The sequence below is a fragment of the Pseudomonas sp. X10 genome (assembly GCF_054889225.1).
In genome coordinates this window covers 1087538-1145208 of the sequence record NZ_CM142677.1, presented here as the reverse complement: position 1 = coordinate 1145208, position 57671 = coordinate 1087538, and the positions used below count along the sequence as shown (strand labels likewise).

Here is a 57671-nt window from a genome sequence, read left to right as displayed (position 1 = left end):
CTCACCCAGATCAATCCCGACCGTCCCAGCCAACACCAGATACCGCAGCTCAAGGGCCACGAAAAAAACGAACTGGGCGTCTGGGTCAATACCGCCAACCAGTTGCTGGCCTCGATCGAACGCAATACCCACCTGCGTCATGAGGCAGAGAACAGCCTGCAACGCATGGCCCAGTATGACTTCCTCACAGGCCTGCCCAACCGCCAGCAGTTGCAGCAGCAACTGGACAAGATCCTTATCGACGGCGGACGCCTGCAGCACCGGGTTGCCGTGCTCTGTGTCGGGCTGGACGACTTCAAGAGCATCAACGAGCAATTCAGCTACCAGGCCGGCGACCAACTGCTGCTCGCCCTGGCCGACCGCCTGCGTGCCCACAGCGGCCGTCTTGGTGCCCTGGCCCGGCTGGGCGGAGACCAGTTCGCCCTGGTCCAGGCCAACATAGAGCAACCCTACGAAGCGGCGGAACTGGCCCAGAGCATCCTCGACGACCTGGAAGCCCCTTTCGCCCTCGACCACCAGGAAATTCGCCTGCGCGCCACCATCGGCATCACCCTGTTCCCCGAAGACGGCGACAGCACCGAGAAGCTGCTGCAGAAGGCAGAGCAGACCATGACCCTGGCCAAGGCCCGCTCGCGCAACCGCTACCAGTTCTACATCGCCAGCGTCGACAGCGAGATGCGCCGCCGCCGCGAGCTGGAAAAGGACCTGCGCGAAGCCCTGCCGCGCAACCAGCTGTACCTGGTGTACCAGCCCCAGATCAGCTACCGCGACCATCGCGTGGTCGGCGTCGAGGCCCTGCTGCGCTGGCATCACCCCGAGCTGGGCATGGTTCCGCCGGACCAGTTCATTCCCTTGGCCGAACAGAACGGCAACATCATCAGCATCGGCGAGTGGGTCCTGGACCAGGCCTGCCGCCAGTTGCGCGAATGGCATGACCTGGGCTTCGGCGAGCTGCGCATGGCCGTCAACCTGTCCACGGTGCAACTGCACCACAACGAACTGCCACGGGTGGTCAACAACCTGCTGCAGATCTACCGCCTGCCCCCGCGCAGCCTGGAGCTGGAAGTTACCGAGACCGGCCTGATGGAAGACATCAGCACCGCCGCCCAGCACCTGCTCAGCCTGCGCCGCTCCGGCGCGCTGATCGCCATTGACGATTTCGGTACCGGCTACTCGTCGCTCAGCTACCTCAAGTCGCTGCCGCTGGACAAGATCAAGATCGACAAGAGTTTCGTCCAGGACCTGCTCGACGACGACGACGATGCCACCATCGTTCGGGCGATCATCCAGTTGGGCAAGAGCCTGGGCATGCAAGTCATCGCCGAGGGGGTAGAGACGGCCGAACAGGAGAGCTACATCATCGCCCAGGGCTGCCACGAGGGTCAGGGCTACCACTACAGCAAGCCCTTGTCGGCCCGTGAACTGACCGCCTTTCTCAAGCAAGCGCAACGCAATCAGGTTTCAGTGCTGTAAGCCTCGCCCTCCTTGGCGATGCACCGTGAACGGGCATTTGAAGAATTCCGTGCCCGGCCCTTTACACCAAATGCAAATCTTTCGCATTATGTTGCGGTTTCGCGTGCCTTCGGCACACCAGTCCAACCACACGACGCAGGAACTAACAATGATTCGAATGCCTCTGGCCTCCGCCAGTCTGCTGGCCATCGCCATCTCCCTCGCCGGTTGCGGCGAAGGCAAGGACGAGAAGGCTGCCGCACCGCAAGCACAGGCGCCTGCAGCCAGCACCACGGCTGCGACGCCGGGGGCTGTCGATGAAGCGGCCGCCAAGGCCGTGGTCAAGCACTACGCCGAAATGGTCCATGCCGTGTACAGCGACTCGCTGAGCACCGCCAAGACCTTGCAGACCGCTATCGACGCCTTCCTGGCCAAGCCTGACGACGAAACCCTGAAGGCCGCCAAGGGTGCCTGGGTCGCCTCGCGCGTGCCGTACCTGCAGAGCGAAGTGTTCCGCTTCGGCAACACCATCATCGACGACTGGGAAGGCCAAGTGAACGCCTGGCCGCTGGACGAAGGCCTGATCGACTACGTCGACAAGAGCTATGAGCACGCCCTGGGCAACCCGGCGGCCAGCGCGAACATCATCGCCAACACCGAGATCCAGGTGGGCGAAGACAAGATCGACGTCAAGGAGCTGACCCCCGAGAAACTGGCCAGCCTCAACGAACTGGGTGGTTCCGAGGCCAACGTCGCCACTGGCTACCACGCCATCGAATTCCTGCTCTGGGGCCAGGACCTCAACGGCACCGGCCCAGGCGCCGGCAACCGCCCGGCATCCGACTACCTGGAAGGCGAAGGTGCCACTGGCGGCCACAACGACCGCCGCCGCGCCTACCTGAAGGCGGTGACCGACCTGCTGGTCTCGGACCTGGAAGAAATGGTCGCCAACTGGGCGCCGGACACCAGCGACAACTACCGCGCCACACTGGAAGCCGAGTCTGCGACCGACGGCCTGCGCAAAATGCTGTTCGGCATGGGCAGCCTGTCGCTGGGCGAACTGGCGGGCGAACGCATGAAGGTCTCGTTGGAAGCCAACTCGCCGGAAGACGAGCACGATTGCTTCAGCGACAACACCCACTACTCGCACTTCTACGACGCCAAGGGCATCCGCAACGTCTACCTGGGCGAGTACACCCGTGTCGACGGCAGCAAGCTGACCGGCCCGAGCCTGTCGTCGCTGGTGGCCAAGGTCGATCCGGCCACCGACGCCACCCTCAAGGCTGACCTGGAAGCCACCGAAGCCAAGATCCAGGTGATCGTGGACCACGCCCTCAAGGGTGAACACTACGACCAACTGATCGCCGCCGACAACGAGGCTGGCAACCAGATCGTGCGTGATGCCATTGCTTCGCTGGTCAAGCAGACCGGTGCCATCGAGCAGGCCGCCGGCAAACTGGGTATCGACAACCTGAACCCGGATACCGCCGATCACGAGTTCTGATCAGCGCTCCTGCTCCATCGAACGCCCGGTGCTAGCACCGGGCGTTTTGCATCATGCCTACGGAAACCATACCCGCTCCCCCCGACGCTCGACCTTGGTCATCCTGACGCCTCCTCACTCAGGCTCACCCAGGAGGCCGCATGTTCCAGATTCTGGATGTCTGGGGTGAAGGTCGAATAACAGACAGCTCGACCAGCCCCCCAGTCGTCACTGGCTTCACCAATGCCTACAACCTCAACAAGGTTGGTCAACGCATCTCCAACGGCCCGAATACGGATCAGGCCATTCCTCACGTCCTGCTCGTACAGGAGTACGACAACCCCGTCTTTCCAGTGGATGATCGCTCCGTTCCTGCCATCACTCTGATGGGAGCCCCGATCACCTCAGGCGTGGCCCGTGAGATGTGCCGGGTGCTTGCTCTCGAAGGCACGATCTATCTCTACGACCCCAACGACAACGACCGCAAAACCTTCGAAGCCGAAGCGGTTGCCTACGACGTGCAGTTGATCGGGCGATTCCAGCCCTCCCAGCTCGATCCGCCTTTCAACGAGATATCCATGCTGGCGGCCTATGTCTATCGCAGTCCGCCAGCCCCACTGCCAAGACCCAAGCACTAACCCATCAAGGAAGAACGATATGGCCAGCGTTACCTACATCAAGTCCATCGCCAACAACACCCCCTACACCCTGACCCTCATCAATGGAGAAAATGCCGACTACATGTTTGCCATCGGCGCGCAAAATGTCTGGAACGGCTCGATGGCCGTACCCTGGGTCGGTCGCGCCGCGGAAAACCACAAAGCATTGCAACTGATTCTCGGACCACAATCGGCAACCACCATCTGGGTTTTCCAGGACTACTGGAATCCACCCCACGAGAACGCGATCAAATACCTCACAGCAGATGAAATGGACTATGACGGTGCCACGTTGGAGCTTCCCGGAAACAACCGTGGAGGCGGCAACAAGAATCTGATCATCAACCTGGTCAACCGCGACTTCCAGTTGAGAATTGCCTGAGCAACCGTAGCGATAATTTCATCAAGTAAACGCAAACTCCTCTTATTCAATGATCCTGAGCCTGCTAAGCTTGCACGCCGGTTTTTCGCTCAAGCCCAGGATCCTTGATGTCCTCGTCGCTACTCCGTCTCAGCCCTCTGCTACTGGCCATGACCCTGGCCGCCTGTGATGATGCCCCGCGCTTCACCCAGGCCGAGCCAGGCGAGGCGTTGTCAGGTGGCAAGGCGACGGTCCAGCGGCACGACCGCAACGCCTTTTCCATGCCCTCGGCCAACCTCGCACCAGAACGGCGCCTGGACTTCAGCGTCGGCAACAGCTTCTTTCGCAGTCCCTGGGTGATCGCCCCCGCGACCACCACCGCCCGCGATGGCCTTGGCCCACTGTTCAACACCAACGCCTGCCAGAACTGCCATATCCGCGATGGCCGTGGCCATCCGCCGGAACCGGACGCGAGCAACGCCGTGTCGATGCTGGTACGCCTGTCGATTCCCGACCAGCCTGAATACGCCAAGGTCATCGAACGACTGGGCATCGTGCCCGAGCCGGTGTACGGCAGCCAGTTGCAGGACATGGCGATCCCCGGTGTAGCACCTGAAGGCAAGGTGCGGGTCGACTACAGCAGCGAGACGGTCACCTTCAAGGACGGCACCCAGGTCGAGCTACGCCGCCCACAGTTGCAGATCACCCAGCTCGGTTATGGGCCGATGCATCCCGATACCCGCTTCTCCGCCAGGGTGGCACCGCCGATGATCGGCCTGGGCCTGCTCGAGGCCATTCCGGAAGCTGCCATCCTGGCCAATGCCGACCCGGACGACCGCAACGGCGACGGCATCCGCGGCCGTCCCAACCGGGTCTGGGACGATGCCCTGGGCAAGACCGTGCTCGGCCGCTTCGGCTGGAAAGCCGGACAGCCGAACGTCAACCAGCAGAACGTCCATGCCTTCTCCGGCGACATGGGCCTGACAACCACCTTACGCCCGGTGGACGACTGCACGCCGGCCCAGGTCGACTGCCTGACCGCGCCCAACGGCGACGGTGCCGATGGCGAAAAGGAAGTCAGCGACAACATCCTTCGCCTGGTGTCGTTCTACACCCGCAACCTCGCCGTGCCCTCGCGCCGCGATGTCGACTCGCCGCAGGTGCTGGCGGGCAAGAACCTGTTCTTCCAGGCCGGCTGCCAGGGCTGCCATACCCCGCAGTTCACCACGGCCGCCGACGCCGCCGAGCCGGAACTGGCCAACCAGGTCATTCGTCCCTACAGTGACCTGCTGTTGCACGACATGGGCCCGGGCCTGGCCGACAACCGCAGCGAATTCGCCGCAGGCGGCCAAGACTGGCGCACCCCACCGCTGTGGGGCATCGGCCTGACCGAGGCCGTCAGTGGCCACACCCAGTTCCTCCATGACGGGCGCGCCCGCAACCTGCTCGAAGCTGTGCTCTGGCACGGCGGCGAAGCCGAGGCGGCGCGCCAGCATGTACTGACCTTCAATGCCGAGCAGCGCGCCGCGTTGCTGGCCTTTCTGAATTCACTTTAACGCGCAAGGAGCCGGGCATGTTCCGACCCAAACTGTTGTTCACCAGCCTCGCCGCACTCGCCCTCGGCGCCTGCTCGCCGCAAGACCCGCAGGCCGTGACCTCCGCCGCCATCGCCAAGCAGGTCATCCTGCCGACCTACAGCCGTTGGGTGGAAGCCGACCGCCAGTTGGCCGCCAGTGCCCTGGCCTACTGCGAAGGCAAGACCAGCCTGGAAAGCGCCCGCGCCGACTTCCTCAACGCTCAGAAAGCCTGGGCCGAGCTGCAACCACTGCTGGTCGGCCCGCTGGCCGAAGGCAACCGCGCCTGGCAGGTACAGTTCTGGCCAGATAAGAAGAACCTGGTCGGCCGTCAGGTCGAGCAGTTGGTCAATGGTGACAAGCCACTCAACGCCGAGACCCTGGGCAAATCCAGCGTCGTGGTACGTGGCCTGTCTGCCTATGAATACATCCTGTTCGACAGCAAGCCGGACGTCGCCAGCGCCGAGCAGAAGGCCCGTTATTGCCCGTTGCTAGTGGCGATCGGCGAGCACCAGAAGGCCCTTGCCGAAGAAATCCTCAAGGGCTGGAACAGCACCGACGGCATGCTCTCGCAGATGACCAAGTTCCCTAACCAGCGTTACGCAGACTCCCACGAGGCGATCGCCGACCTCCTGCGTGCTCAGGTCACCGCCCTGGACACCCTGAAGAAAAAACTCGGCGCCCCTATGGGCCGCCAGAGCAAAGGCATTCCCCAGCCGCTGCAAGCTGAAGCCTGGCGCAGCCATTCTTCGCTCAAGAGCCTGGAAGCCAGCCTCAAGGCCGCCCAGGCTGTCTGGGCCGGGGTCGACAACCAAGGGTTGCGTGGCCTGCTCGGCAAGGACCAGGTCGCCCTGGCGGAAAAGATCGACGATGCCTACGCCACTTCGGTCAAACTGCTGGCCGACAACCAGAAGCAACTGGGCGAATTGCTCGCCGACGATGCCGGCAAACAGGCCCTGAACCAGATCTACGACAGCCTCAACGTCGTCCACCGCCTGCACGAAGGCGAGTTGGCCAAGGCGCTGGGCATCCAGCTGGGCTTCAATGCCAACGACGGTGACTGATCATGTTGCGACGCCAGGCCCTCAAACTCGGTAGCGTATTGCTCAGCGCCCTGACCCTGGGCGGCTGGAGCCTGTTCCGCAACAAAGGCGGCGATCCCCTGCTGCTTTCGGCGCGCGATGACGGCGATGGCAAGCACTACGCGGTCGGTTACCGCCTGGACGGCAGCCAGGTGTTCGCCACCCAGGTGGCCCAGCGCTGCCATGACATCATCAACCACCCCGAGCTGCCCATCGCGCTGTTCGTCGCTCGCCGTCCGGGCACCGAGAGCTACCTGCTCGACCTGCGTGACGGTCGCCTGCTGCAGACCATCAGCTCACAGCCGAACCGGCATTTCTACGGCCATGCGGTGATCCACAAGAGCGGTGAATGGCTGTATGCCACCGAAAACGACACCACCGACCCAGGACGCGGCGTGCTCGGTGTCTACCGTTTCGAAGGCGAGCGCCTGCAGCACAGCGGCGAGGTCCCGACCCACGGCATCGGCCCGCACCAGGTGTCATGGCTGCCGGATGGCGAAACCCTGGTCGTGGCCAACGGCGGCATCCGCACCGAGGCCGAGAGCCGGGTGGAGATGAACCTCGATGCCATGGAGCCGAGCCTGGTGCTAATGCAACGCGACGGCACCCTGCTGAGCAAAGAAACCCTCGGCCAGCAAATGAACAGCGTGCGCCACCTGGCCATCGGCAGCGACGGCACCATCGTCGCTGGCCAACAGTTCATGGGGGATACGGACGAAATCGCCGAACTGCTGGCGGTCAAGCGGCCCGGGCAACCGTTCCAGGCCTTCCCGGTGCCAGAGCACCAGTTGCAGTCGATGGCCCACTACACCGCCAGTGTCGCCATCCACAGCGACCTGCGCCTGGTGGCGCTGACGGCTCCCCGGGCCAACCGCCTGTTCATCTGGGATCTGGACAGCGCCGAAGTCCGCCTCGACGCCCCCATGCCCGACTGCGCGGGTGTCGGCGCGGTCAAGGATGGCTTTGTCGTCACCTCCGGGCAGGGCCGTTGCCGCTTCTACGATTGTCGCAAGCAGGAGCTGGTCGGCCAGCCGCTGCAGTTGCCTTCGGGCCTGTGGGACAACCATCTGCACCTGGTGTAAAAGGCGCGGGCTACGCCGCTCTCAAGGTATGCTCAGGCCACTGTAGGAGCGGGCTTGCCCGCGATGCGTCGGCACAGGTAACACCTCCGTCCACGATCAGTTGGTAAATGGTCGCTTGCCGGGACGTCGGACCGCAGCGAACGACCAGGCCGGTGAGCACATTGGCTCGAGCAAGACAACCGCCCCACCCTTCCCTGACTCTCCTAAACGCGTAATACTCGCCTCACCCGCATGTGGGCAGGATCGCCCGAAGTCGTGCCAGTCGAACAATAAATACGCATCCAAGGAACCGGACTATGCTGCGCCGCCGCATGCTGATCATGTTGGCTGTTGTCCTGCTGATCGTGCTGATCCTGGGGGGCTACAAGGCCTTTTCCATCTATCAGCAAATCCAGGTGTTCTCGGCCCCCAAGCCGCCGGTCAGCGTGGCCGCGGCCCAGGCAACGGAGCGCGAATGGCAGGAGCGCCTGCCCGCGATCGGCAGCCTCAAGGCGTTGCAAGGGGTGGAACTGAGCCTGGAGATCGCTGGCACCGTCAAGAGCTTGCACTTCGAGTCCGGGCAGCAGGTCAAGGCCGGCCAGTTACTGCTGGAGCTCGACAGCGCCGAGGAAACCGCGCTGCTGGGTACCGCCCAGGCCGACCTGGGCCTGGCCAAGGTCGACTTTGCCCGCGGCAGCCAACTGGTCGGTAGCCAAGCCATTTCCCGTGGCGAATTCGACCGCCTGCGTGCCCAGTACCAGCGCAACCAGGCCGTGGTCGACCAGCTCAAGGCCTCACTGGCCAAGAAAAGCATCGACGCCCCCTTCAGCGGCACCATCGGCATACGCCAAGTGGATATCGGCGACTACCTGGCCAGCGGTACGGTGATCGCTACCCTGCAAGACCTCAGCAGCCTCTATGTGGACTTCAATGTCCCCGAGCAGGCCCTTCCCCACCTGAGCCTCGGCCAACAGGTTCAGCTACAGGTGGCCGCCTATCCGGGCCAGGTCTTCCCCGCCACGCTCAGCGCCATCAACCCCAAGATCGAAGAAAGCACCCGCAACCTGCTGGTACGCGCGACCCTGGCTAATCCGGACGGCAAGCTGCTGCCTGGCATGTTCGCCAACCTGCAGGTACTGCTGCCCGATCCCCAGCCGCAGGTGGTGGTGCCGGAAAGCGCAGTGACCTACACCCTCTATGGCAACTCGATCTACGTCGTCACACCGAAGAAAGACGAAGACGGCCAAGTGGAAAAAGATGGCGACGGCCAGCCGCAACTGATCGCTGATCGTCGCACGGTGCAGACCGGCGAACGCCGCGATGGCCTGGTGGTGATTAGCGAGGGCCTCGAGCCCGGCGAGCAGGTAGTGATTGCCGGCCAGCTGAAGCTCACCCAAGGCGCGTCGATCCGCATCGCTGAAGACAAGACGCTGGAGCGAGCCGCTCCCCACAACGCGCCACGCGCTGACTGAGCCAGGAGGCACCCCATGGCCTTCACCGATCCGTTCATCCGCCGCCCGGTCCTGGCCAGCGTGGTCAGCCTGCTGATCGTCCTGCTCGGTTTCCAGGCCTGGAGCAAGCTGCAGATCCGCCAATACCCGCAGATGGAAAACGCCCTGATCACGGTGACCACCGCCTATCCCGGCGCCAACGCCGAGACCATCCAGGGCTATATCAGCCAACCGTTGCAGCAGAGCCTGGCCAGCGCCGAAGGCATCGACTACATGACCTCGGTCAGCCGCCAGAATTTCTCGGTGATCTCCATCTACGCACGCATCGGTGCTGACAGCGACCGCCTGTTCACCGAGCTGCTGGCCAAGGCCAATGAAGTGCGCAACGAACTGCCACAGGACGCCGAGGACCCGGTACTGAGCAAAGAGGCCGCCGATGCCTCGGCGCTGATGTACATCAGCTTCTACAGCAACGAAATGAGCAACCCGCAGATCACCGACTACTTGTCACGGGTGATCCAGCCCAAGCTGGCCACACTGCCAGGCATGGCCGAGGCCGAGATCCTCGGCAACCAGGTGTTCGCCATGCGCATCTGGATCGACCCGGTCAAACTCGCTGGCTATGGGCTGAGCGCCGTCGATGTGACCAACGCCGTGCGTCGCTACAACTTCCTCTCTGCCGCCGGCGAGGTGAAGGGCGAGTACGTGGTCACCAGCATCAACGCTACCACCGAGCTGAAATCCGCCGAGGCCTTCGCCGCCCTGCCCGTCAAGACCGAAGGCGACAGCCGGGTGCTACTGGGTGACGTGGCACGGGTGCAGATGGGCGCGGAAAACTACGACACGCTCAGTTCCTTCGACGGCATCCCGTCGGTGTACATCGGCATCAAGGCGACGCCGGCGGCCAACCCGCTGGAAGTCATCAAGGAAGTACGGCGGATCATGCCGGAACTGGAGAGCCAGTTGCCTTCCAACCTCAAGGCCTCGATCGCCTACGACGCCACCTTGTTCATCCAGGCGTCCATCGATGAAGTGGTCAAGACCCTGGTCGAAGCCATCCTCATCGTCATCGTGGTCGTCTTCCTCTTCCTTGGCGCCCTGCGTTCGGTGCTGATCCCGGTGATCACCATCCCCCTGTCGATGATTGGCGTGTTGTTCTTCATGCAAATGATGGGTTACTCGCTGAACCTGCTGACCCTTCTGGCCATGGTGCTGGCCATCGGCCTAGTGGTGGACGACGCCATTGTCGTGGTGGAGAACATCCATCGCCATATCGAGGAAGGCAAGACGCCCTTCGAGGCAGCGCTGGAGGGCGCACGGGAGATCGCCATGCCCGTGGTGTCGATGACCATCACCCTGGCAGCGGTGTACGCGCCCATCGGCTTCCTCGAAGGGCTGACTGGGGCATTGTTCAAGGAGTTCGCCCTGACCCTGGCCGGGGCAGTGATCATTTCCGGGATCGTCGCCCTGACGTTGTCACCCATGATGTGCGCCCTACTCCTGCGCCATGAACAGAACCCCACGGGCCTGGCCCATCGCTTGGACGTGCTGTTCGAGCGCCTCAAGACCCGCTACCAACACCTGTTGCACGGCACTCTGGACAGCCGTCCGGTGGTGATGGTGTTCGCCGTGATCGTGTTGTGCCTGATCCCTGTGCTGCTGATGTTCACCCATGACGAACTGGCACCGGACGAGGACCAGGGGGTGATCTTCATGATGAGCAACTCACCCCAGCCGACCAACCTCGATTACCTCAACGCTTACACAGACGAGTTCACCACGATCTTCAAGAGCTTTCCCGAGTACTACTCCTCATTCCAGATCAATGGCTTCAACGGCGTGCAGACGGGGATCGGCGGGTTTCTGCTTAAACCCTGGAACGAGCGCGAGCGCACGCAGATGGAGTTGCTACCACTGGTCCAGGCCAAGCTCGAGGAAATCGGCGGCCTGCAGATCTTCGGCTTCAACCTGCCCTCGCTGCCCGGCACCGGTGAGGGGCTGCCCTTCCAGTTCGTGATCAACACAGCGGGGACTACCCAGCGTTGCTGGAAGTGGCCGAGCGTATCAAGGACCGCGCGCAGGAGTCGGGCAAATTCGCCTTTCTCGACATCGACCTGGCCTTCGACAAACCCGAGGTGCTGGTAGAGATCGACCGGGCCAAGGCGGCACAGATGGGCGTATCCATGGATGTGCTCGGCAGCACCCTGGCGACGCTTCTGGGCGAGGCGGAAATCAACCGCTTCACCCTGGAAGGCCGCAGCTACAAGGTGATCGCCCAGGTCGAGCGCCCGTTCCGGGACAACCCCGGATGGCTGAACAACTACTACGTGAAAAACGACCAGGGCCAACTGCTGCCCCTCTCGACCCTGATCACCCTCAGTGACCGCGCCCGGCCACGCCAGCTCAACCAGTTTCAGCAGTTGAATGCAGCGATCATCCAAGGCTTCCCCATGGTCAGCATGGGCGAAGCACTGGAAACCGTGCGCGCCATCGCCCAGGAGGAAGCGCCTGAGGGCTTTTCCTTCGACTATGCTGGCGCGGCACGACAATTCGTCCAGGAAGGCAGTGCGCTGTGGGTCACCTTCGGCCTGGCCCTGGCGATCATCTTCCTGGTCCTGGCAGCGCAGTTCGAAAGCTTCCGCGATCCACTGGTAATCCTGGTGACCGTGCCCCTGTCGATCTGCGGCGCGTTGCTGCCGCTGTTCCTGGGCATATCGAGCATGAACATCTATACCCAAGTCGGCCTGGTAACCCTGATCGGCCTGATCAGCAAGCATGGCATCCTGATCGTCGAGTTCGCCAACCAGTTGCGTGAACAGAAGGGACTCAGTGCGCGCGAGGCAGTGGAAGAAGCCGCCGCCATCCGCCTACGCCCGGTGCTGATGACTACCGCGGCCATGGTGTTCGGCATGGTGCCGCTGATCCTGGCCAGCGGGGCCGGAGCGGTCAGTCGCTTCGACATCGGCACGGTGATCGCCACCGGCATGTCGGTGGGCACCCTGTTCACCTTGTTCGTGTTGCCTTGCGTCTACACCCTGCTGGCTCACAAGGAGGCCGGGCAACCCGCCACCCAGGCTGCCTGACACGCACAAAAAAACGCCAGGGGCCGGTAATCCACCGGCCCCTGGCGTTTTCCGGAAGGGGCTCAACCGCGCGGGCGCAGCCCCTGGCTCATGCCGAACAGGAACAACAGCAGGTCCTGGTCAGGCTGGGCACTGACCTGCTGCTTCATCACCCTCGGCAGGGGGCATTGCCCCCCGGCTTCGGCCTTGCTGAACACGACCGGACGAGGCTCCTCCCAGGCGGCAACCGCCACCGTGGCCACCGCTAGGGCAACCAAGAGGAACAAACCTCGAGCTATTTCTCGTTTCATTGCTCTAACCCTTTGACAGCGCTGCCAAACGCCATCTGGTAAAAGTAGAGCAGCTTTGTCCATTCCGCCTCATTGAGTGACGAGTGGCGGCGCAATTGGCTGAGGTCATTAGCGGCAGCACGATGGCAACTGATGCGGCGCCGGCACTTCTCCAAGTCCAGCAGGGCCACTTCGGCACTCACCTGTGCCCCGTCACCGATCACCTTGACGAACACATGCTTGCCATACAGGCAGCCATGCTGCCAGTGGCCCCGGTGCATGCGCGCCAGGTTGTTGGCCAGGTCCTCGAGCACGCGATCATGTAAATCCTGGCCGAAGCGCTCCCGCGCCCCTTCGGCATACCAGCTATCGATATCGACGAAGCCATCAAGGGCCTTGCTAACCAGCAGCGCTCGCCACTGGTTGTCACTGTCACGCTCGACACCGCAATAGACGATGTGCGGTACACGCACACCGAGTTGCTCGAAGCTGTTCAGGGCATCCAGTTCGCGCAAGACTGTCGGTCTGCCGAAAGGATGGAACAGGCTGCGGTAGATATGCCCGACCTGGCGCTTGGCATAAAGCACCTGGCCAGTCTCGTCGCACAGGCGCTGCACACCGCTTTCACCTCCACGCCGCAGGTTGGGTTCTTCGACCCACTCTCCCTGCTGCTGCCAGTAGTAATCGAATTCCGAGGCTGGCCTTTGGGCTACCACCATTTACTGCTACCCCTTGCGCAATAAGTACACACGCCACATGGCGTAGAACGGCAGGAAGTCCAGACGTTCCTGAATCCTGAACCCGGCGCTCATGCATTCTTCTTCGAATGTGGCCGCTGGTAACACGAAACGGTTCTGGTAGCTGTCCTGGTTGGACCTGGCACGGCGTCGCTGTTCGAGTTTCTTGCGCCGCCAAGCCTTGAAGTTACCCTCCACCCACAGCGACAGGATCACGCTGTCACGACTAACACGTTGAAATTCCGAGAGAATAGCCTTTCGATGGGCTGCCTCGCCGATATGATGGAACAGCCGCATGCAGAAAATACTGTCGACAGCGTTGTCCGGTAGATCAATAGCGAAGGCTGATGTCTGCAAGGGCCGTACCCTTTCCACCACCTCGGCCGGCTGAGAAGCACAGGCGGTCTCCAACATGTCGGCCGAGTTATCGGCACCGATGATCACGCGGTTGGGTTTCTCCGCCAGCAGCGGCCAGAAACGACCGGCACCACAAGGTAGGTCAAGCACCAGGCCTGGCTCACCGGCCAGGGCCAGGGCCCGGCGGGCCAGCTGTTCGTCACGCAGGTGCGACAGGCGTCGGGCCAGGCCATCCTGATGCTTGAGGAAGTACTCCTGGGCATGTTGCCGGTCGTATTTCTCGGAGAATTCGAGGTTGATAGGGCTACGCATAGGGCATCTCCTGACTCCATTGCACCTACCTTAAGCAAGCAGGCGTTGGAATCAGGTCATGCCAGTGTGAAAATTCTGTCACAAACCCTTAGTGAAGTCTTACAGAAGATTACCCCGTGAGCCTAGCCTCATGACCGTCCCGCTCCTCCTCGGAGCCACTCTCCGGACCTTGGCTCAGGTCCACCTGGAAGCGGCAACCATGGGGCTGCGTCGCCGTCAGGGTCACACGCCAACCCTGGTCATCACAGATCCGCTGCACCAGCGACAGGCCCAACCCCAGCCCCTCGCCGCGCCGTTCGTCACCGCGAACGAAGGGCCGGAACATCGCCTCGCGCTGCTCTTCGGGAATGCCCACGCCACTGTCCTCGACACTGAAGCCATTGGGTTCCAGGCTTAGACGGATGTAGCCGTGATCGGTGTAGTGGGCGGCATTGCGCAGTAGGTTGCCCATCACCGACTGCAAGAAAGTGGCGTTGTACAGCACCGGGCTGGCGCTGACCCTGCCGTCGTAGTAAAGGGTCAGCCCCTTCTGCTCGATGGTGTCGCGCCATACACCAGTCAGGTCGTCGGCCACCTCCCTGAGGGACGCCCGCGAAGCCACCGCGCCTTCGTCACGCTGCGCCCGGGCGAGCATCAGGAACGTCTTGACCAATTCGCGCATTTCTTCCGTGGCACGAGCGATCCGCTCTACCTGGTTGCGCGCGCGGCCGTCCAACGCTGGGTTTTCCAGCAGCAACTCACAGGACGTGGCCAGCACCATCAACGGCGTACGCAATTCGTGACTGACATCGCTGGTGAACAGCCGCTCACGGGTCAGGGCGTCACGCAGGCGGCCCAGGGTATCGTCGAAGGCTACAGCCAACTGGCCGACCTCATCCGCGGCGTAGTCCGGCGCCAGCGGAGGCGCCAGTCCCAGCAACTGGTCACGGTGCCGAACCTGGTGGGCCAGGCGGATCACCGGAGCCATCACCCGCCGCGCCAGGACCCATCCGAGGAACACCGCCAACGCCAGGCTGAGTACGAAGCCCACCACCACCACGGCGAAGAGCACCCGTTCGCGCTCCTCGAAATCGCTCTGATCCTGCAGCAACACATACCGACGGCCGTCGACCACCTCGACCATGGCGTGATAGGACAACTGCTCGCGGAACACCTCATGGAACCCCGGGTCCAGGTGGCGCAGGTCGTTGGGCAGGGCAAAATCATCCTGGCCACCGCTGAAATAGAACAGTTGGTCCGGTCGAGGCCTGTGGCTCCAATCGCTGACGCTGTCCATACGTAGCAGGCGTTGCAAGTCACCGCCGAGCACGGCGGAAATCAGTCGTTCCTCGACCAGGTGCACGGTGGCGACGATACCGAAAGCGAAGGCTCCGGCGACCAGGGCGCTCATCAGCGCAAAGGCGATGATGATGCGCTGGGCAAGGCTTTGCTTAAACTCCATCACGACCCTCGGCGAGGCGATAGCCGACGCCATGGACGGTATGCAGCAGCGGTTTCTCGAAAGGCTTGTCTATGACCTGCCGCAACTGGTGGACGTGGCTGCGCAGGCTGTCGCTGTCCGGGCAGTCGTCGCCCCACAGAGCCTCCTCCAGCACCTCCCGGCGTAGCACGTGGGGGCTCTTCTGCATCAGAACGGCCAGCAGCTTGAGGCCGACCGGATTGAGTTTGAGCGGGCGGCCCTGGCGGCTGACTTCCAGGGTGTCGAGATCATAGCTCAGGTCGGAAACCTGCAAGGTCCGCCGCCCCCCTCCTTGGGCTCGGCGCAGCACCGCTTCGATACGGGCAGCTAGCTCGGACAGGGCGAAAGGCTTGAGCAGGTAATCGTCTGCCCCGGAGCGGAAGCCCTGCAGGCGGTCGTCCAACTGGTCGCGGGCCGTCAGCATGATCACCGGCGTGTCGCGGCGAGCATCCTCGCGCAGACGCTTGCACAGGGTGTAGCCATCGATACCCGGCAGCATGATGTCGAGCACGATCAGGTCGTAATGCTCGGTCGCGGCCAGGTGCAGGCCGGACAGCCCATCCTGCGCGCAATCGACGGTATAGCCTTTCATGCCCAAGTAGTCGGCCAGGTTGGCCAGAATATCGCGGTTGTCTTCAACCAGTAGAATTCGCATCGAGGTCTCCTGTGCGGCGCTTTTCATCTGCGCGGCAGGCGCAGCTTAAGGCCATATGCAGGGCTCTGCCAGCATTGCGGCTTGCCACTAGGTGACGTGGTGCATGCCTTGAGCCTTTTGGCGCCCTTAAGACCGCGCGGGATCTCAAGAGCAGTAAAGAACCCAAGGCATCCCCTCCGCGAGCCATAAAAAAGCCCCGCACAAGGCGGGGCTCTTCTTTGCAGCAGGTGGGGCTGGCTTACATCATGCCGCCCATGCCACCCATACCGCCCATGCCACCCATGTCAGGCATGCCGCCAGCTGGCTTGTCTTCCGGCAGGTCGGCAACCATGGCTTCGGTGGTGATCATCAGACCACCGATCGAAGCTGCGGCTTGCAGGGCCGAACGGGTAACCTTGGCTGGGTCCAGGATACCCATTTCGATCATGTCGCCGTACTCGCCGGTAGCAGCGTTGTAACCGTAGTTGCCGGAACCTTGCTTGACCTTGTCGGCCACGACGCTCGGCTCGTCACCGGCGTTGGCAGTGATCTGACGCAGCGGGGCTTCGACAGCACGGCGCAGCAGGGAGATACCGACGTTCTGGTCTTCATTGTCACCCTTGAGCTCGGAAACGGCCTGCAGGGCACGTACCAAGGCAACACCGCCGCCAGGCACCACGCCTTCTTCGACGGCTGCACGGGTAGCGTGCAGGGCGTCTTCGACGCGGGCTTTCTTCTCTTTCATTTCGACTTCGGTGCCAGCACCGACCTTGATTACGGCAACACCGCCGGCCAGCTTGGCCAGACGCTCTTGCAGCTTCTCACGGTCATAGTCCGAGGAAGTCTCTTCGATCTGAGCGCGGATGCTCTTGACGCGAGCTTCGATGTCAGCGTCGGAACCTGCGCCGTCGATGATGGTGGTGTTTTCCTTGGACAGGATCACACGCTTGGCGTTACCCAGGTGCTCCAGGGTAGCGGACTCCAGGCTCAGGCCGATTTCTTCGGAGATCACGGTACCGCCGGTCAGGATGGCGATGTCTTGCAGCATGGCCTTGCGGCGGTCGCCGAAGCCAGGTGCCTTGACCGCGGCAACCTTGACGATGCCACGCATGTTGTTGACCACCAGGGTGGCCAGGGCTTCGCCCTCGACATCCTCGGCCACGATCAGCAGCGGACGGCCGGCCTTGGCAACGGACTCCAGAACTGGCAGCAGCTCACGGATGTTGGAGATCTTCTTGTCTACCAGCAGCAGCAGCGGGCTTTCAAGCTCGGCAACCATGGTGTCCGGCTTGTTGATGAAGTACGGGGACAGGTAGCCACGGTCAAACTGCATGCCTTCGACGACGGACAGTTCGTTTTCCAGGCCCGAGCCTTCCTCGACGGTGATCACGCCTTCTTTACCGACTTTTTCCATGGCTTCGGCAATGATGTCACCGATGGAGTTGTCGGAGTTGGCGGAGATGGTGCCTACCTGGGCGATGGCCTTGGAGTCGGCGCATGGCTTGGCCAGGTTCTTCAGCTCGGCGACGATGGCGATGGTGGCCTTGTCAATACCGCGCTTGAGGTCCATTGGGTTCATGCCGGCAGCAACGGCCTTCAGGCCTTCGTTGACGATGGCCTGGGCCAGGACGGTAGCGGTGGTGGTGCCGTCACCGGCAGCATCGTTGGCCTTGGAAGCCACTTCCTTGACCAGTTGGGCGCCCATGTTCTCGAAGGCGTCCTTCAGTTCGATTTCCTTGGCAACGGAAACGCCGTCCTTGGTGATGGTCGGAGCGCCGAAGCTCTTGGCCAGGACCACGTTGCGGCCTTTCGGGCCCAGGGTCGCTTTTACCGCGTCAGCCAGGACGTTGACACCAACGAGCATTTTCTTGCGGGCGGAATCGCCGAATTTTACGTCTTTAGCAGCCATGATCGTTTAATCCTTGAATACTTTGGAGTAACGGGAAACCAGGGAAATCAAGCTTCGATGACAGCGAGGATCTCGTTCTCGCTCATCACCAGCAGGTCTTCGCCGTCAACTTTCACAGTGTTGCTGCCCGAGTAAGGGCCGAAAACCACCTTGTCACCCACCTTCACGGCCAGCGCGCGTACTTCGCCGTTGTCCAGGACGCGGCCGGTACCGACGGCGACAATTTCGCCACGGTTGGGTTTTTCTGCGGCCGAACCCGGCAGGACGATACCGCCAGCGGTTTTCGATTCTTCTTCGCTGCGACGGATGACGACGCGGTCATGCAGAGGACGAAGCTTCATTGTCGATCTCTCCCAATTGTGGTTTTCATCGGCCGGTATAGAAACCGGCGGTTTGAGTATTCCGGCGTTGCCGGTTTGTGGCCCGCGCTGCGGACCACAGGTGTCATGTCCGGTATCAGCACCGGAAACCTTGCGGTGACCCATACATGAGGTCGCCAAGGGCAATTACAAGGCTTGCCCGATAAAATTTTTCACCGTTCTTCGCCACAACGAAGAACGGCCCCGTTTCGGGGGCCGTTCGTTAGGGGCGAAAAACTCAGCGGTCGCGGCGCTCGTACTCGCCTTCGATCACGTTCGGCCGCTGGCCAGGATTACCCGGCTGCGGGTTCAACGGATCATCGCGAAAGGCCCGCTGGCGCATGGCCTGCTCTTCGGCCCGCTGGCGCAGCTTGCGCGCCACCAGGTGGCGGGTGAACGGCAGCAGGCAGATCAGGCCCAGCACATCGCTGATAAAACCCGGCAACAGCAGCAGACCGCCACCCAAGGCCAGCATCAGACCCTGGAACATGTCCTCGGCTGGCAGCTCGCCGCGTTGCAGGCTTTCGCGAGCGCGCAGGGCGGTGGCCAGGCCGGCCACGCGCATCACCAGCACGCCCAATGCGGAACCGGCGATGATCAGCAGCAACGCCGGAAAGAAGCCAATCGCAGTGCTGACCTTGAAGAAGACATAAAGCTCCAGCACCGGAAAAATCAGAAACAGCAGTAGAAAAGCACGCATCAAAGGTTCCTCGACGGAAGACAACCTTCCTATAAGACCTCAAATGGTAACGATCAGTCGCTATTTCAAGACTCGACTTCAGTCGAAGACGGCCATTGATCGGCGCGGGCCAAGAAAACCAAGGCTTCGCGGACTTGTGTCGGAGTATTGCAAGTACCGGCAAAGGGCAACCAGTAGATGCCTTGGCCAATGCGCAGGTGCATGCCTTCGCTGTCGATACCGACCATCTGCGCCGGCGCCGTACGCGGCAGGTCGGTAAGCTCGACGTAATGGGCGATGGCGTTGGCATGATCGCTGTTCATGTGCTCGATCATGCTGGCCTCGGCCTTGCCGGCGAAAGGATTGGCCAGGGTCACCTGGTCGAGCCAGTGAATCGCGCCGAAACCACCGATGTAGCGATGGCGTACAGGCTTGAGCACCCAGAAGTCGAAATCGTGGGCGCGGTGGTAATTGCCCGCTTCCGGAAAATAGCGGTAGTAGCGCTCGGCGGCCGCTTCGATAGAAGCCTCGTCGACCAGCCTGTGCGCCTCAGCCATGACTGTCAGGCGGCCTACTGCCTGGACATCCTCGGCATCACGCTCGCCCACCAACAGGGAGCACTTGGGGTCCTTTTGCAGATTGTGAGTATGCTGGGCGATGCGGCTGATGAGGATCAGCGGATTGCCCTCGGCGTCCAGGCAATAAGGCACCACCGAGCCAAAGGGATAGCCCGGCATCGACTTGGAGTGAGTCGAAAGCACCCCGCGGTATTCCTTGAGCAGCAGTTCTCGGGCAGGCCGGATGGCATTCAGACTCACAGGGCACTCCTAGGCAAATGAAGGTCGGCTATAGGCTATAAGCTACAAGCGGCAAGAAAAAGCAAGAGCATCGCCTTGGCTAAAGGCGTGCACGCTTCACTCGCCGCTTGAAGCTCGCCATTGGGTGCTGTGGTTTTACCAGGTCACGCCGAACCCTGCGGTATAGCGGGTCTTGTCCAGGTCGCTGTCGCTGGTGCCGCTGATGATGTCCTTCTCGGCCTTGAGGTTGAGCGAGGCCCATTCGGTGACCTTGTAGCGCAGGCCGATCTCGGCATCCAGAGAGTAGTCGGCGACATTGCCCAGCGGCTTACCGAACTCGCCATTGGTGAACAGCTCCACGGTCTTGCCGATCAGGTAGCGGTTGTAGTCCCACTTCACGGCCGCAGAGTAGAAGTTGTCCTTGCCGCCATCGGCGTATTCGAAATCGGTACGGTTGATCAAGGAGCCGAGTGAGAAGGCTCCCAGCTCATCGTCCCAGAACTGGTAGCCCGGGCCGGTACCGACGGTGCGCTGGCGGGCCAGGTCTTCGATATGGTCACGCTTGTAGCTCAGGCGGCCCTGCCAGAACCATTTTTCAGTGATGAAGCGGTCGAGTGCGTACTCGGCGCTCCAGTTGTTGGCAGTGGTGATGTCATCCTTGCTCTCGCGGTTGTATTCACCCTCGGCGTTGTGCCGCCAGCGACCATGGCGGGCGGTGGTCTTGAAGTCGATGTCGTAGTCGTCGGTGTCGTTCTCGGCGCGCTTGTAGTCCAGCGCCACGCCAACGTTGCCCTTCCAGATCAGGTCTTCGACCACCGGCTTGGGCTTCATGATCTGCTCGATACTCGCCAGTTCCACCGTCTTGGGCGAGTCACCGTTGGCCAGGGTGACCTTGCCCGGCTCGGCGGCGTGCAACGACTTGGCCCTCTCACCGGTGTAGGCATCCTGCTTGACCAGCAGTTCCTGGTCGCTCTCCAGGGTCTGGACTTGTTTCCAGTCCAACGCGATGGAACCACCATAGGTGGTTTCAAGCAGCAGCTTGCCACCATCGAAGACAGTGATCTTGCCACTCAGTTTGTCGCCGTTCTTCATCCACACGGTGTCGGCGAGCGTCGGGGAACAGAAGGTGGCAGCGGCAATACACAACAAGGCTCTAGAATACATAGGCGCAATACGGGCTCGGTTTGACGAAAAAAGCCGGGCATTATCCAGATACCCACGACCAGAGCAAGGACAGACCCAGGCAATGTCATCGAGTTCATTTCTCATTTGTTGCAGCCATCCGTCCGGTTTCATCCAATGCCTCGCAATCCGGCGACGCCAGTGACCTCGATCGATCCGGGTGGGGATGCGCAGGCCCGACGAATGGCACTCTATTCCGTGCTCGGGCAGGTCCCACCCGGCAAAGTGGTAAGCTATGGCCAACTGGCCGAACTGGCCGGGCTGGGGCGCGCGGCACGTTGGGTCGGGCGCACCCTGGGCCAACTGCCGAGCGACACGCGCCTGCCCTGGCACCGGGTACTGGGCGCAGGTGGGCGTCTGAGCCTGGCGCTGGGGACGCCCTCGGGCGACGAGCAACGGGCAAGGTTGCGCGCAGAAGGGGTCAACGTGCGTAATAATCGGGTGGATATGACGCGTCATGGCTGGCGTCCGATGGAGCACAGCGGTTAGAGTGCGCGCTTTGTTTTCGCAAACTTGAGGCAGATGTTGGCCCATGCCCCGTAAAACCTGGCGCGCTGCGCTCGCTGCCTATGCCAGCCCGTCGACCCTGGTGCTCCTGTTGCTCGGCTTCGCCGCCGGCCTGCCGTACATGCTGGTGTTCTCGACCCTCTCGGTCTGGCTGCGCGAAGCGGGTGTCGCCCGTGAAACCATCGGTTATGCCAGCCTTATCGGCCTGGCCTACGCCTTCAAGTGGGTCTGGTCGCCACTGCTCGACCAATGGCGCCTGCCTATCCTCGGGACGCTTGGCCGGCGCCGCTCCTGGTTGCTGCTGTCCCAGGCCTTGGTGGTGCTCGGCTTGGTCGGCATGGGCTTCTGCGACCCGCAGAAGCACCTGTCCTGGCTGATCGCCCTGGCAGTGCTGGTAGCCTTCGCCTCGGCGACCCAGGACATCGCGGTCGATGCCTATCGCCTGGAAATCGCCGACGACCAACGCCAGGCAGCCCTCGCCGCCAGCTACATGGCCGGCTACCGGATCGCCGCCCTCCTCGCCACCGCAGGCGCGCTGTTCTTCGCCGAATGGTTCGGCTCGACGGGTTTCAGCTACCTGCACAAAGCCTGGACCGGCACCTATGTATTGTTCGGCCTGCTCATGCTGCCTGCGGTGATCACGACCCTGCTGATGCGCGAGCCGCCAGTGCCATTGCGCACCCAGCTGTCAGCGGCGCGTTATGGCCTGATCCACCAGTTGGCCTCGGTGTTCGTGCTGATCGTCCTGCTGGTGTCGGTGCCAGCCACCTTCACCCAGTTGTTCAATACCAACTGGGCCAGCGTGATCTACGGCGACGCTAGCGTGCTCGACCTATTGCTCGAAGACCGCGCCTTTCTACGCCTCATCCTGTATGCGCTGCTGACCTGGATGTGCCTCTCATCCATGGGCCGGCGCGGCCTGGCCCCAGTGCTGACGCCGGTCAACGACTTCATCGTGCGCTACCGCTGGCAAGCCTTGCTGCTGCTTGGCCTGATCGCCACCTACCGGATGTCGGACACGGTCATGGGCGTGATGGCCAACGTGTTCTACATCGACCAGGGCTTCACCAAGGACGAGATCGCCAGCGTCAGCAAGATCTTCGGCCTGATCATGACTTTGGTCGGCGCAGGCTTCGGTGGCCTGCTGATCGTGCGCTTCGGCATCTTGCCGATCCTGTTCATCGGCGGCGTGGCATCGGCAGCGACCAACCTGCTGTTCCTCATGCTGGCCGGCATGGGCCCGAACCTGCAGATGCTGGTGGTGACCATCTCCCTCGACAACTTCAGCTCGGGCCTGGCCACCTCGGCCTTCGTCGCCTACCTGTCGAGCCTGACCAACCTGAAGTTCTCGGCCACCCAGTACGCCCTGCTCAGCTCGATCATGCTTCTGTTGCCGCGCCTGATCGGTGGCTACTCCGGCGTTCTGGTAGAGAAGTTCGGCTACCACGACTTCTTCCTGATCACCGCCCTGCTCGGCGTGCCGACCCTGATCCTGATCGCCCTGCACTGGCGCCAGGAAGCAGGCCGGGGCAAGCAGGAGCCGGTAGAGGATGAGGATGGGGAAAAGCCAGTCGCTGAACGCCCCTGAGCCACTCTAGGGGCTACTGAACGGTAGCCCCCAGCGGCGTCGCCTCATCCCTTCCCAGCACCACCCAGAGCGGCCACAGGGCCAGCACACCGGCGATCCCCGCCGTCACGGCGAAGTCCAGCAGGCTCGCGCCAGCACCGACCATCGCCAGCAGCGCGCCGCCCAGTCCGAGCAAGGCGATGGTGATCATGCCCAACATCGCCGAAACGAGCCCCTTGCTCTGCTCGCTGGAGAACAGCGTCATGCGGTACAGCACGGCATTGGCAATACCCAGGCCCAGCGCATAGAGCGACATACCGGCCACCAGGCTGGTGACCGTCGGCCAGGCCCAGGTCAGCATGACCATGGCACCCAAGCCGGCAAGGTAGGGCCACAGCGCGCCACGCACCAGACTGGCCAGCGGATAGCGGTCGGCAATGCGGTTGATGATCAGGTTGCCCAGGATCAGCCCACCGAATACCGGCAATTGCCACAGTGCATAGTCCAGGGTGCTGAGGCCTTCGTCATGGATCAGCAGCACCGGAGACAGGCCGATCCAGCCGATCAGAGGCAGACCGACCAGCCCCAGGGCGGCGCTGCCAGCGACGAAACGCCGGTTGGCCAACAAGCGCGCGTAGCCGGACAGCAACGGCAGCAGTTCGATCGGCGTATAGGCCAGGCGCGAACCATCGCGCCGCTCGACCCCCAGGGTCTCCGGCATGAAGCGGTAGAGCGCCAGCCAGGTCAGCACAGCACCAGCGGCGAACACCACGAACAACCAGCGCCAGGACATCCACTCCAGCAACAACGTGCCGACCAGTGGACCAAGCAAGGGCGACAACAGGGCAATATTGGCAAGCAGGGCCATCATCCGCACCGCGTCCGCTTCGCTGAACGCCTCGTTCAATGCCGGGTAGCTGACCGTCACCACAAAGCCCAGGCCGATGCCCTGCAGCAGGCGCAGCAGGTTGAACAGGCCGATGTCCTGAACCCAGTAGGTAGCCAGGCAGGCCAGGCCAAAGAAGATGCAACCGGCGAGCAGCAGCGGACGCCGGCCATAGCGATCGGCCAGAGGACCAATCAGCCATTGCAGCAGCACACCGCCGAGCAGGTACAGATTCAGGGCGTGCGGGATGAATTCGGGGCTGGCCTGCAGGTCCCCGACCACAACGGGCATGGCAGGCATGACTACATCGCTGGCCAGGTAGGTCAGCAATTCGAACAGGGCCAGGGTCAAGGCGAAGCACAAGGCTCGCAAGGGCGTGATATGGATCAGGGGAATCATGGCAGATGTCAGGTCGGAACGATCAGGACCCGGCTATATGCCAGAAAAGAGCGGGCCGGGTTGTGAACAAGTGTAAAACTTCACCCCCGGCCCTGCAGGAGCAGGATTGCCCTCTCCTACACTGTCGCCTCCTGCACGACCCGGATCACGCGCTGAGGGAGCGGAATGTCGATACCCTCGGCCTTGAGACGGTCGCGGGCCTGCTCGTTGAGCCTGAACAGCATGCCCCAGTAGTCGGGGGTATTCACCCAGACACGTAGGGACACGGTGATCGAGCTGTCACCCAGGGATGAAACAACCGCCTGGGGCGCCGGCTCCGACAGGACGCGAGGGTCCTTGGCCAGCTCCAGCAACACGTCGCGCGCCTTCTGCAGGTCGGCGTCGTAGTCGACGCCGACATCGAACACCACCTGGCGGGTCGGCTGGCGGTTGTAGTTGGTGATGATGCCGTTGGACAGGCTGCCGTTGGGCATGATCACCGTCTTGTTGTCACCGGTGCGCAGCACGGTGTGGAAGATCTGGATGCTGTCGACGGTACCGCTGACACCCTGTGCCTCGATCCAGTCGCCTAGGCGGAACGGACGGAACAACAGGATCAGCACACCACCGGCGAAGTTGGCCAGGCTACCCTGCAGGGCCAGGCCAATGGCCAGGCCAGCAGCACCAATGGCGGCGACGAAGGAGGTGGTCTCGATGCCGATCATCGACGCCACGCTCACCACCAGCAGGATCTTGAGCACGATGTTGGCCAAGGAGCTGATGAAGCTCTGCAGGGCCATGTCGGCGTTGCGCAGGCCGACCAGCCTGCCGAGACGCTCGCTCAGCTTGTTGGTGACCCACCAACCGATGGCCAAGGTCAGCAACGCCAGCAGCACACGGCTGCCGTATTCCATAATCAAGGGAACCCAGGTCTGCGAGGTCCTGACCAGCTGATCGACTTCAGCATTCAAATCCATACCCATCTCCTGATGCCGAACGGCAAGAATCAAACGAACACGCCGCAAAGCTTCCTGCGGCCACAGGAACCTGGGACATCACAGTGCCATACAGGTTCCAGGGGCAAGGCCTGATCAGTCGCGGAAGTTGTTGAACTGCAGCGGCATGTCGAACTCCTTGGCGCGCAGGGCGGCGATGGCCTCCTGCAGATCGTCGCGCTTCTTGCCGGTGACCCGGACCTGCTCGCCCTGGATGGCGGCCTGCACCTTGAGCTTGGCGTCCTTGATGTGGGCGACGATCTTCTTCGCCAGTTCCTTGTCGATGCCTTCGCGGAACTTGGCTTCCTGTTTCATCTCCTTGCCCGAGGCATAGGCGTCCTTGACCTCCAGGCACTTGACGTCGATCTTGCGCTTGACCAGGGCCAGCTTGAGGATGTCGACCATCGCTTCGAGCTGGAACTCGGCCTCGGCGGTCAGGAGCACGGTCTGCTCCTTGTCCTTGAACTCGAAGCTGCCCTTGCCCTTGAGGTCGTAACGACGGTCCAGTTCCTTGATGGCGTTGTCGACCGCGTTGGTGACTTCGTGCTTGTCCAGTTCCGATACCACGTCGAACGAAGGCATGGTTTCTCTCCAAAAATAAAAACCGCGCTCGGCCTAGGGTTGGGTGCCTAGCGATGGAGCGCGGCGGGTTTGACGGTTAAAATGCGAGCTCATTATAAACGGTTGCGAAACGTAGATGAGCAGCACCTGGCATATTCTCGGCGCCGGCAGCCTGGGCAGCCTCTGGGCCTGCCGGCTGGCCCGTGCCGGCAAAGCGGTCCGGCTGATCCTGCGCGACCACCAGCGCTTACAGGCCTATGAGGCCGTGGGTGGCCTGACCCTTGTCGAACAGGGCCAGGCCCGTCACTACGCGATTCCCGGCGAAACCGCCGATGCCATTAGCCCAATCCACCGCCTGCTGCTGGCCTGCAAGGCCTATGACGCGGCGCCGGCCGTGGCACGCCTGGCCCCGCGCCTGGCCCAGGGCGCGGAACTGATCCTGCTGCAGAACGGGCTGGGCAGCCAGGACGAAGTCGCCGAACAGGTCCCCCATGCCCGCTGCATCTTTGCCTCCAGCACCGAAGGCGCGTTCCGCGAGGATGACTGGCGGGTGCAGTTCGCCGGGCATGGCTTCAACTGGCTGGGCGACCCGGCCAACCCGGCGCTGCCGGAATGGTTCGACGACCTGCACGACGCCGGCATCCCGGCACAATGGACGGTCGACATCCTCACCCGCCTGTGGCGCAAGCTGGCGCTCAATTGCGCGATCAATCCCCTCACCGTGCTACACGACTGCCGCAACGGCGGCTTGCTGGAGCACCCCTGCGAAGTCGCCACCCTGTGCGCCGAACTCGCTGAACTGCTCAAGTGCTGTGGCCAACCACAGGCTGCCGAGGGCCTGGCCGAAGAAGTGCAACGGGTGATCCAGGCCACCGCGGCCAACTACTCGTCCATGTACCAGGATGTGCGCAGCGGCCGCCGCACCGAGATCCACTACCTGCTCGGCCATGCCTGCCGGGTCGCTGCTCGCCATGGCCGTCCGCTGCCGCACCTGGAACGCTTGCACCGGCGTCTGGTCGATAGCCTGCAGACACGTGGATTGCCCAACGACTGAAGCGGGCGGTACCCTAATGCTGTTCACCTAAGGCATCTGTCGTATGGTTTGGGGCCGCTGCGCGCCCCATCGCGACCCAAGCCGCTCCCACTTGCAAGCCCTCTGTGGGAGCGGCCTTGTGTCGCGATAGGGCTGCGTAGCAGCCCCACCTGAAGGCGCTCCAGCTTAAGTAAACAGCATTAGGCGGTACCCTGCCCTTTCACCTTCACATGGACCCAGCCTTGCCCATGACCCTGCGCCAACGCCTGGAAAACCTGCCGGTCGGGCAAAAACTCCTGGCGGCCCTGCTGGTGCTGCTGGTCACCATCCTGCTGGTGGCCAACCTCACGTTCATCAGCGCCGCTTACTGGATCACTCAGGAGAGTATGGCGCCCCAGGCCCTGCAGACCATCGGCAGGCTGGTGTCCAACCCGCAACTGGCCGTGCGCGCGGGCCAATCCCCAGAAGCAGCCGCAGCCCTGCTCAAGGAGCTCGACAGCTACTCACCCCTGCGTGCCGCAGCGGTCTACGGCAGCGACGGGCGGATGCTGGCCCAATTGCAGCACGGCGCCCCCCTGACACTGCCCAAGCGCTACCGCAACATAGAGGGCTGGCGCTTCACGGAGTTTCGCAGCACCCAACTGATCCCCCTGCCCCGCCCCGGCAGCCCGCCGGCGCACTTGCTGCTGGTGGCCAGTAGTGAGCTACCGACAGCCTTCTACACTGGCACCCTGACCGCCAGCCTGGGCATCCTGGTGTTCAGCATCCTGCTGTGGATGATCATCGCCCGACAGATCAAGCGCCTGATCACCCAACCGATCTACCAGCTCGAGGAAGTGTCGCGCCAGGTGACCCGCGAGGAGAACTACGCCCTGCGTGCCAAGCGCGGCAATGACGACGAGATTGGCAGCCTGGCCGATGCCTTCAACACCATGCTGTCACGCATCGAAGCCCGCGAGCAGCAGCTCAAGCGCGCTCGCGACGAGTTCCAGGACGCCTACGACCAGGCCCAGGGCCTGGCCGAGGAAACCCGCCACACCAACCGCAAGCTGGAACTGGAAGTCCAGGTGCGCAGCAAGATCGAGAAGAAACTCACGGGCTTCCAGAACTACCTCAATAGCATCATCGACTCCATGCCTTCGGCCCTGATCGCCCTGGATGAACAGCTCTATGTCACCCAGTGGAACCACGAGGCCACGGTGCTCTCTGGAACGCCGCTGGACGAGGCGCTGAACCAGCCGATCTTCCTCGCCTTCGAACCGCTCAAGCCGTTCCTGCCGCAGCTCAAGGAAAGCGTCGAGAAGCACCGGGTGGCGAAGATCGAACGGGTCACCTGGAGCAAGGGCGATGACGTCCGCCACTACGCCCTGACCTTCTACCCGCTGATGGGCGGTGGTGGACGCGGCGTGGTGATCCGGATCGACGACATCACCCAGCGCCTGTCCCTGGAAGAGATGATGGTGCAGTCGGAAAAGATGCTCTCGGTCGGCGGGCTGGCGGCGGGCATGGCCCATGAGATCAACAATCCGCTGGGCGCTATCCTGCACAACGTGCAGAACATCCGCCGGCGCCTGTCGCCGGACCTGCCGCGCAACCAGGAACAGGCCAGCGAATTGGGCCTGGACCTGACAGCCATCAACCGCTACCTGGAGAACCGCGAAGTGCCGCAACTGCTAGACGGCATCCAACAGGCCGGGGCGCGGGCGGCGAAGATCGTCACCCATATGCTCAGCTTCAGCCGGCGCAGCAACCGTCAACTAGCGCCCTGCGACCTGCCGGCATTGATCGACCAGGCGGTTGAGATCGCCAGCAACGACTTCGACCTGACCATCGGCTTCGACTTCAAGGGCCAGGCTATCGTCCGCCAGTTCGACCCCAACCTCGGCCCGGTGCCCTGCACCGCCAACGAACTGGAGCAGGTCCTGCTCAACCTGCTGAAGAACGCCGCCCAGGCCATCCATCAACGCCCGGGGAACGCCGAACCGGGACGCATCATCCTGCGCACCCGGCTCAGCCCGCCCTGGGCGGAAATCCAGGTCGAGGACAACGGCATCGGCATGCCGGAGACCGTGCGCAAGCGCACCTTCGAGCCGTTCTTCACCACCAAGGAAATCGGCCAAGGCACTGGCCTGGGCCTGTCGGTGTCCTACTTCATCATCACCAACAACCACAAGGGCCAGATGGAGGTGCAATCCACCCCCGGCCAGGGCACCTGCTTCACCCTGCGCCTGCCCCTTAGCCAGCCGGCGAGCGTGCCGCCGGCCAAGACGGAGTCATGACCATGGGCTTTCGCCTGTCGAAGATCTACACCCGCACCGGAGACAAAGGCGAGACAGGCCTGGGCGATGGGCGCCGGGTGCCCAAGGACCATCCGCGCATCGAGGCCATCGGCGAGGTGGACAGCCTTAACAGCCAGCTTGGCCTGTTGCTGGCGGGGCTCGCCGAGCAAGGGCTGGACGAGCTGAGCGAAGTCCTGGCTCCCTGCCAGCACCGCCTGTTCGACCTCGGAGGGGAACTGGCGATGCCCAGCTACCAAGCCTTGAACCTAGCGGAAGTACAACGCCTGGAGGCAGCCATCGACCGCTGGAACGAAGAACTGGGGCCACTGGAAAACTTCATCCTACCCAGCGGCTCGGCCCTGGTCGCCCAGGCCCATGTCTGCCGCAGCCTGGCACGCAGCGCGGAGCGGCGCTGCCAACAGTTGAACAGCGTGGAGCCACTGGAAGGTGTCGGGCTGGCCTACATCAACCGGCTGTCGGACCTACTGTTCGTCGCTGCCCGGTTGATCGGACGGCGACAGGGGGTGGCCGAGGTCCTGTGGCAGGCGGCGGTGAAGCCGTAGCACAGGCTCAGCCATCGCCCCTGTAAGCGGCATTACCGACAACGGCTATAGGCCGCCTTCGGCTCAGACCTCCGGCCAGAACGCCCGGATCCCCGCAACCCCTTGGGCACCAACCTGCCAGGCACGCTCACGCTCATTCGCACCAACGCCGCCCAGCAGGAACACCGGGAGGGTGAAGCCTTCGATCAACTGCGCGGCCTGCTCCCACCCCAGCGGCGTGGCCTCAGGGTGAGTCTGGGTCGGCTGTACCGGCGACAAGGTGACGAAGTCCACGCCCATCTGCTCAGCCAGCGCCAGTTCCTCGGCGTTGTGGCAGGAGGCCGCCAGCCAGCGCTCCTTAGGGAATGGCCGTCCCTTGGCCGCATACTTGCGCAATTGTGCGGCGGTGAGGTGCCAGCCAGCCGAAGGGAAGTCCCCCAACCACTCCAACGGCCCCTTGAGCATCAGTTGAGCCTTGCCTGCACAGAGCCCGGCCGCATCCACCGCAACGTCGCGGTACTTGGGGTCGTACATGTCCGGCGCACGCAACTGGACCAACTTGATGCCACCGGCGACAGCCTTCTGGATACCCCGCAGCAGTTGCGGCACTTCCAGGCCGTCCGGCGTGATCAGGTACTGATCCGGCAGGCGCGCAGCCGCGACGATCGGCTTGTTGGCCTCGGGGAACTCGTACTGCGGCAAGTCACGCGGCGCCACCCAAGCCAGCGGCTGGCCCTCGGCCCCGTGGGGTTCGCCGCTGAAGCCATCGACCTCCCAGACATCCAGCAGGACCTGCTTGTCCGGGTAGTCATGCCCGACCTTGATCAATGGCCGCGACCGGGTCACTTCGATACCCAGTTCCTCGCGCAACTCCCGGGCCAGGGCAACGCCGACGGCCTCGCCCTCCTCGACCTTGCCGCCAGGAAACTCCCACAGGCCACCCTGGTGCTGGGTATCGGCACGCCGGGCGATCAGAATGCGCCCATCGTCACCCCGGATGACTGCCGCCACTACATGAATACGCTTCACCCTTTACGCTCCTCCAGGCCTGCCTTTTGCCATGCCTGGAAGGCCGGCCACTGATAGATGGTCTCGATGTAGGTCGCCGCCTCGGCAGGCACCTCGACCCGGTAAGTGCGCAAACGCACGGCCACCGGCGCGAAGAAGGCATCGGCCAGGCTCGGCCTGCCGAACAGGAAGGGACCGCTTTCCTTGGATGCCAGGCGGCACTCGGACCACAGCGCAACGATGCGGTCGATATCCACTTGGACGTCCAACGGAATGTTTTCCAGCGCTTCGGAGCGGGACAGATCGAACGGCATGGTGCCGCGCAGGGCGAAGAAGCCGCTGTGCATCTGCGCACAGGCGGACCGTGCCTGGGCACGGGCAACGACGTCGTCAGGCCATAGCCGGGCCTCTGGATGACGCTCGGCCAGGTACTCGGCAATCGCCAGGGAGTCGGCGATCACACCGTGCTCGGTCTTGAGCAGCGGCACCTTACCCGTGGCGGAGTATTCGAGGATCCGTGCGCGGGTATCCGGCTGGTTGAGTTTGATCAGCGTCTCTTCATAAGGCACGCCAGCCAGCTCAAGGGCCAAGGCGCCACGCAGCGACCAGGAAGAGTACAGCTTGTCGCCGATGATCAGGTGGTAGCTCATGGTTCGGCTCCATCGGTTTCGGGAATGGCAGGAGGGCCCTGGCGGCCCCATCGCCGGCAAACCCACCTGACAGGACGCAGGAGGGTTTGCCGGCGGAAAGATCAGAAAATCAGGTCCGGTATTCGGCGTTGATCTTCACATACTCGTGGGACAGATCGGTGGTCCAGATGGTTTCGCTGCACTGGCCACGGCCAAGCTCGATGCGGATGGTGATTTCCTCTTGGGCCATCACCGTCGCACCTTGCTCCTCGGTATAGCTCGGGCTGCGACCACCCTTGCTGGCGATGCAGACATCGCCCAGGTAGACGTCGATCAGACCGACATCCAGCTCTGGCACGCCCGCACGGCCGACAGCGGCGAGGATACGGCCCCAGTTCGGGTCGGAGGCGAACAACGCCGTCTTGATCAGTGGCGAATGAGCCACGGCATAACCGACATCCAGGCACTCCTGGTGATTGCCGCCACCATTGACCTGCACGGTGACGAACTTGGTCGCGCCCTCGCCGTCACGGACGATGGCCTGGGCCACTTCCATGCACACTTCGAACACTGCCTTCTTCAGGGCTTCGAACAGCGGACCGCTGGCTTCGGTGACAGGCGCCACATCGGCCTTGCCGGTGGCGATCAGCATGCAGCAGTCGTTGGTCGAAGTGTCGCCATCGATGGTGATACGGTTGAACGACTTGTTGGCGCCGTCCAGCAACAGGTCCTTGAGCACCGCTGGCGCGACCTTGGCGTCGGTCGCGATGTAGCCGAGCATGGTGGCCATGTTCGGCCGGATCATGCCGGCGCCCTTGCTGATACCAGTGACGGTGATGGTCACGCCGTCATGCTGGAACTGACGGCTGGCGCCCTTGGGCAGGGTGTCGGTGGTCATGATGCCGGTGGCGGCGTCGGCCCAGTTGTCTTCCGACAGATCATCCAGAGCGGCCTGCAGCGCGCCTTCGATCTTCTCGACCGGCAGCGGCTCACCGATCACGCCGGTGGAGAATGGCAGCACCGCGCTGGCATCGACACCCGCCAGCTCGGCCAGCCTGGCGCAGGTACGCTCGGCAGCCACCAGGCCTGGCGCGCCAGTACCGGCATTGGCGTTGCCGGTGTTGGTCAGCAGGTAGCGCACTGTTCCCTGCACACGCTGCTTGGCCAGGATCACGGGCGCAGCGCAGAAGGCGTTGAGGGTGAACACACCAGCGACGCTAGAGCCTTCGGCACAGCGCATTACCACCACGTCCTTGCGCCCAGGGCGCTTGATGCCCGCAGAGGCGATACCGAGTTCGAAACCGGGAACCGGGTGCAAGGTTGGCAAAGGACCGAGACCAACAGCCATGAAAGCGCTCCTAGAAAAAATACACCGCACAGGCTATGACGGTGCTTGAGATGGAACAACGCCGCGAAGGTCGAAACCCGTCGCGGCGCGGTGTTCAGTTGTCAGCGTGACGTACGGCAGACCTGATCAGTCGATCTGTCCGTGGCAATGCTTGAACTTCTTGCCCGAGCCACACCAGCACGGCTCGTTGCGGCCCAACTTCTGCTCATTGCGCACTGGCGCAGTGGCCACGGCCACATCGGCACCTGCTTCCTGCGGCTGCGCAGCACCCTCCAGGCCTGGGGCCTCGGCGTGCTGGAACTGCATGCGGCGCGCCAGTTCCTCGGCTTCGCGACGCAGACGGGCTTCTTCCTCGGCTGGATCCTCGCGACGCACCTGAACGTGCGAGAGCACGCGAATGGTGTCGCGCTTGATCGAGTCGAGCAGCTCCTGGAACAGGGTGAAGGATTCGCGCTTGTACTCCTGCTTCGGGTTCTTCTGCGCGTAGCCACGCAGGTGGATACCGTGACGCAGGTGGTCCATGGTCGACAAGTGGTCTTTCCACAGGTCGTCCAGAACACGCAGCAGTATCTGCTTCTCGAAGGTGCGCAGGGCCTCTTCGCCGGCCTGGTCTTCCTTCTCGTTGTAGGCGGTGACCAGCTCGTTGAGCAGCTTCTCGCGCAGGGTTTCTTCGTAGAGCTTGTCGTCTTCGTCCAGCCACTGCTGGATCGGCAGCTTCACGGCAAAATCGCTGGCCAGGGCCGCTTCCAGGCCCGGCACGTCCCACTGCTCAGGCAGCGACTGTGGCGGGATGTGTTGACTGATGGTGGCGTCGAGGACCTCCTGGCGGAAGTCCTTGATGGTGTCGCCGATGTTCTGCGCGGCCAGCAGGCTGTTGCGCATGTGGTAGATCACCTTGCGCTGCTCGTTGGCGACGTCGTCGAACTCCAGCAACTGCTTGCGGATATCGAAGTTGCGACCTTCGACCTTGCGCTGGGCCTTTTCGATGGCGTTGGTGACCATGCGATGCTCGATGGCCTCTCCGGACTGCATCCCCAGGGCCTTCATGAAGTTCTTCACCCGGTCGGAGGCGAAGATGCGCATCAGGCTGTCTTCCAGCGACAGGTAGAAGCGGCTCGAACCCGGGTCGCCCTGACGGCCGGAACGGCCACGCAGTTGGTTGTCGATGCGGCGGGATTCATGGCGCTCGGAAGCGATGACGTGCAGGCCGCCCGACTCGATGACCTGCTGGTGACGCTTCTGCCAGTCGGCCTTGATCTGCGCGACTTGCTCGTCGGTCGGATTGTCCATGGCGGCGACTTCGACTTCCCAGTTGCCGCCGAGCAAGATGTCGGTACCACGGCCCGCCATGTTGGTGGCGATGGTCAGGGCGCCTGGGCGACCCGCCTGGGCGATGATCTCGGCTTCCTTCTCGTGGTACTTGGCGTTCAGGACCTTGTGGTCGATACCTTCCTTCTTGAGCAGGTTTGACATGTGCTCGGAAGTCTCGATGGTCGCCGTACCAACCAGGACCGGACGGCCTTGGGCCATGCTTTCCTTGATATCGGCGATGATCGCCGCGTACTTCTCGTCAGCGGTCAGGTAGACCAGGTCGTTGAAGTCTTTACGCGCCAACGGTTTGTTCGGCGGAATGACCATCACGTTGAGCTGGTAGATCTGGGCGAACTCGAACGCCTCGGTGTCGGCGGTACCGGTCATGCCGGACAGCTTGGCGTAGAGGCGGAAGTAGTTCTGGAAGGTGGTCGAGGCCAGGGTCTGGCTCTCGGCCTGGATATTCAGGTTTTCCTTGGCCTCGATGGCCTGGTGCAGGCCCTCGGACAGGCGACGGCCCGGCATGGTGCGGCCGGTGTGCTCATCGATCAGCAGGACTTGCCCGTCCTGGACGATGTATTCGACGTTGCGGTGGAATAGCTTGTGCGCACGCAGGGCGGCATAGACGTGGGTCAGCAGGCCCAGGTTGTGCGCCGAGTAGAGGCTCTCGCCCTCGGCCAGCAGGCCAGACTGGGTGAGCATCTCTTCGATGAACTGATGGCCGGCCTCGTTGAGTTCGACCTGGCGGCTCTTCTCGTCGATAACGTAGTGACCTTCCTTGATCACCCGGGTCGTCTGGCCTTCGACTTCCTCGATGTGCTGATTCAGGCGGGGGATCAGACGATTGATCTCGATGTACAGCTTGGAGCTGTCCTCGGCCTGGCCGGAGATGATCAGTGGGGTACGGGCTTCATCGATGAGGATGGAGTCGACTTCGTCGATCACGGCGAAGTTCAGTTCACGCTGGAACTTCTCGTCCAGGCTGAACGCCATGTTGTCGCGCAGGTAGTCGAAACCGAATTCGTTGTTGGTGCCGTAGGTGATGTCGGCGGCGTAGGCGGCGCGCTTCTCTTCCGGTGGCTGGAAGGGCGTGACCACACCCACGGTCAGGCCGAGGAACTCATACAGCGGACGCATCCAGTTGGCGTCCCGGCGGGCCAGGTAGTCGTTCACCGTGACCACGTGCACGCCCTTGCCGGAAAGAGCATTGAGGTATACGGCCAAGGTTGCGACCAAGGTCTTGCCTTCACCCGTGCGCATTTCTGCGATCATGCCCTCATGCAGGGTCATGCCGCCGATCAGCTGCACATCGAAGTGACGCATGCCCATGACGCGCTTGCCGGCCTCGCGGGCGACCGCGAAGGCTTCGGGCAGGAGCTGGTCGAGGGTCTCGCCTTTGGCCAGGCGCTCTTTGAACTCTGCGGTCTTGCCCCGCAGTTGCTCGTCGGAGAGGGCCACCATCTGCTCTTCGAAGGCATTGACGATGTTTACCGTCTTGAGCATGCGTTTGACTTCACGCTCGTTCTTGCTTCCAAAAAGTTTTTTTAACAAAGGCGCAAACATATCGGCAGGATCTTCCACACGTAGGGATGGAGGGCGGCCCCGTGAGTCGCCCGTGCAGCCCTGAGGCCGCATGCGAACGAGCATTCTACCCGGAAACGATGGTGAGGAAAGTGGTGGATTTCCACGATGCTGGCACAGCGCTTTGGTGGGGCTTTTCTAACATAAGGGCTTTTTCGCCAACTTCAAGGCGTCAAAACGGCGAGTTTCACCTGATCCATTCGTCCGGGCCGACAGGGATGGATCTGTTAAGATAGTGGCCCTGTAACCTCCGGTGTCCCTCCATGGCGTATACCCCCTCGCCCGCCCGTCTGCCCGCGTCCCTGTTGCGTGAAGCCAGGCCTCTGAAGGTCCTGCTCAACCAGGCCCAGCGTCTGTCGCACCTGCAACGCCTGCTGGAAAGCCAGTTGCAGCCGGCCGCCCGCGAGCACTGCCATGTGGCGTCCTGGCGCGAAGGTACCTTGCTGCTGGTGGTCACGGATGGGCACTGGGCCACCCGCCTGCGTTACCAGCAAAAACGCCTGCTGCGCCAGTTGCAAGGCATGGAGGCGTTCATGGGCCTGCAGCGTATCCTGTTCAAGGTGCAGCCATCGACCACCCACACCCGCCCACAAGGGCCCGCCACGGAACTGTCCAGCCAGGCGGCCGAAAGCATCCAGTCGACCGCCGAGGGTATCAGCGATCCAAAGCTGCGCGCGGCGCTGGAGCGGCTGGCCAGGCATGCGCAGGGTAATGGCGAACGCTAAAACCTGTAGCCGCAGTGCAACCGATACCGCAAATAAAAAAGGCCACCCGAAGGTGGCCTCAATGAACTAGAGAGTGTTCGAACTTACACGGCCGCGACCGGACGCATGTAAGAGATCGGTGCCGTGCTGGCATCTTCGAAAGTAACCACTTCCCAGGCGTCTTTTTCCTCGATCAGCTTGCGCAGCAGCTGGTTGTTCAGCGCATGCCCCGACTTGAAGCCGCGGAATTCGCCGATCAGGCTGTTGCCCAGCAGGTAGAGGTCGCCAATGGCGTCGAGGATCTTGTGCTTGACGAATTCGTCTTCGTAACGAAGACCGTCTTCGTTGAGCACGCCGTCCGTGTCGACCACGATGGCGTTTTCCACGCTGCCGCCGAGTGCGAGGTTATGCTTGCGCAGGTACTCGATATCGCTCATGAAGCCGAAAGTCCGGGCGCGGCTGACTTCCTTCACGAACGAGGTGCTGGAAAAGTCCACGCTGGCGCTCTGGGTCCGGTTACGGAACACCGGATGATCGAAGTCGATCTCGAAGCTCACCTTGAACCCGTCGAAAGGCAGGAAAGTGGCGCGCTTGTCGCCGTCTTCCACTGTCACTTCGCGCAGGATGCGGATGAACTTCTTGGCTGCGTCCTGCTCTTCCAGGCCGGCAGACTGAATCAGGAATACAAAGGGCCCTGCGCTACCGTCCATGATCGGGACTTCCGACGCGGAGAGCTCGACGTAGGCGTTATCGATGCCCAGGCCAGCCATGGCCGAGAGCAGGTGCTCCACCGTATCGACCTTGACGTCGCCGTTGACCAGCGTCGTCGACATGGTTGTCTCGCCAACGTTTTCCGCACGGGCAGGAATCTGCACCACTGGGTCGAGGTCGGCGCGGCAAAAGACGATGCCGGTATCCACAGGCGCGGGTTTGAGGGTCAGGTAAACCTTTTCCCCGGAGTGCAGGCCGACACCTGTGGCACGGATAGTATTCTTCAGGGTGCGTTGTCTAATCATGGCATTGGCCGCTTCAGCGCAAGTTGCGAACTGGTATCAACAAAGGCTGGGGATGATAACAGACCCGGCCTTTGCTGAACACCAATCACCCTTATACCCCTGATAAATTTCATTAATCAGCCTGACGACGCAGGAAAGCCGGGATGTCCAAGTAGTCCAGGTCATCCTGTGGGTTGAGTTTAGCGGCTGCCGCGGCACCTGCATGAGCCTGGTTACGCATTACCGTTGGACGCTCCAGGTCACGGTAATTGACGGCAGGCTGCTCCGGACGAGCCGGGGCTGGGGCGGACGCCTCATAGGCAGCAGCGGTCTGCAGGGTATTGTCGACCACCTTGACCGGCTTCTCGATGCGCGCGCCCAGGCCGGTGGCCACGACGGTCACGTGCAACTCGTCACGCATGTCCGGATCGATCACGGTGCCGACCTTGACCATGGCGTGGTCGGAGGCGAAGGCTTCGATGATGCTGCCCACGTCGGAGTACTCGCCCAGGGACAGGTCGGGACCGGCGGTGATGTTCACCAGGATGCCGCGCGCGCCCTGCAGGTTGACGTCTTCGAGCAGCGGATTGCGGATCGCCGCTTCGGTGGCTTCGCGAGCGCGGTTCGGGCCGCTGGCGCAGCCAGTACCCATCATCGCCATGCCCATCTCGCTCATCACGGTGCGTACGTCGGCGAAGTCGACGTTGATCATGCCTGGACGCTTGATGATGTCGGAAATACCGCGAACGGCACCCGCCAACACGTCGTCAGCCTTGGCGAAAGCGGACAGCAGGCTGGCATCCTTGCCCAGGATGGTCAGCAGCTTCTCGTTCGGGATGGTGATCAGCGAGTCGACGCTGTCAGCCAGCGCGCGGATGCCTTCATCGGCGATCTGCATGCGCTTGCGGCCCTCGAACGGGAACGGACGGGTCACCACCGCAACGGTGAGGATACCCATTTCCTTGGCCACTTCGGCGATGATCGGTGCCGCACCGGTACCGGTACCGCCACCCATCCCAGTGGTGATGAACACCATGTTGGTGCCCTGCAGCACCTCAGCGATGCGCTCACGGTCTTCCAGCGCGGCCTGACGACCGACCTCCGGATTGGCACCGGCACCCAGGCCCTTGGTCACACCGGTACCCAACTGCAGGATGGTGCGCGCGCCGATATTCTTCAGCGCCTGGGCATCGGTGTTGGCGCAGATGAATTCGACGCCTTCGATGTTGCTCTTGACCATGTGGTTGACGGCGTTACCACCACCACCACCGACACCGATCACTTTGATGACCGGACTTTGCGGGACGTTGTCTACGAGCTCGAACATTTTCCCTCTCCTTACAGTTCTCTAGTTTTTTTGCGCCTACCACTACTGCTTTGAAACTTAGAAGTTGCCCTGGACCCAGCGCTTGAATCGCTCAAGCACTGGAGCCTTCGGTTCATCGCCATAGCTGTTGCTGCTGTTTCCGGGCAGGACCAGGCCATCGGACTGCTTCTGCAGGCCATAGGTAAGCAGGCCCACGCCGGTGGAATAGATCGGGTTGCGCACTACGTCGCTCAGCCCCCGAACGTTGTGTGGTACGCCTAGGCGTACCGGCATGTGGAAGATCTCTTCGGCCAGTTCCACCGCACCTTCCATCTTCGAAGTGCCACCGGTCAGGACGATGCCCGCTGGCACCAGATCCTCGTAGCCGCTGCGACGCAGCTCGGCCTGGATCAGGGTGAAGAGTTCGTCGTAACGCGGCTCCACCACCTCGGCCAGGGCCTGGCGCGACAGCTCGCGCGGTGGCCGGTCGCCGACGCTCGGCACCTTGATGGTCTCGCCGGCACCCGCCAGCTTGGCCAGGGCGCAGGCGTAGCGGATCTTGATTTCTTCGGCATACTGGGTCGGAGTGCGCAGGGCCATGGCGATGTCATTGGTCACCTGGTCACCGGCGATCGGAATCACCGCCGTATGGCGGATGGCCCCCTCGGTGAAGATGGCGATGTCGGTGGTGCCGCCACCGATGTCCACCAGGCACACGCCCAGTTCCTTTTCATCATCGGTCAGCACCGAGTAGGCCGAGGCCAGCTGTTCGAGGATGATGTCGTCGATCTCCAGGCCACAGCGGCGCACGCACTTCTCGATGTTCTGCGCCGCATTCACCGCGCAGGTGACCACGTGAACCTTGGCCTCCAGGCGCACGCCGGACATTCCCAGGGGCTCGCGCACCCCTTCCTGATTGTCGATCACGTAGTCCTGCGGCAGGGTGTGCAGGACTCGCTGGTCAGCTGGGATGGCCACGGCCTGGGCGGCGTCGAGCACGCGCTCGAGGTCGGCGGTGCTGACCTCACGGTCGCGGATGGCGACGATGCCGTGGGAGTTCAGGCTGCGGATATGGTTGCCGGCCACGCCGACAAAGGCCGAGTGGATACGGCAGCCAGCCATCAGTTGCGCCTCTTCCACAGCGCGCTGGATCGACTGCACGGTCGACTCGATGTTCACCACCACGCCTTTCTTCAGGCCGCGGGACGGATGGGTGCCGATACCCACGATCTCAAGGGTGCCGTCCTCACCGACCTCTCCCACCAGCGCCACCACCTTGGAGGTGCCGATGTCCAGCCCGACGATCATTTTGCCGCTATGCGCATTTGCCATGGTCCTGCCTCTCTCTAATTCTTCGCAACGGCGGGTTGGGCCGTCGTCGGTGCAATCGGTTCCCGCCAGCCAACGGCCAGGCCGTTGGCGTAACGCAGATCGATGCGGGCGATATTGGTGATCTGCTCTTTGAGTGTCTTGTCGTAAATGGCAATGAAGCGGCGCATCTTCTCCACCAGATGGTCACGCCCCAGCAGCAGTTCGATACCCGGCCCGGCACTGCCGGCGCCGGTGGTCAGGAACCAACTGCCTCGCTCGCGCAGCTCCAGGCGGGCGATGGAAAACCCCAGGGGGCGCAGCATCTGGCTCAATACCTGATATTGCTGCATGACTTTCTGCTGCGCCCGCTGCGGCCCGAACAGCTGCGGCAGGTGCTCGTAGTTGGCCAGCTCGCGCGGAGTGAAGGCCTCGCCCTGGTTGTTGAGCAAGGCTTCGTCTCCCCAGCGCGCCACCGGCAACTGTTCTTCCAGGCGGATCACCACCTCGTCCGGCCAGACCCGGCGTACCTCGGCGTGGGCGATCCACGGCATCTGCTCCAGCTCCGCACGCATGGCGCTCAGGTCGACGGTGAAGAAGCTTGCCGCCACATAGGGCGCGATACGCTGTTGCACGGCCTTCTGGCTGATGTAGCTGAGGTCGCCTTGCACGGCGATCTTGGTGATCGGCCGGTCGGCATAGGGCATTAGGCGCTGGGCGCCCTCGTATGCCCCGAAACCGGCAGCCACCAGCAAGACCGGCCAGAGCAGACGCTTGAGCGCGCTGAAGTTGGCCTTGGGCAGGCGCGCCGAAAGTGGCTCCTTGGCCACCAGACGGCTGGCACCACGCGGCACCGGCTTGCTACGGCCGGTGGCGGGTTGCTGATGACGTAACATCGCGCCTTGCATGGCTCTTAACCTCGCGTCTCGACACTGGCCGCCAGGATCGCCAGCACCAATTGCTGGAAGTCCAGGCCGGCCGCGCGCGCCGCCATGGGCACCAGGCTATGGTCAGTCATGCCGGGTGCGGTGTTGACTTCGAGCGGCCAGAAACGGCCCTGCTCGTCCTGCATCACGTCCAAACGGCCCCAGCCTTCGATGCCGATGGCATCGCAGGCGCGGGCGGTCAGTTCGATCAGTTCCTGTTCCTTGGCGCTGTCCAGGCCGCACGGGATGCGGTACTGGGTATCGGTGGCCAAGTACTTGGCGTCGTAGTCGTAGAACGCGTGGGGCGTCCCCAGGGCGATCGGCGGCAGGACCTGACCACGCAACGTGGCGATGGTGAACTCCGGGCCGCGAATCCATTGCTCGACCAGGACCTGGGAATCGTAAGTGGCAGCTTCCTTCCATGCAGTGACCAGCTCTTGCACGCTGTTCACCTTGGCCATACCGATACTGGAACCTTCATGGGCCGGTTTGACGATCAAAGGGAAGCCCAGTTCCGCGCCAGCGGAAATACAATCGGCTTCACTGGTCAACACAGCATGATGCGGAGTCGGAATACCCAGGCTCTGCCACACCTGCTTGGTGCGCAGCTTGTCCATGGCCAGTGCCGAGGCAAGGATGCCGCTGCCGGTGTAAGGAATGCCCAGGCACTCCAGAAGACCCTGCATGCTGCCGTCTTCACCGCCACGGCCATGGAGGATGATGAAGGCACGATCGATCTTCTCGCTCTGCAGGCGGCTGAGCAGGTCATCGCCCACATCGATGGCGACCACGTCGACGCCCGCACCAGCCAGTGCTTCGATCACCGCGGCGCCAGACTTGAGCGACACTTCCCGCTCGGCGCTCTTGCCGCCATAGAGCACGGCGACCCGGCCGAAGGCTTTCGGGTCCAGGGTCGAGCGCAGGGTCGAATAGGCTTCAGTCATCATTTCGACTTCCCCTGGCTGACGGTGGCGCTGGTGAACAGCGGGCTCTTGAGCAGTTGCGGAGCCAGGCCACCGATATCGCCGGCGCCCTGGCACAGCAGGATGTCGCCAGCGCGCAACAGCGGCTTGACCAACGGCGCCAGCTCGATGCCACGCTCGATGTAGATCGGGTCCAACTGGCCGCGCTGACGGATGCTGTGGCACAGCTGGCGGCTGTCAGCGCCGGGGATCGGCTCTTCGCCGGCCGGGTAGACCTCCATCAGCAGCAGCACGTTGGCATCGGCCAGTACCTGGACGAAATCGTCGTACAGGTCGCGGGTGCGGCTGTAGCGGTGCGGCTGGTAGACCATCACCAAGCGCCGCTCCGGCCAGCCTCCGCGTACGGCCTTGATCACCGCGGCCACTTCGGTCGGGTGATGGCCATAGTCGTCGACCAGCATCACGCTGCCACCGTCCACCGGCAGTTCGCCATAGACCTGGAAGCGTCGGCCGACCCCCTGGAAGCCCGACAGACCCTGGACGATAGCTTCATCACTGATGCCTTCGTCGGTGGCGATGGCAATGGTGGCCAAGGCGTTGAGCACGTTATGGTTGCCCGGCATGTTGACCGACACCTCCAGCGGCTCGCGATCGCGGCGCAGTACGGTGAAGTGGGTCTGCATACCCGACTGGCGCACATTGATGGCGCGCACGTCGGCCTCTTCGCTGAAGCCATAGGTGACCGCTGGACGCTTGACCTGCGGCAGGATCTCGCGCACCACCGGGTCGTCCAGGCACATCACCGCCAAGCCGTAGAACGGCAGGTTGTGCAAGAACTCGACAAAGGTCTTCTTCAGTTTGTTGAAGTCGCCTTCGTAGGTCGCCATGTGGTCGGCGTCGATGTTGGTGACCACGGCCACCATCGGCTGCAGGTGCAGGAAGCTGGCATCGCTCTCATCGGCTTCGGCGATCAGGTAGCGACTGGTGCCGAGCTGGGCGTTGGTGCCGGCGGCATTCAGACGCCCGCCAATGACGAAGGTCGGGTCCAGGCCACCAGCGGCGAAGACCGACGCCAGCAGGCTGGTGGTGGTGGTCTTGCCATGGGTGCCGGCCACGGCGATGCCGTGACGGTAGCGCATCAGCTCGGCGAGCATCTCCGCACGTGGCACCACGGGAATACGGCGCTCCAGCGCGGTAGCGACTTCCGGGTTGGCCGTGTTGACAGCGCTGGACACCACCAGCACATCGGCGCTGGCAGCGTTCTCGGCACGGTGGCCGATGAAGATCTCGGCACCGAAGGACTCCAGGCGCTCGGTGACCGGAGAGGCCTTGAGGTCGGAACCGGACACCTGGTACCCCAGGTTCAGCAGTACCTCGGCGATGCCGCACATGCCGACTCCGCCGATACCGACGAAGTGAATGCGGCGAATACGGCGCATTTCCGGATGAGGCATGGCTTTCTGGCTTTCAACCATGGGCCACCTCCAGGCAGATATCGACCACGGTGCTTGTTGCGGCAGGCTTAGCCAAGCGCCGGGCGGTGCTGGCCATGGTGTTGAGTTTTTGCGGTTGCATCAGCACCTCGTTCAGGCGTTCAGCGAGCTGCGCTGCGCCAGTTGTCGCTTGTGGCAGCAGGAAGGCGGCGCCTTCGCGTGCCAGATAATGGGCGTTGTGGGTCTGGTGATCGTCGATGGCATGGGGCAAGGGCACCAGCATCGAGGGCAGGCCCGCCGCCGCCAGTTCGCTGACGGTCAGCGCGCCGGCCCGGCACACCACCAGGTCGGCCCAGCCATAGGCATGGGCCATGTCTTTGATAAAGGGCTCTACCTGAGCCTCCACCCCGGCCTCGCGATAACGCTCGGCGGTGATCGGCGCATGCTGCTTGCCAGCCTGGTGGAACACCTCGGGCCGCAGGGACTCGGGAACTTCGGCCAGGGCCTGGGGCAACAGCTTGTTCAGAGGTTCGGCACCCAGGCTGCCGCCGAGCACCAGCAAGCGCGCGCGGCGACCGTCCAGCGGCGCGCGCTGCGGTTCCAGGAACAGCTCCGGGCGCACCGGGTTGCCGGTAGTGCGGCGTTTGCCGCTGGCGTCGAAGGTGTCGGGGAAAGCTTCGCAGACTCGGCCCGCCAGCGGCACCAGCAACCGATTGGCGGTACCTGCGCGGGCGTTCTGCTCGTGGATCACCAGTGGCACCCCGCACAGGCGCGCGGCGACCCCACCCGGCCCAGTCACGTAGCCGCCGAAGCCCAGCACGCAGACCGGCTTGAGCTGACGAATGATCAGCCGCGCCTGCAGCACGGCCTTGACCAGGGTGAACGGCGCCTTGAGTAGCGACAGCTTGCCCTTGCCACGCAGGCCGCTGACCTGGATCAAGTGCAGCGGCAGGCCAGCCTGGGGCACCAACTCGTTCTCGATGCCCCGCGGCGTACCCAGCCAGTGCACGCTGTAGCCACGGGCCTGGAACTCACGGGCACAGGCCAGGGCCGGGAACACGTGGCCCCCGGTGCCGCCAGCCATGATCAGTACGTTCTTGCCGTCAGCGGCCATGTTGGGGCTCCTCGGCAAAATCGCTTTCGTTGAATTCATGCTCTTCGCTGCCCAGGTACGTTCGGCTCTCCCACTCGATGCGCAGCAGCAACCCCACGCAGGCGCAGCAGATCACCAGGGAACTGCCGCCGTAGCTGAGGAATGGCAAGGTCAGGCCTTTGGTCGGCAACAGACCGACGTTCACGCCGATATTGATCAGGAACTGGCCGATCCACAGGAAGGCCAGGCCGAACGCCATGTAGGCGGCAAAGAATTGCTTGGCCTTCTCCGCCCACAAGCCGATATACAAGGCACGCACGGTCACGAAGACGAACAGCGCCACGGTGACCAGCGAGCCGACCACACCCAGCTCTTCGGCCAGTACCGAGAACACGAAGTCGGTATGCGCTTCGGGCAGGTAGAACTGCTTCTGCACACTGTTGCCCAGGCCCACGCCCAGCCATTCGCCACGGCCGAAGGCGATCAGCGCCTGGGTCAATTGGTAGCCAGAGCCGAACTGGTCGGCCCAGGGGTCGGTGAAGGTGATCAGGCGCGCCATCCGGTACGGCTGCGCCTGCACCAGGACGAACACCGCGAGCACGGCCAGCGCCACCATCAGGCTGAAGCGGAACAAGCCGACTCCGCCGAGGAACAGCATTGCTGCCGCAGCGCCCATCATCACGACGGTGGCACCGAAGTCCGGCTCCATCAACAGCAGGCCTGCCATCGGCAACAGCACGATGAACGGCTTGAAGAAGCCCATCCAGCTTTCGCGCACTTCCTGCTGGCGCCGCACAAGGTAGCCAGCCAGGTAGATGACCACGAACACTTTGGCGATTTCCGAAGGCTGGACGTTGAAGAAACTGAAGCCGATCCAGCGCATCGAACCGTTCACCTCACGGCCGATGCCCGGTACCAGCACCAACACCAGCAGGCCGAAGGCGCCGACCAGCATCATGAACCCCATGCGCTGCCAGATGGCGATCGGCACCATCATGGTCACGCCGCAGGCGAGCAAGCCCAAGGACACGTACACCAGATGGCGGAACATGTGGTACAGCGGATTGCCTGATTGCACTGCCGCCACTTCCGAGGAAGCCGACGTGATCATCACCAGGCCCAGGCCGAGCAGCGCCAAGCAACCTGCAAGGAAGGCAAAGTCGAGGTCGATACCACGGCCGCTGATCAGCGGCGAAGGATATGGCTTGATGATACCGAAGATCATGCCAGCCCTCCCGCCGCCTGGGCGAACAGGCGCCCACGCTCTTCGAAGTTCTTGAACATGTCCAGGCTGGCGCACGCCGGTGACAGCAGCACGGCATCGCCCACCTGGGCCAGTTCGGCGCATTGCTGGACGGCCTCGTCCAGGGTCTTGACCCGGACCAGTGGCACGCTGTCACCCAAGGCCTCGGCCAGGCGTTCGGCATCACGGCCAAGCAGCACCACCGCGCGGCAGTAGCTGGTCACCGGATCGCGCAGGGCACTGAAGTCGGCCCCCTTGCCATCGCCACCGGCGATCAGCAGCAGCTTGCCTTCGATATCGGCGCCCAACCCTTCGATTGCCGCCAGGGCAGCACCAACGTTGGTGGCTTTGGAATCGTCGTACCAGTTGACGCCATTGCGCTCGCGGACCCACTGGCAGCGATGGGCCAGGCCGGTGAACCGGCGCAGGCTTTCGAGCATGGCATCGAACGGCAGGCCAACGGCATGCCCCAGTGCCAGGGCAGCCAAGGCATTGCTCTGGTTGTGGGCACCACGCACCTTCAACTCACGCACTGGCATCAGCGGCTGGAACTCGAAGGTCAGGTATTTCTCGCCATCCACTTCACGCAAACCGAAGGCCTTGAAGTCCGGGGCATTCAGACCGAAGGTCCAGCACGCCCGCCCTTCGACAGGCAAGGGGCGACTCAGGGCGTCCTGGCGGTTCACCACCACCTGGCGAGCGCCACGGAAGATCCGGTGCTTGGCCAGGTGGTAGGCCGGCAGACCGCTGTAGCGATCCATATGGTCTTCACTGATGTTCAGCACGGTCGCCACTTCGGCGTTGAGCTGATCGGTGGTCTCCAACTGGAAGCTGGAGAGCTCCAGGACATACAGTTCGACAGCATCATCCAGCATATCCAGTGCCGGCGTGCCAAGGTTGCCGCCGACGGCGACGCGCTTGCCGGCCATGGCCGCCATCTCGCCCACCAGGGTGGTCACGGTGCTCTTGGCGTTGGAGCCGCTGATCGCCACGATCGGCGCCTTGGCATGACGGGCGAACAGGTCGATATCACCCGACAGGCGTACGCCGCGCGCGGCGGCCTGCTGCAGGGCCGGAGTCGCCAAGGCCAGGCCAGGGCTCACGTAGAGTTCGTCAGCGCGGCAAAGAAAGTCCACATCCAGCTCGCCACAGCGCACTTCCACCTGCGGGTAGTCGCGACGCAGGGTCGCCAGCTCCGGCGGCTGCTCGCGAGTGTCGGCGACCGCAAAGGCAATGCCCCGGCTCGCCAGGAAGCGAACCAGGGACATGCCGCTCTTGCCGAGGCCGACAACGATGCGGAAGTGGTCAGAAGCGATCAGTGACACGCTCGTCTACCTCAGTTTCAGGGTGGCAAGGCCGATCAGCACAAGAATCACGGTGATGATCCAGAAACGGACGATCACCCGAGGCTCGGGCCAACCCTTGAGTTCAAAGTGGTGATGGATCGGGGCCATGCGGAATACACGCTTGCCGGTCAGCTTGAAGGAGGCCACCTGGATCACCACCGACAGGGTCTCCATCACGAATACGCCGCCCATGATGAACAGGACGATTTCTTGGCGGACGATCACGGCGATGGTGCCCAGCGCGGCACCCAATGCCAGCGCGCCGACATCGCCCATGAACACCTGGGCCGGATAGGTGTTGAACCACAGGAAGCCCAGGCCGGCACCGATCAGGGCGCCGCAGAACACGATGAGTTCACCGGCACCCGGCACATAGGGGATCAGCAGGTACTCGGCGAACTTCACGTTGCCCGACAGGTAGCAGAAGATGCCCAAGGCACCGCCGACCATGACCGTCGGCATGATCGCCAGGCCGTCGAGGCCGTCGGTCAGGTTGACCGCGTTGCTCGAGCCGACGATGACGAAGTAGGTCAGTACGACGAAACCAACGCCCAACGGGATGGTGACGTCTTTGAGCATCGGCACGATCAGTGTGGTTTCGACGCTGGTCGGCGCGGTCATGTACAAGAAGATCGCGGCGCCCAAACCGAACACCGACTGCCAGAAGTACTTCCAGCGGCTCGGCAGGCCTCGGGAGTTCTTCTCGATCACCTTGCGGTAGTCATCGACCCAACCAATGGCGCCGAACAGCAGGGTCACCACCAGCACTACCCAAACGTAGCGGTTGCTCAGATCGGCCCACAGCAGGGTGCTGACGCCGATGGCGGAAAGGATCAGGGCGCCCCCCATGGTCGGGGTGCCGGACTTGGACAGGTGCGATTGCGGACCGTCGTTACGGACGGCCTGACCGATCTGGCGGATCTGCAGAGTACGGATCATCCATGGGCCCAGCCACAGGGCCAGCGACAGCGCGGTCAGTACACCGAGGATCCCGCGCAGGGACAGGTACTGGAAGACCGCGAAGCCTTTATGGAACTGTTGCAGATACTCAGCCAACAGCAGCAGCATTAATGTTTCTCCCCGCTGGCACCGCACAAGGTCGCCACGACGTTTTCCATCGCAGCGCTGCGCGAGCCCTTGATCAAGATAGTGGTATCGCCGGCGTCTTCGTCGCGAACAGCGTCGATCAGCTCGGCCTGAGTAGCGAAATGTCGGCCATTGGGACCGAATGCCTCAACGGCGTGGAGCATGTTCGGCCCCACCGCGTACAGGGCGTCGACCTTGCCACGGGCGTAATCGCCCACCTGACGGTGGCCCTCTTGCGCCCATTGGCCCAGTTCGCCGATATCCCCGAGCACCAGAACGGTGCGCCCGGAAAAGCCGGCGAGTATATCAATCGCGGCGCACATGGAGGTGGGGTTTGCGTTGTAGCTGTCGTCGATCACCCGCACACCGTTCGCTGCGATCTGCGCCACCGTGCGGCCCTTGACCGGTTGCACCGCACCCAGGCCAGCGGCGATGCCATTGAGCGTCAGGCCAAATACATGAGCCGCTGCCGCGGCAGCCAGGGCATTGCTGACGTTATGGGTGCCGAGCAGGTTGAGCTGGACCGCCACCGAACCATCCGGACCGTGCAGGATGAACGAGGGGCAACCGCGCTCGTCACGACCAATGTCGCTGGCATGAAAATCGGCCCGGGAATCGTTCAATGCGAAGCTGACCACCCGGTGCTGGCCCGCGCGCTTCTGCCAGGTGGCGAACGCCTTGTCGTCCAGGTTAAGGATCGCCACGCCCCCCTCGCCCAGGCCTTCGAGGATTTCACCCTTGGCCTCGACGATCTTCTCCGGCCCGCCGAACTCACCGACGTGCGCGGTCCCGGCATTGTTGATCAGGGCCACCTGGGGCTTGGTCAGGCCAACGGTGTAGGCGATCTCGCCAATGCGAGAGGCGCCCAGCTCGATGACCGCCGCACTGTGCTCGGGCGCCAGCTCCAGCAAGGTCAGCGGCGCTCCGAGATCGTTGTTCAGATTGCCGCGGGTAGCCAAGACCGGGCCACGGGTGCGCAGGATGCAGGCAAGCATCTCCTTGACCGTGGTCTTGCCACTGGAGCCAGTAATGGCCGCGACCGGCTTGTCGAAGGCGGCACGGTTGAGGGCGCCCAGTTGACCAAGCGCCAAGCGGCTGTCAGCGACCACCAATTGCGGCAAGTCGACATCCGTCACTTCGCGCTCGACCAACGCGGCCACAGCACCCTTGGCTTTCACGTCCGCCAGGTAGTCGTGGCCGTCGAAACGCGGTCCGGCCAGGGCCACGAACAGTTGCCCGGCACCGATGGCACGACTGTCGATGCTGACACCATCGAAGCTGGCATCGGCACCGACCAGGCGCCCCTGAAGAGGGCTGGCCAACTGGCTGAGTAACAATGGCTTAAGCATGCGGAGCCTCCCAGGCTGCAAGGGCCTTCTCGGCTTCGACAAGATCGGAGAAATCATGGCGCTCGCCGTTGATTTCCTGGTAATCCTCGTGGCCCTTGCCAGCCAGGACGATGACATCGTCGGCGCCGGAACTGGCAATCAGATGGGCGATGGCCTGGCCACGGCCGGCGACGAACTCGACAGTCTCGACACGGGCAAAGCCGGGACGGATATCATCGAAAATGCGCTGCGGGTCTTCGCTGCGCGGGTTGTCATCAGTCACCAGCACCCGGTCCGCCAGGCGCTCGGCCACCTCGGCCATCAGTGGACGTTTGCCGCGATCACGGTCACCACCACAGCCGAACAGGCACAGCAGTTGGCCACGGGCATGTGGGCGCAGCGCTTCGAGAACTTTCTCGAAAGCGTCCGGCGTGTGGGCGTAATCGACCACCACCAGCGGCTTGTCGCCGCCTCCCAGGCGCTGCATGCGACCTACAGGCCCCTGCAACTGCGGGGTGACCTTGAGGATCTCGTCCAGCGGGTAGTCGAGCGCCAGCAGGGCAGCCACGGCGGCAAGCATATTGCTCAGGTTGAAGCGCCCCAGCAGGCGGCTGCGCAAGGCGTGCTCGCCCTGAGGGGTAACGATGACCGCACGCACGCCATCATCATCGAAATGGGCTTCCTTGCAGAACAGCGTGGCCAACGGGTCCTGCAGGCTGTAGCTGATCAGCCGCGACTCGGCGTGCTCACTGGCCAGACGCAGGCCGAACTCGTCGTCCAGGTTGACCACCCGGCAGCGCAGGTCCGGCCAGGCGAACAGCCTGCCCTTGGCGGCCTCGTAAGCCTCCATGCTGCCGTGGTAGTCCAGGTGGTCACGCGACAGGTTGGTCATCACCGCAATGTCGAAAGCCAGGGCAGCGACACGGCCCTGATCCAAGGCATGGGACGACACTTCCATGGCCACGGCCTTGGCGCCAGACTTCTTCAGGTCATTGAGGGTCGATTGCACAGCGACCGGGTCTGGCGTGGTCAAGCGACCGCTCTGCAGCTCGCCATAGAAACCGGTGCCCAAGGTACCGATCAGGCCACAGCGCTGGCCGAGGGCATCCAGGGCCTGGGCCAGCAGTTGGGTGACACTGGTCTTGCCGTTGGTGCCGGTGACACCGACCAGGTCCAACTGGCGGCTCGGCTCGCCATAGAACCGGCCGGCGATGTCGGACAGCTGGCCGATCAGGCCCTTGACCGGAATCAGCGGCACATCGGTGATCGGCAGCACCGTCGCACCCTGCTCTTCATAGGCCACGGCGGCCGCGCCCTTTGCCAGCGCATCGGCAATGTGCGTGCGGCCGTCCACCTTGGCGCCGGGAACCGCCAGGAACAGATCGCCCGGCCGCACCACGCGGCTATCCAAGGTCAGCTCGCGGATCAATGGATCGCGGCTGGCATGGGCGAACAGCTTGCTCAATGGCATTGTCATCAACCACGCCCTCCCTTGGCGACTGCGGCATTCACTTGTTGTGGATCAGCAGGTGCAGGTGGCGGCAGGTTGTCCGGCGGTACGTTCATCAGGCGCAGCGTGCCGGACATGACTTTGCTGAAGACGGGCGCCGAAACCAGGCCACCGAAGTAACCGCCCTTGCTCGGCTCGTCGATGACCACGACGACGGCATAACGTGGATCGCTCATCGGGCCGAAACCGGCAAACAATGAGCGGTAGGCGTTTTCGGTGTACCCCTTGGAGCCGACGGTGGCCTTGCGCGCCGTACCACTCTTGCCGCCCACGTGATAGAACGGCACCTGAGCCCGGAACACGCCACGCGGCGCTTCGATCACCTGCTGCAGCATGCCCTGGATAGTTTCGGCGGTTTCCTTCGGCACCACCTGGGTGGCCTCCGGCGCCTTGTCGACCTTGAGGATGCTCAGCGGGACCATCTTGCCGTCGTTGGCCAGGGCCGCGTAGGCGTGCACCAACTGCAGCGCGGTGACAGAGACGCCGTAGCCATAGGAGAGGGTCGCCGTCTCGGCCTTGCGCCATTCACGGTGGTTGGGCAGGTTGCCGACCCGCTCACCCGGGAAGCCGAGACCGGTGTATTGACCCAGGCCCAGTTGCGACATGACCCGGTAGATGGCTTCGCCCCCGATGTCGAAGGCGATCTTGCTCATGCCAACGTTACTGGAGTTGATCAAGATGCCAGTCAGGTCGAGGATCGGACCTTCGCTCCGGGACACGTCCTTGATGGTGTAGCGGCCGATCTGCAGGCTGCCGGGGTAGACCTCGACCTTGTCGGTCGGCTTCCAGCGCCCGCTCTGCAGTGCCGCGCTCATGGACAGCGGCTTGACCGTGGAGCCTGGCTCGAAGACGTCGATGATCGCCCGGTTGCGCATGGCCGCCGGGAACATGCTACGGCGGTTGTTGGGGTTGTAGGTCGGCTGGTTGACCATGGCCAGGACCTCGCCGGTCTTGACGTCCATGATCACCAGGCTGCCGGCCTTGGCTTCCTGCTCGGCGATGGCGTTGCGCAGTTCGCGAGTGGCCAGGTACTGCAGGCGCAGGTCTATCGACAACGCCAAGGTCTTCCCGGCCTTGGCGTTCTTGGTCACCTGGATATCCTTGATCAACCGACCGCGCCGGTCCTTGATCACTTGCCTCTTGCCGGGCACCCCAGCCAACCATTCATCGTAGGCCAGCTCCACCCCTTCGCGGCCGTGGTCATCGAGGTCGGTGAAGCCGACCATGTGCGCGGTGACATCCCCTGCCGGGTAAAACCGACGGAATTCTTCCAAGCCGTAGACACCCGGGATCTTCAGATCCAGCACCTGCTGGCCCTGCTCCGGGGTCAGGCCACGAACCAGGTAGATGAATTCCTTGTTGGCCTGTTGCGTCAGCCGTTCGGCCAACTGTTGCGGGTTCTGCCCAAGTGCACTGGCAAGTTCCTTCCAGCGGTCCTTGTAAGCCTGTATTTCCTTAGGGTTGGCCCACAGCGTGGTGACCGGCGTGCTAACGGCCAGGGGCTCGCCATTACGATCGGTAATCAGGCCACGGTGCGCGGGAATCGGAATATGCCGAAGGCTACGGGCATCGCCCTGCCCCTTGAGGAAGTCGCGGTCGATCACCTGCAGATCGATGATGCGCCAGCAGATAGCGCCGACCATCAGCGCCAACAGGGCGATCACCACCCGGAAGCGCCAGGGGTAGAGTGCGCCTTCGAGCTTCATCATGGCGCCACCATCCGCACTTCGTCAGCGGCCGGGACACGCATCTTCAGCTGTTCGCTGGCCAGGGTCTCGATACGGCTGTGGGCGGTCCAGGTGCTCTGCTCAAGGATCAGCCGGCCCCACTCGGCCTGAGCCTTGTCGCGATCGCTGAGTTCACCGTACAAGGTATTGAGCAACTGACGGTTCCAGTGCGCGCTATAGGACACGGCAATCGCCGAGACAAGCACACCCACAAACAGCAGAAGCATCAGGAAGCTTCCGCCTGGCAAAGGTTTGGCTAACAGCCGACTCACCGCAACTTCTCCGCCACCCGCATGACGGCGCTGCGCGCCCGCGGGTTGGCCTTGAGCTCGGCTTCGGAGGCGAACTGCGCCTTGCCGTGCAAGCGGATCTTCGGTTCGAAGGCCTTGTGCTGGACCGGCAGGTTGCGCGGCAGGTTGTCCGCCTCGCCCTTGACCAGCTTGCGCATGAACTGTTTAACGATGCGGTCTTCCAGGGAGTGGAAGCTGATCACCACCAGGCGCCCGCCCACCTCCAGCGCCTCAAGCGCTGCCGTGAGGCCAGCCTCGAGGTCGCCCAGTTCATTGTTGACATGGATGCGCAGCCCCTGGAACGCGCGAGTCGCAGGATTCTTGCCCTTTTCCCAGGCTGGATTGGCGACCTTGAGCACCTCCGCGAGATCAGCGGTACGGGTGAAGGGCTGCGTTTCTCGGCGCAGGACAACCGCGCGGGCCATGCGCTTGGCAAAGCGCTCCTCGCCATATTCCTTGAAGACACGGGCGATTTCTTCTTCCGGCGCCGTGGCGATGAACTCGGCGGCACTGACGCCACGGGCTGGGTCCATACGCATATCCAGCGGGCCGTCATTGAGGAAGCTGAAGCCTCGTTCCGGATCATCCAGTTGCGGCGAAGACACACCTAGGTCCAGCAAAATGCCGCTGACCTTGCCGTCCAGGCCGCGCTCGGCCACCTCATGGCCCATTTCGGCAAAACTGCGCTGCACAATGACAAAGCGGCCGTCTTCGGCCGCCAGCGCTTGCCCGGTGGCAATCGCCTGAGGATCCTTGTCGAACCCCAGCAGCCGCCCTTGCGGCCCCAGCTTGCTGAGAATCAGGCGGCTGTGCCCACCCCGCCCGAAGGTGCCATCCAGATAGCAACCATCGGCGCGCACGGCCAGAGCCTCGACAGCTTCGTCGAGCAGCACGGTGATGTGGTTGAAGCCGCTATCTATTGTCACAGGATAAGATCACGCAAGTCGTCGGGCATGGCGCCCGGTTGTTGAATAGCTGCAAGGTCAGCTGCCGAAACCACGTTCCAGGCATCCTCATCCCACAGCTGAAATTTGTTCAGTTGCCCCACCAACATCGCCTTCTTGTCGAGCTTGGCGTACTCACGCAAACGCGGCGGTACCAGGAAACGCCCACTGCCATCGAGCTCCAGGTCCACCGCATTGCCGATCAGCAAACGCTGAAGGCGGCGGTTTTCCTCACGCAACGACGGCAAGGCGCGCAACTTGGCTTCTATCTGCTCCCACTCATCGAGCGGGTAAACGCACAAGCAGGGATCGACAGCATCAATGGTCACGATCAGTTGACCGGCGCAACGCGAATCCAGCTCGTCACGGTACCGACTCGGCATGGCGAGACGTCCCTTTGCATCGAGGCTGATGGCGTTGGCTCCGCGAAACACGGCTGCGATTCCCCACAATGTTAGCTTTTTTGTGCCAGAAAACCCACTTCATGCCACTTTCTGCCACTTGCGCACACTATAGGAATCCGTCCCGCACACCGTCAAGGCACGTTCATAAGGAAATCCCTTACAGAACGGAGATTTAGAGACACATATGAGGGGAAAAGGACTACACGAGAGGATTTCTGACGAGAAAAAGCAAACTCACTCAGCAAGATAGGGAGCGAAGTTAAAGTAATTTATTAAGAGTAAGATTTTTTCGGTATTACGAAGAGGCATCTGCTATCGATTCAAGCAGGGAAAGGAGGTGGAGAGTCGATCTATAAGCCGGGTTCTGTCGAGGACAGTCATTCCTCTACGACGGCCATCACTGGACGCCTTTAGCAACCTACCCGGTTCCAACGCGGGCCGCGCCATATGGAACCCTATTTGGTCTTGCTCCGAGTGGGGTTTACCTAGCCACGGACTGTTGCCAGCCGTGCGGTGCGCTCTTACCGCACCTTTTCACCCTTACCGGCACCGAAGTGCTTAGGCGGTTGTTTTCTGTGGCACTTTCCGTAGGCTCACGCCCCCCAGGCATTACCTGGCACTCCGCCCTATGGAGCCCGGACTTTCCTCCCCCTCCTTTTGCGGAACAAAAGAAGGCAGCGACTGTCCAATCGACTCTCCGCCGCCAAGGTTAACGGCAGCGGCCTCCGAGAACAAGTGATAAAGCAAACAATATCACTAAGCCACTATTGGGCTTTCTGTTTTTCCAACGCTACCTGATAAAGCAAGTTCTTACGCACGCCGGTAATTTCTGCAGCCAATGCCGCCGCCCGCTTGAGCGGCATCTCCGCCAACAACAGATCCAGCACCCGCAGCGCCTCGTTGCTGACGCTCTGCTCGCCCTCCGGCGCTGCCCAGCCCGCCACCAGCACCACGCATTCGCCGCGCTGCTGGTTGCTGTCGCCAGCGACAAACTTCCGCAACTCACTTAAGGGCAAGCCCTTGAGGGTCTCGAAGGTCTTGGTCAGCTCACGCGCCAGCAAGGCTGGCCGCTGCGCACCAAACACCGCCTCCATATCCTCCAGACACTCAAGGATACGATGCGGCGCCTCGTAGAAAATCAGCGTGCGCGGCTCTTCCTTGACCTGCTCCAGGCGGGCGCGCCGCCCCGCCGCCTTGGCCGGCAGGAAACCTTCGAAGATGAAACGGTCGGACGGCAGGCCCGCCGCGGAAAGCGCGGCGATCAAGGCGCAGGCTCCCGGCACCGGCACAACGTCGATACCTGCCGCACGAGCCTGACGCACCAAGTGGTAGCCCGGATCGGAAATCAATGGCGTCCCCGCATCAGACACCAACGCCACATCCTCCCCCGCCAGCAAGCGGGAGAGGAAGCGCCCACCCTCGTCACGCTCGTTGTGCTCATGGCACGCCGCCAACGGCGTATTGATGCCAAAGTGCTGCAGCAGGCGTATCGAGTGACGGGTATCTTCGGCCGCGATCAGCGCTACATCCCCCAGCACTTTCAATGCCCTGGCACTCATGTCATCCAGGTTGCCGATCGGCGTGGCGACGACATAAAGCCTACCCACTGTGGATTTCGAAGCACCTGGAACATCAGTCACTGAACACACCTGTCTTTCGGATCAAAGGCGCCATTGTAGCCCGAGCACTGGCAACAAGGCGCAACCATCTTGCAACGGCAGGCCCGGCCACACGACCTATATTGAACGATTAGCGCCAGCAAGATCGCGCCCCGGCCAGTGCTTGGGTACAATTGCCGGCCAACTTGATCGAGTAACAGGACAATTACATGATCGCTTGCCTGCGGCTGTTCACAGCCCTCTGCCTCGCTGCCTTGCTGGCAGCCTGCGCCAGCTCGCCCTCATCCAGCCTGGGCGAACTGCCACGCACACCGGACGCCAGCATCGAGCAATTGCTCGAAAAGGCAGCCTCCAGCAAGAACGCGGAAGACGCTGCGCTGCTGCGCCTGAGCGCCGCCGACCAAGCCTACCGGCAGAAGGACTTCCCACGTGCCGCGCGCATTCTCGAGCAAGTTCCGATGGATTCGCTCAAACCCGCCCAGCAAGTGTTCGCCAGTACCCTGGCCGCCGAACTGGCGATGAGCCGCAACCAACCCAAGGCGGCCCTGAGCGCCCTGTCCCACCCGAGCCTGGACCGCCTGGGCGAGCTGCCGGAAGAACAGCAGGCTCGCACCTACAACGTCCACGCCGCCGCCCTCGAGGCCGACGGCCAGGCCCTGGCCGCCGCCCAGCAACGCGTACTCCTGGCGCCCCTGCTGAGCGACCAGGCGAGCAGCGCCAACAATGACGCCATCTGGGCACTGGTAGCCTCCCTGCCAACTGAACAGCTGCAACCCACCGGCAACGACACTCTGGCCGGCTGGGTCAGCCTGGCCCTGGCAGTGAAGAGCGCCGGCACCCTGGAGCAACAACAGGACGCCATCGACGCCTGGCGCAACCAGCACCCCGAGCACCCGGCTGCCGTGCAACTGCCGCTGCCACTGGTCAAGCTCAAGGAACTGGCCAGCCAGCCACTGACTAAGATCGCCTTGCTGCTGCCGCAGGAGGGCCCGCTGGCTGGCGTCGCCCGCGCCCTGCGTGACGGCTTCATGGCCGCCCATTTCCAAGCCCAGCAGGCTGGCCAGCCTGCACCAGCCGTACAGGTCTTCGACAGCTCGCGCCTGACCTCGCTGGATGACTTCTATCGCCAGGCCGAGGCCGCCGGTGTGCAACTGGTGGTAGGCCCGCTGGACAAACCCCTGGTCAAGCAACTCGCGGCTTACCCACAATTGCCGATCACCACCCTGGCCCTGAACTATGCCGACGCGGGCCAGAAAGCCCCACCCCAGCTGTTCCAGTTCGGCCTCGCCGCCGAAGACGAAGCCCGCGAAGTCTCCCGACGCGCGCATGCCGACGGCATGGTCCGCGCCGTAGCCCTGGTGCCCAGTGGCGAATGGGGTGATCGCGTGCTGAGCGCCTTCCGCCAGGACTGGGAAGCCCGCGGCGGCACCCTGCTCGCCGCCGAGCACATCGCCCAACCGGTCGCCCTCGCCCAACAGATCGCCGACCTGTTCCAACTGCGCCAAAGCGAAAGCCGCGCCAAGAGCCTGCAGAGCACTGTAGGCGGCAATGTCGCGGCACAGCCCTCGCGCCGCCAGGACATCGATTTCATCTTCCTCGCCGCAACCCCACAGCAGGCGCAGCAGATCAAACCGACCCTGAACTTCCAGTACGCCGGCGACGTGCCAGTCTACGCCACCTCAAACGTGTACAGTGCCAGCGGTGACGTCAACCAGTACAACGACATGACCGGCATCCGCTTCTGCGAAACACCGTGGCTGCTCGACAGCAGCAACAACCTGCGCCAACAGGTGGTCAGCCAATGGCCGCAAGCGGCCGGCAGCCTGGGCCGCCTGTATGCCATGGGTGTCGATGCCTACAGCCTGGCTCCACGCCTGGGTCAACTCAAGGCCCTGCCTGACAACCGCGTGGAAGGCCTGTCCGGCAGCCTGAGCGTGAACACCAGTCAGCGCGTCGAACGC

Annotated in this window: 49 protein-coding genes, 1 other RNA gene and 1 pseudogene (2 of these 51 running past the window's edge); 16 read left to right on the top strand and 35 right to left on the bottom strand. The window is 62.9% G+C overall.

Features of this window, described 5'->3' with window-relative positions; translation table 11 throughout:
• From ACYU03_RS05355 to ACYU03_RS05315, 9 genes and pseudogenes are all read left to right on the top strand, one after another.
• Positions 1-1473 carry the 3' portion of a putative bifunctional diguanylate cyclase/phosphodiesterase gene (locus tag ACYU03_RS05355; RefSeq protein ID WP_461888621.1) on the top strand. 609 nt of this gene lie to the left of the window's left edge, so the window shows 1473 of its 2082 coding nt (coding positions 610-2082); the start codon falls outside the window, past its left edge; its stop codon occupies positions 1471-1473.
• A gap of 148 nt (positions 1474-1621) precedes the next feature.
• Complete coding sequence (locus ACYU03_RS05350; RefSeq protein ID WP_461888620.1) at positions 1622-2956, top strand: imelysin family protein; 1335 nt, start codon at positions 1622-1624, stop codon at positions 2954-2956.
• Between the two features lie 140 nt (positions 2957-3096).
• Positions 3097-3573: a hypothetical protein gene (locus ACYU03_RS05345; protein WP_461888619.1), complete on the top strand. Its 477-nt coding sequence runs from the start codon at positions 3097-3099 to the stop codon at positions 3571-3573.
• 19 nt (positions 3574-3592) lie between these two features.
• Entirely contained in the window at positions 3593-3976 is a 384-nt protein-coding gene (locus ACYU03_RS05340) for a hypothetical protein (protein ID WP_461888617.1), read from the top strand.
• Positions 3977-4083: 107 nt separating this feature from the next.
• Positions 4084-5511, top strand: a complete 1428-nt coding sequence (locus ACYU03_RS05335) for a di-heme oxidoreductase family protein (RefSeq protein WP_461888615.1) — start codon at positions 4084-4086, stop codon at positions 5509-5511.
• Between the two features lie 17 nt (positions 5512-5528).
• On the top strand, positions 5529-6593 hold the full coding sequence (locus tag ACYU03_RS05330) for an imelysin family protein (RefSeq protein ID WP_461888613.1): 1065 nt from the start codon (positions 5529-5531) through the stop codon (positions 6591-6593).
• A 2-nt stretch (positions 6594-6595) separates the two neighbouring features.
• Positions 6596-7693 carry a DUF1513 domain-containing protein gene (locus tag ACYU03_RS05325; RefSeq protein WP_461888611.1) on the top strand — a complete coding sequence of 366 codons (1098 nt, stop codon included), beginning with the start codon at positions 6596-6598 and terminating at the stop codon, positions 7691-7693.
• A gap of 296 nt (positions 7694-7989) precedes the next feature.
• Positions 7990-9144 carry an efflux RND transporter periplasmic adaptor subunit gene (locus ACYU03_RS05320; RefSeq protein ID WP_461888609.1) on the top strand — a complete coding sequence of 385 codons (1155 nt, stop codon included), beginning with the start codon at positions 7990-7992 and terminating at the stop codon, positions 9142-9144.
• Between the two features lie 15 nt (positions 9145-9159).
• Positions 9160-12206: pseudogene (locus ACYU03_RS05315) on the top strand (multidrug efflux RND transporter permease subunit).
• A 62-nt stretch (positions 12207-12268) separates the two neighbouring features.
• Here the strand turns inward: ACYU03_RS05315 and ACYU03_RS05310 are convergent.
• The 10 genes from ACYU03_RS05310 to ACYU03_RS05265 all read right to left on the bottom strand — a co-directional run bounded on the left by ACYU03_RS05310 (position 12269) and on the right by ACYU03_RS05265 (position 20882).
• A complete protein-coding gene (locus ACYU03_RS05310) occupies positions 12269-12496 on the bottom strand; it encodes a hypothetical protein (RefSeq protein WP_461888607.1) in 228 nt (75 codons plus the stop codon).
• Complete coding sequence (locus ACYU03_RS05305; RefSeq protein WP_461888605.1) at positions 12493-13194, bottom strand: lipopolysaccharide kinase InaA family protein; 702 nt, start codon at positions 13192-13194, stop codon at positions 12493-12495. Before ACYU03_RS05305 ends, ACYU03_RS05310 begins: the two co-directional genes overlap by 4 nt.
• 6 nt (positions 13195-13200) lie before the next feature.
• Positions 13201-13881, bottom strand: a complete 681-nt coding sequence (locus tag ACYU03_RS05300; RefSeq protein WP_461888604.1) for a class I SAM-dependent methyltransferase — start codon at positions 13879-13881, stop codon at positions 13201-13203.
• Between the two features lie 109 nt (positions 13882-13990).
• On the bottom strand, positions 13991-15322 hold the full coding sequence (locus tag ACYU03_RS05295; protein ID WP_461888602.1) for a sensor histidine kinase: 1332 nt from the start codon (positions 15320-15322) through the stop codon (positions 13991-13993).
• Entirely contained in the window at positions 15312-15995 is a 684-nt protein-coding gene (colR, locus tag ACYU03_RS05290) for a two-component system response regulator ColR (protein WP_461888601.1), read from the bottom strand. Before colR ends, ACYU03_RS05295 begins: the two co-directional genes overlap by 11 nt.
• Positions 15996-16233: 238 nt before the next feature.
• On the bottom strand, positions 16234-17883 hold the full coding sequence (gene groL / locus ACYU03_RS05285) for a chaperonin GroEL (RefSeq protein WP_461888599.1): 1650 nt from the start codon (positions 17881-17883) through the stop codon (positions 16234-16236).
• 47 nt (positions 17884-17930) lie between these two features.
• A complete protein-coding gene (locus ACYU03_RS05280; protein WP_166569127.1) occupies positions 17931-18224 on the bottom strand; it encodes a co-chaperone GroES in 294 nt (97 codons plus the stop codon).
• 256 nt (positions 18225-18480) lie between these two features.
• The gene (locus tag ACYU03_RS05275; RefSeq protein ID WP_461888597.1) at positions 18481-18942 is read right to left on the bottom strand and encodes an FxsA family protein; all 462 of its coding nucleotides are present in this window, start codon (positions 18940-18942) and stop codon (positions 18481-18483) included.
• 65 nt (positions 18943-19007) lie between these two features.
• On the bottom strand, positions 19008-19739 hold the full coding sequence (locus ACYU03_RS05270) for a HugZ family pyridoxamine 5'-phosphate oxidase (RefSeq protein WP_461888596.1): 732 nt from the start codon (positions 19737-19739) through the stop codon (positions 19008-19010).
• Between the two features lie 135 nt (positions 19740-19874).
• Positions 19875-20882 (bottom strand): DUF481 domain-containing protein, encoded by a 1008-nt coding sequence (locus ACYU03_RS05265; protein WP_461888594.1) that lies wholly within the window; start codon positions 20880-20882, stop codon positions 19875-19877.
• A gap of 135 nt (positions 20883-21017) precedes the next feature.
• Here ACYU03_RS05265 and ACYU03_RS05260 point away from each other — a divergent pair, with 135 nt between their 5' ends.
• Together ACYU03_RS05260 and ACYU03_RS05255 are read left to right on the top strand one after the other, a co-directional pair.
• Positions 21018-21389 (top strand): MGMT family protein, encoded by a 372-nt coding sequence (locus ACYU03_RS05260; protein WP_461888592.1) that lies wholly within the window; start codon positions 21018-21020, stop codon positions 21387-21389.
• 43 nt (positions 21390-21432) lie between these two features.
• A complete protein-coding gene (locus tag ACYU03_RS05255; RefSeq protein ID WP_461888590.1) occupies positions 21433-22995 on the top strand; it encodes an AmpG family muropeptide MFS transporter in 1563 nt (520 codons plus the stop codon).
• 13 nt (positions 22996-23008) lie between these two features.
• On the opposite strand, the gene ACYU03_RS05250 is transcribed toward ACYU03_RS05255, so the two are convergent.
• The 3 genes from ACYU03_RS05250 to ACYU03_RS05240 form a co-directional block, all read right to left on the bottom strand.
• Positions 23009-24259, bottom strand: coding sequence for an MFS transporter (locus tag ACYU03_RS05250; RefSeq protein ID WP_461888589.1), 1251 nt, complete (start codon positions 24257-24259; stop codon positions 23009-23011).
• A gap of 116 nt (positions 24260-24375) precedes the next feature.
• Positions 24376-25215 (bottom strand): mechanosensitive ion channel family protein, encoded by an 840-nt coding sequence (locus ACYU03_RS05245; RefSeq protein WP_461888587.1) that lies wholly within the window; start codon positions 25213-25215, stop codon positions 24376-24378.
• Positions 25216-25329: 114 nt separating this feature from the next.
• A complete protein-coding gene (locus ACYU03_RS05240) occupies positions 25330-25815 on the bottom strand; it encodes a YajQ family cyclic di-GMP-binding protein (RefSeq protein ID WP_461888586.1) in 486 nt (161 codons plus the stop codon).
• A gap of 115 nt (positions 25816-25930) precedes the next feature.
• Here ACYU03_RS05240 and ACYU03_RS05235 point away from each other — a divergent pair, with 115 nt between their 5' ends.
• The 3 genes from ACYU03_RS05235 (at position 25931) to ACYU03_RS05225 (ending at position 29669) form a co-directional block, all read left to right on the top strand.
• On the top strand, positions 25931-26848 hold the full coding sequence (locus ACYU03_RS05235; protein WP_461888585.1) for a putative 2-dehydropantoate 2-reductase: 918 nt from the start codon (positions 25931-25933) through the stop codon (positions 26846-26848).
• A gap of 227 nt (positions 26849-27075) precedes the next feature.
• Positions 27076-29106 carry an ATP-binding protein gene (locus tag ACYU03_RS05230; protein WP_461888583.1) on the top strand — a complete coding sequence of 677 codons (2031 nt, stop codon included), beginning with the start codon at positions 27076-27078 and terminating at the stop codon, positions 29104-29106.
• A 2-nt stretch (positions 29107-29108) separates the two neighbouring features.
• The gene (locus ACYU03_RS05225; protein ID WP_461891397.1) at positions 29109-29669 is read left to right on the top strand and encodes a cob(I)yrinic acid a,c-diamide adenosyltransferase; all 561 of its coding nucleotides are present in this window, start codon (positions 29109-29111) and stop codon (positions 29667-29669) included.
• Between the two features lie 63 nt (positions 29670-29732).
• Here the strand turns inward: ACYU03_RS05225 and ACYU03_RS05220 are convergent, their stop codons facing one another.
• The 4 genes from ACYU03_RS05220 to secA all read right to left on the bottom strand — a co-directional run bounded on the left by ACYU03_RS05220 (position 29733) and on the right by secA (position 35507).
• Entirely contained in the window at positions 29733-30677 is a 945-nt protein-coding gene (locus ACYU03_RS05220; protein ID WP_461888581.1) for a Nudix family hydrolase, read from the bottom strand.
• Complete coding sequence (locus ACYU03_RS05215; RefSeq protein ID WP_461888580.1) at positions 30674-31306, bottom strand: glutathione S-transferase family protein; 633 nt, start codon at positions 31304-31306, stop codon at positions 30674-30676. The genes ACYU03_RS05220 and ACYU03_RS05215 overlap by 4 nt, the downstream gene beginning before the upstream one ends.
• Before the next feature lie 109 nt (positions 31307-31415).
• Positions 31416-32633: a bifunctional glutamate N-acetyltransferase/amino-acid acetyltransferase ArgJ gene (argJ, locus tag ACYU03_RS05210; RefSeq protein ID WP_461888578.1), complete on the bottom strand. Its 1218-nt coding sequence runs from the start codon at positions 32631-32633 to the stop codon at positions 31416-31418.
• A 126-nt stretch (positions 32634-32759) separates the two neighbouring features.
• Complete coding sequence (gene secA / locus ACYU03_RS05205; protein ID WP_461888576.1) at positions 32760-35507, bottom strand: preprotein translocase subunit SecA; 2748 nt, start codon at positions 35505-35507, stop codon at positions 32760-32762.
• 281 nt (positions 35508-35788) lie between these two features.
• Here secA and ACYU03_RS05200 point away from each other — a divergent pair, with 281 nt between their 5' ends.
• Entirely contained in the window at positions 35789-36250 is a 462-nt protein-coding gene (locus tag ACYU03_RS05200) for a DUF721 domain-containing protein (protein ID WP_461888574.1), read from the top strand.
• An 83-nt stretch (positions 36251-36333) separates the two neighbouring features.
• On the opposite strand, the gene lpxC is transcribed toward ACYU03_RS05200, so the two are convergent.
• The 18 genes from lpxC to rsmI all read right to left on the bottom strand — a co-directional run bounded on the left by lpxC (position 36334) and on the right by rsmI (position 55731).
• Complete coding sequence (gene lpxC, locus ACYU03_RS05195; RefSeq protein WP_461888572.1) at positions 36334-37245, bottom strand: UDP-3-O-acyl-N-acetylglucosamine deacetylase; 912 nt, start codon at positions 37243-37245, stop codon at positions 36334-36336.
• 112 nt (positions 37246-37357) lie between these two features.
• Positions 37358-38551, bottom strand: coding sequence for a cell division protein FtsZ (ftsZ, locus tag ACYU03_RS05190; RefSeq protein WP_461888571.1), 1194 nt, complete (start codon positions 38549-38551; stop codon positions 37358-37360).
• Between the two features lie 57 nt (positions 38552-38608).
• On the bottom strand, positions 38609-39862 hold the full coding sequence (ftsA, locus tag ACYU03_RS05185) for a cell division protein FtsA (protein WP_461888569.1): 1254 nt from the start codon (positions 39860-39862) through the stop codon (positions 38609-38611).
• Between the two features lie 14 nt (positions 39863-39876).
• A complete protein-coding gene (locus ACYU03_RS05180; RefSeq protein WP_461888568.1) occupies positions 39877-40746 on the bottom strand; it encodes a cell division protein FtsQ/DivIB in 870 nt (289 codons plus the stop codon).
• Between the two features lie 5 nt (positions 40747-40751).
• Complete coding sequence (locus tag ACYU03_RS05175; protein ID WP_461891395.1) at positions 40752-41708, bottom strand: D-alanine--D-alanine ligase; 957 nt, start codon at positions 41706-41708, stop codon at positions 40752-40754.
• Positions 41708-43162, bottom strand: a complete 1455-nt coding sequence (murC, locus tag ACYU03_RS05170) for a UDP-N-acetylmuramate--L-alanine ligase (protein ID WP_461888566.1) — start codon at positions 43160-43162, stop codon at positions 41708-41710. Before murC ends, ACYU03_RS05175 begins: the two co-directional genes overlap by 1 nt.
• Positions 43155-44234, bottom strand: coding sequence for an undecaprenyldiphospho-muramoylpentapeptide beta-N-acetylglucosaminyltransferase (gene murG, locus ACYU03_RS05165; RefSeq protein ID WP_461888564.1), 1080 nt, complete (start codon positions 44232-44234; stop codon positions 43155-43157). The genes murC and murG overlap by 8 nt, the downstream gene beginning before the upstream one ends.
• Positions 44224-45438, bottom strand: coding sequence for a putative lipid II flippase FtsW (gene ftsW / locus ACYU03_RS05160; protein WP_461888562.1), 1215 nt, complete (start codon positions 45436-45438; stop codon positions 44224-44226). Before ftsW ends, murG begins: the two co-directional genes overlap by 11 nt.
• A complete protein-coding gene (gene murD, locus ACYU03_RS05155; RefSeq protein WP_461888560.1) occupies positions 45435-46781 on the bottom strand; it encodes a UDP-N-acetylmuramoyl-L-alanine--D-glutamate ligase in 1347 nt (448 codons plus the stop codon). The genes ftsW and murD overlap by 4 nt, the downstream gene beginning before the upstream one ends.
• Before the next feature lie 6 nt (positions 46782-46787).
• Positions 46788-47870, bottom strand: coding sequence for a phospho-N-acetylmuramoyl-pentapeptide-transferase (gene mraY / locus ACYU03_RS05150; protein ID WP_461888558.1), 1083 nt, complete (start codon positions 47868-47870; stop codon positions 46788-46790).
• Complete coding sequence (locus ACYU03_RS05145) at positions 47870-49237, bottom strand: UDP-N-acetylmuramoyl-tripeptide--D-alanyl-D-alanine ligase (protein ID WP_461888556.1); 1368 nt, start codon at positions 49235-49237, stop codon at positions 47870-47872. Before ACYU03_RS05145 ends, mraY begins: the two co-directional genes overlap by 1 nt.
• Positions 49230-50693: a UDP-N-acetylmuramoyl-L-alanyl-D-glutamate--2,6-diaminopimelate ligase gene (locus ACYU03_RS05140; RefSeq protein ID WP_461888554.1), complete on the bottom strand. Its 1464-nt coding sequence runs from the start codon at positions 50691-50693 to the stop codon at positions 49230-49232. Before ACYU03_RS05140 ends, ACYU03_RS05145 begins: the two co-directional genes overlap by 8 nt.
• Positions 50693-52432 (bottom strand): peptidoglycan D,D-transpeptidase FtsI family protein, encoded by a 1740-nt coding sequence (locus ACYU03_RS05135; protein WP_461891393.1) that lies wholly within the window; start codon positions 52430-52432, stop codon positions 50693-50695. Before ACYU03_RS05135 ends, ACYU03_RS05140 begins: the two co-directional genes overlap by 1 nt.
• On the bottom strand, positions 52432-52725 hold the full coding sequence (gene ftsL, locus ACYU03_RS05130) for a cell division protein FtsL (protein ID WP_461888553.1): 294 nt from the start codon (positions 52723-52725) through the stop codon (positions 52432-52434). The genes ACYU03_RS05135 and ftsL overlap by 1 nt, the downstream gene beginning before the upstream one ends.
• On the bottom strand, positions 52722-53669 hold the full coding sequence (gene rsmH / locus ACYU03_RS05125; RefSeq protein WP_461888551.1) for a 16S rRNA (cytosine(1402)-N(4))-methyltransferase RsmH: 948 nt from the start codon (positions 53667-53669) through the stop codon (positions 52722-52724). The genes ftsL and rsmH overlap by 4 nt, the downstream gene beginning before the upstream one ends.
• Entirely contained in the window at positions 53666-54121 is a 456-nt protein-coding gene (mraZ, locus tag ACYU03_RS05120) for a division/cell wall cluster transcriptional repressor MraZ (protein ID WP_461888549.1), read from the bottom strand. The genes rsmH and mraZ overlap by 4 nt, the downstream gene beginning before the upstream one ends.
• Positions 54122-54428: 307 nt before the next feature.
• An RNA gene (gene rnpB / locus ACYU03_RS05115) (RNase P RNA component class A) lies at positions 54429-54788 on the bottom strand.
• A 67-nt stretch (positions 54789-54855) separates the two neighbouring features.
• Positions 54856-55731: a 16S rRNA (cytidine(1402)-2'-O)-methyltransferase gene (rsmI, locus tag ACYU03_RS05110; protein WP_461888548.1), complete on the bottom strand. Its 876-nt coding sequence runs from the start codon at positions 55729-55731 to the stop codon at positions 54856-54858.
• A 188-nt stretch (positions 55732-55919) separates the two neighbouring features.
• Here rsmI and ACYU03_RS05105 point away from each other — a divergent pair, with 188 nt between their 5' ends.
• A protein-coding gene (locus tag ACYU03_RS05105) for a penicillin-binding protein activator (RefSeq protein ID WP_461888547.1) crosses the window boundary here: on the top strand, positions 55920-57671 show its 5' portion. Its footprint extends 63 nt past the window's final position; 1752 of the gene's 1815 nt are visible here — the first part of the coding sequence; it begins with the start codon at positions 55920-55922; the stop codon falls past the right edge of the window.

What these genes read in the sequence shown, in the direction of transcription:
- ACYU03_RS05350 (WP_461888620.1), top strand. Translation starts at nt 1,622, where the DNA reads ATGATTCGAATGCCTCTGGCCTCCGCCAGTCTGCTGGCCATCGCCATC.
- ACYU03_RS05345 (WP_461888619.1), top strand. Translation starts at nt 3,097, where the DNA reads ATGTTCCAGATTCTGGATGTCTGGGGTGAAGGTCGAATAACAGACAGC.
- ACYU03_RS05340 (WP_461888617.1), top strand. Translation starts at nt 3,593, where the DNA reads ATGGCCAGCGTTACCTACATCAAGTCCATCGCCAACAACACCCCCTAC.
- ACYU03_RS05335 (WP_461888615.1), top strand. Translation starts at nt 4,084, where the DNA reads ATGTCCTCGTCGCTACTCCGTCTCAGCCCTCTGCTACTGGCCATGACC.
- ACYU03_RS05330 (WP_461888613.1), top strand. Translation starts at nt 5,529, where the DNA reads ATGTTCCGACCCAAACTGTTGTTCACCAGCCTCGCCGCACTCGCCCTC.
- ACYU03_RS05325 (WP_461888611.1), top strand. Translation starts at nt 6,596, where the DNA reads ATGTTGCGACGCCAGGCCCTCAAACTCGGTAGCGTATTGCTCAGCGCC.
- ACYU03_RS05320 (WP_461888609.1), top strand. Translation starts at nt 7,990, where the DNA reads ATGCTGCGCCGCCGCATGCTGATCATGTTGGCTGTTGTCCTGCTGATC.
- ACYU03_RS05310 (WP_461888607.1), bottom strand. Translation starts at nt 12,496, where the DNA reads ATGAAACGAGAAATAGCTCGAGGTTTGTTCCTCTTGGTTGCCCTAGCG.
- ACYU03_RS05305 (WP_461888605.1), bottom strand. Translation starts at nt 13,194, where the DNA reads ATGGTGGTAGCCCAAAGGCCAGCCTCGGAATTCGATTACTACTGGCAG.
- ACYU03_RS05300 (WP_461888604.1), bottom strand. Translation starts at nt 13,881, where the DNA reads ATGCGTAGCCCTATCAACCTCGAATTCTCCGAGAAATACGACCGGCAA.
- ACYU03_RS05295 (WP_461888602.1), bottom strand. Translation starts at nt 15,322, where the DNA reads ATGGAGTTTAAGCAAAGCCTTGCCCAGCGCATCATCATCGCCTTTGCG.
- colR (WP_461888601.1), bottom strand. Translation starts at nt 15,995, where the DNA reads ATGCGAATTCTACTGGTTGAAGACAACCGCGATATTCTGGCCAACCTG.
- groL (WP_461888599.1), bottom strand. Translation starts at nt 17,883, where the DNA reads ATGGCTGCTAAAGACGTAAAATTCGGCGATTCCGCCCGCAAGAAAATG.
- ACYU03_RS05280 (WP_166569127.1), bottom strand. Translation starts at nt 18,224, where the DNA reads ATGAAGCTTCGTCCTCTGCATGACCGCGTCGTCATCCGTCGCAGCGAA.
- ACYU03_RS05275 (WP_461888597.1), bottom strand. Translation starts at nt 18,942, where the DNA reads ATGCGTGCTTTTCTACTGCTGTTTCTGATTTTTCCGGTGCTGGAGCTT.
- ACYU03_RS05265 (WP_461888594.1), bottom strand. Translation starts at nt 20,882, where the DNA reads ATGTATTCTAGAGCCTTGTTGTGTATTGCCGCTGCCACCTTCTGTTCC.
- ACYU03_RS05260 (WP_461888592.1), top strand. Translation starts at nt 21,018, where the DNA reads ATGCCTCGCAATCCGGCGACGCCAGTGACCTCGATCGATCCGGGTGGG.
- ACYU03_RS05255 (WP_461888590.1), top strand. Translation starts at nt 21,433, where the DNA reads ATGCCCCGTAAAACCTGGCGCGCTGCGCTCGCTGCCTATGCCAGCCCG.
- ACYU03_RS05250 (WP_461888589.1), bottom strand. Translation starts at nt 24,259, where the DNA reads ATGATTCCCCTGATCCATATCACGCCCTTGCGAGCCTTGTGCTTCGCC.
- ACYU03_RS05245 (WP_461888587.1), bottom strand. Translation starts at nt 25,215, where the DNA reads ATGGATTTGAATGCTGAAGTCGATCAGCTGGTCAGGACCTCGCAGACC.
- ACYU03_RS05240 (WP_461888586.1), bottom strand. Translation starts at nt 25,815, where the DNA reads ATGCCTTCGTTCGACGTGGTATCGGAACTGGACAAGCACGAAGTCACC.
- ACYU03_RS05235 (WP_461888585.1), top strand. Translation starts at nt 25,931, where the DNA reads ATGAGCAGCACCTGGCATATTCTCGGCGCCGGCAGCCTGGGCAGCCTC.
- ACYU03_RS05230 (WP_461888583.1), top strand. Translation starts at nt 27,076, where the DNA reads ATGACCCTGCGCCAACGCCTGGAAAACCTGCCGGTCGGGCAAAAACTC.
- ACYU03_RS05225 (WP_461891397.1), top strand. Translation starts at nt 29,109, where the DNA reads ATGGGCTTTCGCCTGTCGAAGATCTACACCCGCACCGGAGACAAAGGC.
- ACYU03_RS05215 (WP_461888580.1), bottom strand. Translation starts at nt 31,306, where the DNA reads ATGAGCTACCACCTGATCATCGGCGACAAGCTGTACTCTTCCTGGTCG.
- argJ (WP_461888578.1), bottom strand. Translation starts at nt 32,633, where the DNA reads ATGGCTGTTGGTCTCGGTCCTTTGCCAACCTTGCACCCGGTTCCCGGT.
- secA (WP_461888576.1), bottom strand. Translation starts at nt 35,507, where the DNA reads ATGTTTGCGCCTTTGTTAAAAAAACTTTTTGGAAGCAAGAACGAGCGT.
- ACYU03_RS05200 (WP_461888574.1), top strand. Translation starts at nt 35,789, where the DNA reads ATGGCGTATACCCCCTCGCCCGCCCGTCTGCCCGCGTCCCTGTTGCGT.
- lpxC (WP_461888572.1), bottom strand. Translation starts at nt 37,245, where the DNA reads ATGATTAGACAACGCACCCTGAAGAATACTATCCGTGCCACAGGTGTC.
- ftsZ (WP_461888571.1), bottom strand. Translation starts at nt 38,551, where the DNA reads ATGTTCGAGCTCGTAGACAACGTCCCGCAAAGTCCGGTCATCAAAGTG.
- ftsA (WP_461888569.1), bottom strand. Translation starts at nt 39,862, where the DNA reads ATGGCAAATGCGCATAGCGGCAAAATGATCGTCGGGCTGGACATCGGC.
- ACYU03_RS05180 (WP_461888568.1), bottom strand. Translation starts at nt 40,746, where the DNA reads ATGCAAGGCGCGATGTTACGTCATCAGCAACCCGCCACCGGCCGTAGC.
- ACYU03_RS05175 (WP_461891395.1), bottom strand. Translation starts at nt 41,708, where the DNA reads ATGACTGAAGCCTATTCGACCCTGCGCTCGACCCTGGACCCGAAAGCC.
- murC (WP_461888566.1), bottom strand. Translation starts at nt 43,162, where the DNA reads ATGGTTGAAAGCCAGAAAGCCATGCCTCATCCGGAAATGCGCCGTATT.
- murG (WP_461888564.1), bottom strand. Translation starts at nt 44,234, where the DNA reads ATGGCCGCTGACGGCAAGAACGTACTGATCATGGCTGGCGGCACCGGG.
- ftsW (WP_461888562.1), bottom strand. Translation starts at nt 45,438, where the DNA reads ATGATCTTCGGTATCATCAAGCCATATCCTTCGCCGCTGATCAGCGGC.
- mraY (WP_461888558.1), bottom strand. Translation starts at nt 47,870, where the DNA reads ATGCTGCTGCTGTTGGCTGAGTATCTGCAACAGTTCCATAAAGGCTTC.
- ACYU03_RS05145 (WP_461888556.1), bottom strand. Translation starts at nt 49,237, where the DNA reads ATGCTTAAGCCATTGTTACTCAGCCAGTTGGCCAGCCCTCTTCAGGGG.
- ACYU03_RS05140 (WP_461888554.1), bottom strand. Translation starts at nt 50,693, where the DNA reads ATGACAATGCCATTGAGCAAGCTGTTCGCCCATGCCAGCCGCGATCCA.
- ACYU03_RS05135 (WP_461891393.1), bottom strand. Translation starts at nt 52,432, where the DNA reads ATGAAGCTCGAAGGCGCACTCTACCCCTGGCGCTTCCGGGTGGTGATC.